Annotated in this window: 52 protein-coding genes (2 of these 52 running past the window's edge); 25 read left to right on the forward strand and 27 right to left on the reverse strand. The window is 59.4% G+C overall.

Annotation, left to right across the window (positions count from 1 at the left end):
* The 3 genes from FW789_RS17335 to FW789_RS17345 form a co-directional block, all read right to left on the reverse strand.
* Nucleotides 1-2,599, reverse strand: the 5' portion of a protein-coding gene (locus FW789_RS17335; RefSeq protein WP_100852539.1) for a CusA/CzcA family heavy metal efflux RND transporter. It extends 563 nt beyond the left edge of the window; only the first 2,599 of its 3,162 coding nucleotides appear in the window; its start codon is at nt 2,597-2,599; its stop codon lies off the left edge, out of view.
* A 24-nt stretch (nt 2,600-2,623) separates the two neighbouring features.
* Nucleotides 2,624-3,904: an efflux RND transporter periplasmic adaptor subunit gene (locus tag FW789_RS17340; RefSeq protein ID WP_013974879.1), complete on the reverse strand. Its 1,281-nt coding sequence runs from the start codon at nt 3,902-3,904 to the stop codon at nt 2,624-2,626.
* A 69-nt stretch (nt 3,905-3,973) separates the two neighbouring features.
* Entirely contained in the window at nt 3,974-5,245 is a 1,272-nt protein-coding gene (locus FW789_RS17345; RefSeq protein WP_080563836.1) for a TolC family protein, read from the reverse strand.
* Between the two features lie 401 nt (nt 5,246-5,646).
* Here FW789_RS17345 and FW789_RS17350 point away from each other — a divergent pair, with 401 nt between their 5' ends.
* The 3 genes from FW789_RS17350 (at nt 5,647) to FW789_RS17360 (ending at nt 8,905) form a co-directional block, all read left to right on the forward strand.
* On the forward strand, nt 5,647-6,990 hold the full coding sequence (locus FW789_RS17350; RefSeq protein ID WP_013974881.1) for an OprD family porin: 1,344 nt from the start codon (nt 5,647-5,649) through the stop codon (nt 6,988-6,990).
* Between the two features lie 489 nt (nt 6,991-7,479).
* On the forward strand, nt 7,480-8,154 hold the full coding sequence (locus tag FW789_RS17355) for a heavy metal response regulator transcription factor (RefSeq protein WP_013974882.1): 675 nt from the start codon (nt 7,480-7,482) through the stop codon (nt 8,152-8,154).
* A gap of 355 nt (nt 8,155-8,509) precedes the next feature.
* Nucleotides 8,510-8,905: a hypothetical protein gene (locus FW789_RS17360; protein WP_230384856.1), complete on the forward strand. Its 396-nt coding sequence runs from the start codon at nt 8,510-8,512 to the stop codon at nt 8,903-8,905.
* A 582-nt stretch (nt 8,906-9,487) separates the two neighbouring features.
* Here FW789_RS17360 and FW789_RS17365 read toward each other — a convergent pair.
* The 7 genes from FW789_RS17365 to FW789_RS17395 all read right to left on the reverse strand — a co-directional run bounded on the left by FW789_RS17365 (nt 9,488) and on the right by FW789_RS17395 (nt 18,743).
* The gene (locus FW789_RS17365; protein WP_371928162.1) at nt 9,488-9,814 is read right to left on the reverse strand and encodes a four-helix bundle copper-binding protein; all 327 of its coding nucleotides are present in this window, start codon (nt 9,812-9,814) and stop codon (nt 9,488-9,490) included.
* Nucleotides 9,815-9,973: 159 nt separating this feature from the next.
* Nucleotides 9,974-10,327, reverse strand: coding sequence for a copper-binding protein (locus FW789_RS17370; RefSeq protein WP_094010849.1), 354 nt, complete (start codon nt 10,325-10,327; stop codon nt 9,974-9,976).
* Complete coding sequence (locus tag FW789_RS17375; protein ID WP_104963039.1) at nt 10,324-13,482, reverse strand: efflux RND transporter permease subunit; 3,159 nt, start codon at nt 13,480-13,482, stop codon at nt 10,324-10,326. The genes FW789_RS17370 and FW789_RS17375 overlap by 4 nt, the downstream gene beginning before the upstream one ends.
* Nucleotides 13,479-14,942 (reverse strand): efflux RND transporter periplasmic adaptor subunit, encoded by a 1,464-nt coding sequence (locus FW789_RS17380; RefSeq protein ID WP_100852537.1) that lies wholly within the window; start codon nt 14,940-14,942, stop codon nt 13,479-13,481. The genes FW789_RS17375 and FW789_RS17380 overlap by 4 nt, the downstream gene beginning before the upstream one ends.
* On the reverse strand, nt 14,939-16,189 hold the full coding sequence (locus FW789_RS17385; protein WP_100852536.1) for a TolC family protein: 1,251 nt from the start codon (nt 16,187-16,189) through the stop codon (nt 14,939-14,941). Before FW789_RS17385 ends, FW789_RS17380 begins: the two co-directional genes overlap by 4 nt.
* A gap of 470 nt (nt 16,190-16,659) precedes the next feature.
* On the reverse strand, nt 16,660-18,066 hold the full coding sequence (locus tag FW789_RS17390; protein WP_100852535.1) for a heavy metal sensor histidine kinase: 1,407 nt from the start codon (nt 18,064-18,066) through the stop codon (nt 16,660-16,662).
* On the reverse strand, nt 18,066-18,743 hold the full coding sequence (locus tag FW789_RS17395; RefSeq protein WP_100852534.1) for a heavy metal response regulator transcription factor: 678 nt from the start codon (nt 18,741-18,743) through the stop codon (nt 18,066-18,068). The genes FW789_RS17390 and FW789_RS17395 overlap by 1 nt, the downstream gene beginning before the upstream one ends.
* Nucleotides 18,744-18,908: 165 nt before the next feature.
* Between FW789_RS17395 and FW789_RS17400 the strand changes: the two genes are divergently transcribed.
* From FW789_RS17400 to FW789_RS17425, 6 genes are all read left to right on the forward strand, one after another.
* Complete coding sequence (locus tag FW789_RS17400; protein ID WP_100852533.1) at nt 18,909-19,115, forward strand: co-regulatory protein PtrA N-terminal domain-containing protein; 207 nt, start codon at nt 18,909-18,911, stop codon at nt 19,113-19,115.
* Nucleotides 19,116-19,296: 181 nt separating this feature from the next.
* Nucleotides 19,297-21,162 carry a copper resistance system multicopper oxidase gene (locus tag FW789_RS17405; protein ID WP_100852532.1) on the forward strand — a complete coding sequence of 622 codons (1,866 nt, stop codon included), beginning with the start codon at nt 19,297-19,299 and terminating at the stop codon, nt 21,160-21,162.
* A gap of 14 nt (nt 21,163-21,176) precedes the next feature.
* Entirely contained in the window at nt 21,177-21,452 is a 276-nt protein-coding gene (locus FW789_RS17410) for a hypothetical protein (RefSeq protein ID WP_100852698.1), read from the forward strand.
* Nucleotides 21,442-22,557, forward strand: a complete 1,116-nt coding sequence (locus FW789_RS17415; protein ID WP_100852531.1) for a copper resistance protein B — start codon at nt 21,442-21,444, stop codon at nt 22,555-22,557. Before FW789_RS17410 ends, FW789_RS17415 begins: the two co-directional genes overlap by 11 nt.
* 10 nt (nt 22,558-22,567) lie before the next feature.
* Nucleotides 22,568-23,350 carry a c-type cytochrome gene (locus FW789_RS17420; RefSeq protein ID WP_100852530.1) on the forward strand — a complete coding sequence of 261 codons (783 nt, stop codon included), beginning with the start codon at nt 22,568-22,570 and terminating at the stop codon, nt 23,348-23,350.
* The gene (locus tag FW789_RS17425; RefSeq protein WP_100852529.1) at nt 23,340-23,795 is read left to right on the forward strand and encodes a DUF411 domain-containing protein; all 456 of its coding nucleotides are present in this window, start codon (nt 23,340-23,342) and stop codon (nt 23,793-23,795) included. The genes FW789_RS17420 and FW789_RS17425 overlap by 11 nt, the downstream gene beginning before the upstream one ends.
* 105 nt (nt 23,796-23,900) lie before the next feature.
* Here FW789_RS17425 and FW789_RS17430 read toward each other — a convergent pair whose 3' ends face one another.
* A complete protein-coding gene (locus FW789_RS17430; RefSeq protein WP_100852528.1) occupies nt 23,901-24,089 on the reverse strand; it encodes an AbrB/MazE/SpoVT family DNA-binding domain-containing protein in 189 nt (62 codons plus the stop codon).
* Between the two features lie 133 nt (nt 24,090-24,222).
* On the reverse strand, nt 24,223-24,555 hold the full coding sequence (locus FW789_RS17435) for a DUF2790 domain-containing protein (protein ID WP_100852527.1): 333 nt from the start codon (nt 24,553-24,555) through the stop codon (nt 24,223-24,225).
* Between the two features lie 514 nt (nt 24,556-25,069).
* Between FW789_RS17435 and FW789_RS17440 the strand changes: the two genes are divergently transcribed.
* Nucleotides 25,070-25,639 carry a TetR/AcrR family transcriptional regulator gene (locus FW789_RS17440; protein ID WP_446431801.1) on the forward strand — a complete coding sequence of 190 codons (570 nt, stop codon included), beginning with the start codon at nt 25,070-25,072 and terminating at the stop codon, nt 25,637-25,639.
* A gap of 60 nt (nt 25,640-25,699) precedes the next feature.
* Entirely contained in the window at nt 25,700-26,176 is a 477-nt protein-coding gene (locus FW789_RS17445) for a nuclear transport factor 2 family protein (RefSeq protein ID WP_103435504.1), read from the forward strand.
* A 5-nt stretch (nt 26,177-26,181) separates the two neighbouring features.
* Here FW789_RS17445 and FW789_RS17450 read toward each other — a convergent pair whose 3' ends face one another.
* Nucleotides 26,182-27,051, reverse strand: a complete 870-nt coding sequence (locus FW789_RS17450; protein ID WP_446431794.1) for a helix-turn-helix domain-containing protein — start codon at nt 27,049-27,051, stop codon at nt 26,182-26,184.
* 131 nt (nt 27,052-27,182) lie between these two features.
* Between FW789_RS17450 and pobA the strand changes: the two genes are divergently transcribed.
* The 3 genes from pobA (at nt 27,183) to cfaB (ending at nt 30,427) form a co-directional block, all read left to right on the forward strand.
* Nucleotides 27,183-28,367 (forward strand): 4-hydroxybenzoate 3-monooxygenase, encoded by a 1,185-nt coding sequence (pobA, locus tag FW789_RS17455; RefSeq protein ID WP_207072830.1) that lies wholly within the window; start codon nt 27,183-27,185, stop codon nt 28,365-28,367.
* A 61-nt stretch (nt 28,368-28,428) separates the two neighbouring features.
* Nucleotides 28,429-29,154: a transporter substrate-binding domain-containing protein gene (locus FW789_RS17460; RefSeq protein WP_103435507.1), complete on the forward strand. Its 726-nt coding sequence runs from the start codon at nt 28,429-28,431 to the stop codon at nt 29,152-29,154.
* An 88-nt stretch (nt 29,155-29,242) separates the two neighbouring features.
* A complete protein-coding gene (gene cfaB / locus FW789_RS17465) occupies nt 29,243-30,427 on the forward strand; it encodes a C17 cyclopropane fatty acid synthase CfaB (protein WP_207072832.1) in 1,185 nt (394 codons plus the stop codon).
* A 6-nt stretch (nt 30,428-30,433) separates the two neighbouring features.
* Here cfaB and cls read toward each other — a convergent pair whose 3' ends face one another.
* Nucleotides 30,434-31,873, reverse strand: coding sequence for a cardiolipin synthase (cls, locus tag FW789_RS17470; RefSeq protein ID WP_186700292.1), 1,440 nt, complete (start codon nt 31,871-31,873; stop codon nt 30,434-30,436).
* A gap of 130 nt (nt 31,874-32,003) precedes the next feature.
* Between cls and FW789_RS17475 the strand changes: the two genes are divergently transcribed.
* On the forward strand, nt 32,004-32,537 hold the full coding sequence (locus tag FW789_RS17475) for a DUF3617 domain-containing protein (RefSeq protein ID WP_186700294.1): 534 nt from the start codon (nt 32,004-32,006) through the stop codon (nt 32,535-32,537).
* 49 nt (nt 32,538-32,586) lie between these two features.
* On the opposite strand, the gene folE2 is transcribed toward FW789_RS17475, so the two are convergent.
* Nucleotides 32,587-33,465, reverse strand: a complete 879-nt coding sequence (gene folE2 / locus FW789_RS17480; RefSeq protein ID WP_446431795.1) for a GTP cyclohydrolase FolE2 — start codon at nt 33,463-33,465, stop codon at nt 32,587-32,589.
* Nucleotides 33,466-33,579: 114 nt separating this feature from the next.
* Here folE2 and zigA point away from each other — a divergent pair, with 114 nt between their 5' ends.
* Together zigA and FW789_RS17490 are read left to right on the forward strand one after the other, a co-directional pair.
* Nucleotides 33,580-34,788, forward strand: a complete 1,209-nt coding sequence (gene zigA, locus FW789_RS17485; protein ID WP_207072836.1) for a zinc metallochaperone GTPase ZigA — start codon at nt 33,580-33,582, stop codon at nt 34,786-34,788.
* Nucleotides 34,789-34,909: 121 nt separating this feature from the next.
* A complete protein-coding gene (locus tag FW789_RS17490) occupies nt 34,910-35,884 on the forward strand; it encodes a CobW family GTP-binding protein (RefSeq protein ID WP_446431796.1) in 975 nt (324 codons plus the stop codon).
* On the opposite strand, the gene FW789_RS17495 is transcribed toward FW789_RS17490, so the two are convergent.
* Nucleotides 35,875-36,276: a DUF3301 domain-containing protein gene (locus tag FW789_RS17495; RefSeq protein ID WP_103435513.1), complete on the reverse strand. Its 402-nt coding sequence runs from the start codon at nt 36,274-36,276 to the stop codon at nt 35,875-35,877. The two genes, FW789_RS17490 and FW789_RS17495, sit on opposite strands and share 10 nt — an antisense overlap.
* 120 nt (nt 36,277-36,396) lie before the next feature.
* Between FW789_RS17495 and pdxY the strand changes: the two genes are divergently transcribed.
* Nucleotides 36,397-37,269: a pyridoxal kinase PdxY gene (gene pdxY, locus FW789_RS17500; RefSeq protein ID WP_186700301.1), complete on the forward strand. Its 873-nt coding sequence runs from the start codon at nt 36,397-36,399 to the stop codon at nt 37,267-37,269.
* On the opposite strand, the gene FW789_RS17505 is transcribed toward pdxY, so the two are convergent.
* Nucleotides 37,266-37,751: an acyl-CoA thioesterase gene (locus FW789_RS17505; protein ID WP_101322816.1), complete on the reverse strand. Its 486-nt coding sequence runs from the start codon at nt 37,749-37,751 to the stop codon at nt 37,266-37,268. The genes pdxY and FW789_RS17505 overlap by 4 nt on opposite strands.
* A 376-nt stretch (nt 37,752-38,127) precedes the next feature.
* Between FW789_RS17505 and FW789_RS17510 the strand changes: the two genes are divergently transcribed.
* Nucleotides 38,128-39,888, forward strand: a complete 1,761-nt coding sequence (locus tag FW789_RS17510) for a cation:proton antiporter (protein WP_186700303.1) — start codon at nt 38,128-38,130, stop codon at nt 39,886-39,888.
* Between the two features lie 50 nt (nt 39,889-39,938).
* On the opposite strand, the gene FW789_RS17515 is transcribed toward FW789_RS17510, so the two are convergent.
* From FW789_RS17515 to uvrD, 3 genes are all read right to left on the reverse strand, one after another.
* Complete coding sequence (locus FW789_RS17515; RefSeq protein ID WP_101322819.1) at nt 39,939-40,346, reverse strand: SMI1/KNR4 family protein; 408 nt, start codon at nt 40,344-40,346, stop codon at nt 39,939-39,941.
* A gap of 112 nt (nt 40,347-40,458) precedes the next feature.
* Nucleotides 40,459-41,313, reverse strand: coding sequence for a Tim44 domain-containing protein (locus FW789_RS17520; protein ID WP_103435516.1), 855 nt, complete (start codon nt 41,311-41,313; stop codon nt 40,459-40,461).
* A 134-nt stretch (nt 41,314-41,447) separates the two neighbouring features.
* Nucleotides 41,448-43,631, reverse strand: a complete 2,184-nt coding sequence (uvrD, locus tag FW789_RS17525) for a DNA helicase II (RefSeq protein WP_103435517.1) — start codon at nt 43,629-43,631, stop codon at nt 41,448-41,450.
* Nucleotides 43,632-43,831: 200 nt separating this feature from the next.
* Between uvrD and FW789_RS17530 the strand changes: the two genes are divergently transcribed.
* Nucleotides 43,832-46,198 (forward strand): putative bifunctional diguanylate cyclase/phosphodiesterase, encoded by a 2,367-nt coding sequence (locus FW789_RS17530; protein WP_446431797.1) that lies wholly within the window; start codon nt 43,832-43,834, stop codon nt 46,196-46,198.
* Here the strand turns inward: FW789_RS17530 and zwf are convergent.
* Nucleotides 46,195-47,637, reverse strand: a complete 1,443-nt coding sequence (gene zwf / locus FW789_RS17535) for a glucose-6-phosphate dehydrogenase (RefSeq protein WP_101322823.1) — start codon at nt 47,635-47,637, stop codon at nt 46,195-46,197. The two genes, FW789_RS17530 and zwf, sit on opposite strands and share 4 nt — an antisense overlap.
* Before the next feature lie 104 nt (nt 47,638-47,741).
* Between zwf and hexR the strand changes: the two genes are divergently transcribed.
* A complete protein-coding gene (gene hexR, locus FW789_RS17540) occupies nt 47,742-48,608 on the forward strand; it encodes a transcriptional regulator HexR (RefSeq protein WP_101322824.1) in 867 nt (288 codons plus the stop codon).
* A gap of 84 nt (nt 48,609-48,692) precedes the next feature.
* A complete protein-coding gene (locus tag FW789_RS17545) occupies nt 48,693-48,911 on the forward strand; it encodes a PA3496 family putative envelope integrity protein (protein ID WP_101322825.1) in 219 nt (72 codons plus the stop codon).
* On the opposite strand, the gene FW789_RS17550 is transcribed toward FW789_RS17545, so the two are convergent.
* Nucleotides 48,853-49,800, reverse strand: coding sequence for a LysR family transcriptional regulator (locus tag FW789_RS17550; protein WP_181003831.1), 948 nt, complete (start codon nt 49,798-49,800; stop codon nt 48,853-48,855). The genes FW789_RS17545 and FW789_RS17550 overlap by 59 nt on opposite strands.
* Before the next feature lie 201 nt (nt 49,801-50,001).
* On the opposite strand from FW789_RS17550, the gene FW789_RS17555 reads away from it, so the two are divergent.
* The gene (locus FW789_RS17555; RefSeq protein ID WP_101322827.1) at nt 50,002-51,417 is read left to right on the forward strand and encodes an acetyl-CoA carboxylase biotin carboxylase subunit; all 1,416 of its coding nucleotides are present in this window, start codon (nt 50,002-50,004) and stop codon (nt 51,415-51,417) included.
* 11 nt (nt 51,418-51,428) lie between these two features.
* Nucleotides 51,429-53,237, forward strand: coding sequence for a sodium-extruding oxaloacetate decarboxylase subunit alpha (oadA, locus tag FW789_RS17560; protein ID WP_101322828.1), 1,809 nt, complete (start codon nt 51,429-51,431; stop codon nt 53,235-53,237).
* Nucleotides 53,238-53,305: 68 nt separating this feature from the next.
* On the opposite strand, the gene FW789_RS17565 is transcribed toward oadA, so the two are convergent.
* Nucleotides 53,306-54,124, reverse strand: coding sequence for an amino acid ABC transporter permease (locus FW789_RS17565; RefSeq protein WP_101322829.1), 819 nt, complete (start codon nt 54,122-54,124; stop codon nt 53,306-53,308).
* On the reverse strand, nt 54,121-54,939 hold the full coding sequence (locus FW789_RS17570; protein ID WP_101322830.1) for an ABC transporter substrate-binding protein: 819 nt from the start codon (nt 54,937-54,939) through the stop codon (nt 54,121-54,123). Before FW789_RS17570 ends, FW789_RS17565 begins: the two co-directional genes overlap by 4 nt.
* 107 nt (nt 54,940-55,046) lie before the next feature.
* Here FW789_RS17570 and FW789_RS17575 point away from each other — a divergent pair, with 107 nt between their 5' ends.
* Nucleotides 55,047-55,946, forward strand: coding sequence for a homocysteine S-methyltransferase family protein (locus FW789_RS17575; RefSeq protein WP_446431798.1), 900 nt, complete (start codon nt 55,047-55,049; stop codon nt 55,944-55,946).
* Nucleotide 55,947: 1 nt separating this feature from the next.
* Here the strand turns inward: FW789_RS17575 and FW789_RS17580 are convergent, their stop codons facing one another.
* The 3 genes in view from FW789_RS17580 to FW789_RS17590 are tightly spaced (at most 14 nt apart) and all read right to left on the reverse strand, a layout consistent with a single transcriptional unit that may run on beyond the window.
* The gene (locus FW789_RS17580; protein WP_103435524.1) at nt 55,948-56,622 is read right to left on the reverse strand and encodes a GNAT family N-acetyltransferase; all 675 of its coding nucleotides are present in this window, start codon (nt 56,620-56,622) and stop codon (nt 55,948-55,950) included.
* Between the two features lie 14 nt (nt 56,623-56,636).
* Entirely contained in the window at nt 56,637-57,083 is a 447-nt protein-coding gene (locus FW789_RS17585) for an N-acetyltransferase family protein (protein ID WP_446431799.1), read from the reverse strand.
* An 11-nt stretch (nt 57,084-57,094) separates the two neighbouring features.
* A protein-coding gene (locus tag FW789_RS17590; RefSeq protein ID WP_186700313.1) for an FMN-binding negative transcriptional regulator crosses the window boundary here: on the reverse strand, nt 57,095-57,249 show its 3' end. Its footprint extends 475 nt past the window's final position; the window shows 155 of its 630 coding nt (coding positions 476-630); the start codon falls outside the window, past its right edge — the gene reads right to left on this strand; its stop codon occupies nt 57,095-57,097.

Consider the following 57,249-nt stretch of genomic DNA (forward strand, 5'->3'; position numbering starts at 1 on the left):
AGTAGCCTGCTGGAATTTCCACCTTCGTTGACAAGGTAGATGCCGCCTCATCAACGAACGACCCAAGGTCACGGCCCCGGACGTTGGCGCTTACAATAACCAAGCGCTTACCGTTCTCGCGGCTGATCTGGTTCGGGCCCAACTGCAAGTCCAGCTTAGCGACCTGCGAAAGTGGAATGAAACCGATCTGATTAGCGCCCTGAGCCGCATTGGCAGGCACAGGAATCAGCAAACTAGACATACCCGCGACGTCGGTGCGTACAGCCTCAGGCAGGCGCACCACCATGTCGAATCGGCGATCACCCTCGTACAACGTTCCCGCTGTACGACCACCCACAGCAATCGCGATCGAATTCTGCACGTCCGCAATGTTCAGGCCGTAGCGTGCTGCTTTTTCCCGGTCGATGTTAATGGTCAGCACTGGCAGACCTGTGGTCTGCTCAACCTTGACCTCCGAGGAGCCTGGTACCGCTTTGAGCGCTGCGGCGATCTTATTGGCCGTGCTGTTGAGCACATCCATGTCGTCACCATAAACCTTCACCGCAACATCGCTGCGCACCCCGGAGATCAGTTCGTTGAAACGAAGCTGGATAGGCTGGGAGAGTTCATAGTTACTGCCCGGGACACTGGCTGCCGCCTTTTGAACCTCGGCAATGAGCTCCTCCCGCGACTTGTCGGGATCGGCCCATTGGTCCTTTGGTTTGAGCATGACGTAAGCATCGGAGATATTCGGTGGCATTGGGTCAGAGGCGATTTCAGCCGTACCGGTTCGGCCGAACATACGCTCAACTTCCGGTACCTGCTCGATGACTGCTTTTTCCAAACGCTCCTGCATGTCCACCGACTGGCTGAGGCTAGTACCAGGTACGCGCAAGGCTTGAAGAGCGAAGTCCCCCTCACTGAGACTTGGGATGAACTCGCTCCCCATGCGACTGGCAAGTACACCGCTGAGAACGACCAGTGCTACTGCTGCGGAGAAAGCGATATTCCGATGCCCAAGCACCCACTGCAGCACAGGCTCATAACGCAGCCGCGCAGTGCGCATAACAACGCCCTCTTCCTCCTTGACCTTGCCAGTGACGAACATGGCGATCGCTGCCGGCACGAAGGTAACGGAGAGGATCATTGCACCCAATAGCGCCATCACAACGGTGAATGCCATGGGGTGGAACATTTTGCCCTCCACGCCGGTGAGGGCGAAGATAGGCAGGTACACCACCATAATGATCAGTTGCCCGAAGATCAGTGGCCGACGCGCTTCGCGGGCAGCAGCAAAGACCTCATGGAAGCGTTCGGTTTTGGTGAGCATACGGCCATGTTTGTGCTGCGCATGTGCTAATCGACGGATCGCGTTCTCCACGATGACCACGGCCCCGTCGACGATGATGCCGAAGTCGAGTGCGCCCAAACTCATTAGGTTGGCACTGACCTTGTTATTGAACATCCCTGTGAAGGTGAACAGCATGGACAGCGGGATCACCATCGCGGTGATCAACGCTGCACGGATGTTGCCGAGGAACAGGAACAGAATGGCGATAACCAGGATCGCACCTTCAACCAAGTTCTTCTTCACCGTCGCAATGGCTTTTTCAACCAAGTTGGTACGATCGTAAACGGTGACCGCAACCACGCCCTTTGGCAGAGTACGGTTGATGTCCGCAAGCTTCGCTGCGACAGCTTGGGACACAGTGCGGCTGTTCTCACCGATCAGCATGAATACTGTACCGAGCACGACCTCGCGGCCATTCTCAGTGGCAGCACCAGTACGAAGCTCCTTACCGATGCTGACGTCGGCGACGTTGCTGATGCGAATCGGTGCACCATCCACACTGGTGATTACGATGTTGGCGATGTCTTCGATGTTGCCGACTTGGCCCGGTGCACGAATGAGCAACTGCTCACCATTACGCTCGATGTAACCGGCGCCTACGTTGGCGTTGTTGCTTTCCAACGCGGCTACCAGATCATTCAGGGTCAACTTGTAGGTAGCCAGGCGCTTCGGATCCGGCGCAACCAGGAACTGCTTGGCAAAGCCACCGATGGTATTGATCTCTGCCACGCCAGGTACGTTGCGCAGCTGAGGCTTGATGATCCAGTCCTGGATTACCCGCAGGTCGGTGGGCGTGTAGGGCGTACCGTCTTCTTTGACCGCGCCCTCTTCGGCTTCAACGGTCCACAGGAAAATTTCGCCGAGGCCGGTTGAGACCGGGCCCATGACGGCATCTACGCCCTCTGGCAGCTGTTCCTTTGCAACCTGTAGCCGCTCATTGATCAGCTGGCGGGCAAAGAAGATGTCGGTGCCGTCCTTGAAAATCACGGTCACCTGAGACAGGCCCGAGCGAGACAGCGAACGGGTCTGCTGAAGACCTGGAAGACCAGCCATGGCCGTTTCAACTGGAAACGTGATCCGTTGCTCGGTTTCCAATGGGGAATAGCCAGGCGCTGCAGTGTTGATCTGCACCTGGACGTTGGTAATGTCAGGAACGGCATCGATCGGCAGCTTTTGGTAGCTGTAGATGCCGATACCGGCCATGATCAGGACAGCGATCATTACAACGATCCGCTGTTCAATGGCAAATCTGATGATACGTTCAAACATAAGAAATCATCCTGTCAGTTCGCATCAGTGACTGTGCTCGGCAGAGGCTTTGCCGAGCTCAGACTTGAGTGTGAAGCTGCCATTGGTAGCCACTTGAGCGCCCGCTTCGATGCCGTCCGTGATTTCCACGTACCCACTGTCACGGCGGCCCAGCTTTACTGGGCGGGTGTCGAAGCCCTCGGCGGTGCGTACGAAGACCGATGGTTTGTCCTCAACGGTCTGCACGGCGTGTTCCGGGACAGCCACCGCCACGCGATCAGTCTGGGACGTGACTGCGATGTTCACGAAAAGACCAGGACGCCAGGCCCCGTTGGGATTGGTCAACGTAACGCGGACGGTCGCTGCTCGGTTTTGCTCGCCCAACAGGCTGCCGACATAACCCACCTTGCCCTCGACCTCCACGTTCATGTCAGGTGAGGAAACCTTCACGGCGCGGCCGGTAGTGACCTTGGCCAAATCGGTAGGCGGTACAGCGAAAGTGGCCCAAACTTGGTTAAGGTCGGACAGAATAAAGGCGTTAGTCGCCTCGCTGACGACTTCCCCGACGGTCAAGTGTTTCTCCACCACTACGGCGTCAAAGGGAGCCCTGAGTTCGTAACGGTTACCGCCTACCGAATTGACCGAGGCACCGATCGCGCTGACTTTTTGCTTGGCGTTGGCCAGAGAGATTTCGGCTTCCTGCAGCGCCTGGCGAGCCTGGAGGTAGTCCTGCTCCGCAGAAATCTTGTCCTGCCAGAGCTGCTTCTCTCGGCTAAAAGTCACGCGCGCAAGTTCGACACGACGCTGAGCGGCTTGTTGCTCGCTGCGCAGGTCAGAGATCTGCTGGCTGGCAATCACCGCAAGGACTTGACCCTTCTTGACGGACTCACCCAAATTCGCCTGGACTGTTTCGACAACGCCTGGAACGCGAGGAACAACGTGCGCAGTGCGGTCCTCGTCAAAACGAATCTCACCCGGGAAGCTCACGACGGTTCCCAAATCACGAGGCGCTGCCGATTCCAGAGTCACGCCAGCTGCTTTGATCTGTTCAGCACTAAGGGTTAGCTTACCTTCTTCCTCACCGCCCTCTTCACTGTGGCCCTCCTCGCCATGACCTTCTTCACCGTGCCCATCTTCACTATGCTCCGCTTCACTGTTCTCTTTGTTAGCTGATCCGGCCTTCTTGTCATGGCCATGACCATCGTCAGCACCATGTTCTGCGTTAGTCGCCGCTTGTTGATCGGAACTGCTGTTCCAGGCGAGGCTGCCAAATCCAAGGATTGCCACAGCGGCTACCGCGAGGGCGATCTTGCGTTTGTTTTCCATTGCTACTCCTGCTGATCGTAGGCACCGGCAGGTTTAAACGCCGAGTGCCGAGAAAAATGTATGCCCCGTTCAGCGTGCGCCGGCGGTCGAGCCTACTTCGCCATAAACCCTTTCTACTTGCGCACGCGCATTGGTCGCCGCTGCCAGCGAGTCGAGATACTGGCCACGAGCAAGGATCAAGGTGCGCTGGGCGTCCAGTACTTCGATAAAGCCGAATTTCCCCATCTCGAATCCGCGGGTTGCGGTATCCACGGCCTGCTGGGCTGAGGGCAGAATGGTCTTGTCGTAGGACTCAACTTCTTGCATGGCGGTGGACCACTGGTTCAGCGCGGTTTGGGTTTGGGCGCGCAATCTCAACTCGACAGCGTTACGCAGGTCGCGGGCCTGATCGGCACGTCGAGAAGCGGAAAGAATGTTGCCTTGGTTACGATCAAACAGCGGCAAAGGCATGGACAGACCAACGACATTGACTCGCTCGCGCACCGAGCGGTCGTACTGGCTACCCACGCTTACCGTGAGGTTTGGAATACGCTGAGCTTTTTCTGCGCCAAGCGAGGCATCGCTCTTATCAATCTCCACCACTGCCTGCCGCATTTCCGGAGTCTGATCGAGCTTTGCCAGCAACTCTTCAGTGCGCGGCGGCAAGCCAGGAGACAAGGTTGGTGATTCAAGGCGATCGAATATGGTCACAGAACTCCCCGTGACTTGGGCGAGTTGCTGGTAAGCATTCGCTTTTTCCGTTTCGGCGCGACGGACCTGCAACCGGGCTTCAGCCAGTTGAACCTGGGCGCGGGTAGCCTCCACAGGTGAAGATTTACCTGCGCGAACTCGACCATCGACAATGCGAAGGCCGCGCTCAGTAAGTTCAAGGGATTGTTTAGCGAGGTCGAGTCCGGTTTGGGCTCGTAATGCAGCGTAAAACGCCTGCACGACGTCTGCACGCAGACCATTCACGCGTCGGTCCAGTTCCAGTTGTGCAACACTCTGGCCGTATGTGGCGACATCTACGCGGGCTCCCCGCTTACCACCGAGCTCCAAGGTCTGACTTAGCGTAACGGTCGTTGTGCTGGTGTTACGCCGTGTGTCCTCCATCTCATACGAGATTTCGGGGTTTGGAATCAGCCCGGCTTGCTTGCGCGCACCGTCCGCGATGCCGATTTCCTGACGTGCCGCCGCGAGGTCTGGGTTGGCATCCATTGCCGTCGACAGCGCTTGGGGCAAGCTGATGCTTTGGGCAAATGCGGTGGGTGCCAGCAACCCGGAAATCACCGCACAGAGAGCGGCAATTTTCCACGGTGAGACGTAGGTCTTGGATAAGACATTGCGGTTATACCGGAGCACTTTCTTGGTCCTCGTGCACAAACTTCGTTAGCTTGGCCAGAACGCCGAAATAGCTGCCAAGCCCCACTGGATTAGGTGATGGCACTCTAAAGAGCGGTAGCTATCAGAGGGGTGGCTAGAAAATTACAATTTCGTAAGAAAAGCTTGTAATGCCCGAAAACGCTGATGACACAGTCGAACCACCGAATTTCATTGCGAACGCGAGAGATGGCTAGCATGCGGCGTCAATGACCAAAATAACGACCAGATGACGAAATTGTAATTTTCCTATCACCATCCCGTTATCTTCCGCCTGCAAATATGAGCTCGGCGCTACGCGAGGCGCGCCGCCGGCTCAGAACTTATAACGACACCCGCGCCGGAAACATAATAAAAACTGCCGTAAATCAAAGGAGCATCGGATGAAAATCAAAGTACCACTGTATTTGGCGGCAGTTTCGGCGCTGTCTGGAAGCTATGCAGTTACTGCTCAAGCTGAAGATAAGCCCGAAGGTTTCATCGAAGGTAGCAGCCTTACAGTGCTCAACCGCAACTTCTATTTCAATCGTGATAACCGCGACAGCTCAGCTCCCACTTACAACAGCGGCAAGGGCAACACCAATGGCTACTCCGAGGCCTGGGCGCACGGGATCATCACCAAATTCAACTCTGGTTTTACCCAAGGGACGGTCGGCGTTGGTGTTGATGCCTTTGCCATGATAGGGCTTAAGCTCGATACTGGTGACGGGCGCAACGGCGGTCGTAGTTCATTCGACGTCATGCCTGTTGATAACAAAGGCGAAGCTCGCGACGAATACACCAAGGTTGGCGGGGCGGCTAAAGTTCGCTTGTTTGATACGGTCGTGAAAGTGGGTGATGTTTTCCCGTCGACGCCAGTTGTTGCATCAGGCGACTCGCGCCTGTTGCCTGAAAGCTTCCGCGGTGTGACCGTTGAGAACACCAGCATCCAGGGCCTCACCCTGCAGGGTGGCCGACTGCATGCGATGAGCCAGCCGGTCTCCAGCAATCTGAATGATAACTTCGCAACTTTCTACGGTGGCCCGGTTAACTCGCCTTGGGTAGGCTACGGTGGCGGTGATTACGCGATCAACGATAACTGGACCGTGAGCGTATACGCCAGTCAGTTGAAAGAAGTCTGGAACCAGTACTACGCTGGCACCAGCTTCGCCTATCCACTGAATGACGACCTTGCGCTGATTGGCGGCTTCAACTATTACAAAGCCGTGGATGAAGGGAAGCAGCGCCTAGGCGAGTTTGACAACGATATCTGGAGTGCCAAGGTCGGGGTCCGTTACGGCGCTCACACCCTGGCCCTGTCGCACCAACGCAACAACGGCGACGATGATTTCGACTACCTGCGTCAGTCAGACTCGATTTTCGTCGACAACTCTATCCAGTACAGCGACTTCAACTCGCCGAAAGAGCGTTCCTGGATGCTGCGCTACGACCTGAACTTCACCAGCTACGGCATTCCTGGTCTGACGTTCATGACCCGCTACGCTAGAGGCTCGGGCGCAGACTACTCGAACGCCAACCAGTTCTACATGCGCACCGACGCCAACGGTGATCCGCTCACCAATCAGAAACGTTGGGAGCGTGACGTAGAGGTTAAATATGTCGTGCAAACTGGTCCAGCAAAAGACCTGTCCTTCCGGTTGCGCCAGGCCACCACGCGTGCCACTGCATTCGAATCGGATCTGGATGAAACTCGTGTGATCATTGAGTACCCGCTTTCGATCCTGTGATTCTCTAAGGGGATCAGTTTATTCGTAAACTGGTCTCTTCAGAAAAATGTGCATTACGAATTCACCTTGAGTGGCTTAAGTGCTCCTTTGGTAAAAGGTGGATATTTGGCGCCCTTTGGGCGCCTTTTTTTTACCTAAAATTCAATCAACCGTTCGAGTGTACGCATTGCATGCCGGTGAAACTCATGGCTGCACCAATGACCAGTTTCCTCGACATGAGTAACTTCGCCGTCATCTGAACGGAACAAAGTCAACACAAAGAAGAAAACAACCACATACTTCATAAGGTCAAATTACCTATTGGAGAGAGGGCCCGCACCTGTCGAACCCAAACCGCGAAAAGATATACCTCCAGACTATCAATCATATTACCTGGAAATTACAAATCCGTCATTTAGGCCCCACCCAGCTCATTTTGATTTACCATTCCTTTCAATAATGCGGCGCGCGTGCGCGGTTAATTGCTCAGTGATATCGAGACAAAATCCCATGCGAATTCTGGTAATTGAGGACGAAGTAAAAACTGCGGAATATGTGCGTCAAGGCCTTACAGAATGCGGTTATGTCGTCGATTGCGTGCATACCGGGTCAGATGGGCTATTCCTAGCCAAGCAACACGAATACGAGTTGATTATTCTTGATATCAATCTGCCAGAAATGGATGGGTGGCAGGTACTTGAGCTTTTGAGGCGTAAAAATTGCCCCTCCCGCATCATGATGCTCACGGCGAGAAGTCGTTTGGCAGATAAGGTCCGGGGTTTGGAGAACGGTGCAGATGACTACCTGATCAAACCATTTGAGTTCCCAGAACTGCTAGCCCGGGTTCGCGCCTTAATGCGCAGGTCTGAACACCCTGCATCTGTGGAGATCATTCGTGTCGCTGACCTGGAGCTAGACCAGAGCCGTCACAGGGCCTTCAGGGACGGCCAGCGTATTGATCTGACGACGAAAGAGTTTGCACTTCTGCACTACCTAATGCGCAATACCGGCGTGGTGCTCAGCCGCACACAGATCATCTCACAGGTCTGGGATATGAACTTCGACTGCGATACAAACGTTGTAGAAGTGTCGATTCGAAGACTTAGAGCCAAGATCGATGACCCTTTCGAGACGAAGCTGATCCATACGCTTCGAGGTGTGGGCTATGTGCTTGAGAAGCGTTGATCGCCCGCTCCTTAGTCATGAAAATAGAGCCAGTGATCATGCATGTAAGTCGAGCCATACTGTTTTTGACCCTTAGCGCGCGTTTCCTCACTAAACGTATGAGGTGTGCTGGACAGGAGGTATAGCATAGATTATCAACAGGTAACGGAAGGCCAAGCTTATGCCAGAGCTGACGCACGCTCAGCTGACATTGTCTTCAACAGCCACCAGGCTTACCTCTGATACCGTGTGCCGGCGATGAGGTTAACCTCCCGACTACAGCACCAAGCAGGAAGCTCAGTCGCCGCTCAACGATGATGGCGGCCACCGGCTTTTCTGGCTCGTTGCGGGGCTGCTGACGGTCATTGCCTTCGTCATGGCCACCCTCTCTGTGCATCTTCTCACCTCGCTCAAGGAACTTGGCCTTCCAACGGTCACGGTGTTGGCCGTGGGGATGGTCATTGGGCCGGCCCAGGTGGTGGCCAGAGTATTGGAGTTCTCGCTTGCTCGGCATCTTCACCCAACCTGGTCGGCCCGTGCCGGCGTGTTGGTGAGCTTCATCGGCATCTGCTTATTCATTCCTGGCGTGCCTTCGCTGGCATTCCCTACAGCAGCGCTGTATCGCGCCGGCATCGGGATTCTCACTATTGCAAGAGGCATCTTGCCTCTGGTGCTGTTTGGCCCCAAGGGTATCGCGCACGCATGGGAGCATTGGCTCGCCCAATGCTCCTGGTGCAGGCCGCGGGGCCGTTTGCTATGGCCTTTGTGCTGAGTACTCAAGGCGCACCTGTGATGCACTTGCTCATGGCGGCGATGGTCGCTGTCGCGCTAGGTAGCAGTTTCAAACAGCCCCCTCAACCCAGTGCAACGTAGGCGAAGCTGGTGATTCTGCCCTCAAATGGGGGTACCCGCTAGATTTCACCCCTCGCTTTGCCTTTGACTCTGCCTGGGGGTATACCGCCTGGGGATAATCGGCCTGCTTTGTCTTTGCGGATTGCCCTGCCAATTGACAGGCCTACATAAGCCGCTTCCAATGCCCTCAACGTAGAACCATTCGCTCCGGCCGAAGCTGGCTGGTGGGCGTGAGCCAAGAGGCGTATCCTGCAAGTGCTTGCTCCGAGACTTGTTGGCCTACAGCCTCCCCTTGGAGACATCTGATAGCCCGCCGCCCAGGCGGGCTTCTTTGCTACCAGATCTGTAAACCAGCGCCTTTGGTTGGCTAGCCCAAGCTAGGCTCTGCCAGGGCACTTCCCCATCAGCGATCTACCCGTCGCCCCTAGGCACGACGGTTATCGACGTACCCAAATCCTTTATGAGGCGCGTGGAAAGCAGGCGGAGGTTAGGCGAGATTCGCTTACGCAGCCATTGCTTCGCAGGATTCTGCGCAGGTCATGCAGGCCTGTGCGCACTGCTGACAGTGGTCTGCCTGATGCTTACCGCACTCCTCTCCGCAGGCTCGGCAAATTTTGGCGCATAGGGCACAAAGTTTTTTGGCGAGCACGCTTTCTCGTGCCATCAAGGTAGCGGCAAGCTTGCACATATCTGCGCAATCCCTGTCCAGCTTGATGCAGTCAACCATCATTTTTACGTCCTGTTCTTGCAGGCAGGCTGACGCGCAGCCTTCACAGGCCAGCGCACAGCGCAGGCATTCCGAGATACATTCTTCAAAGCGACTGTTCATGGTCATATCTCCGGTATCGGGTGGATGTGATGCCAACGTACCGTCTCATGACGGTATGTAGCGTTCGACCTGACGGGGTCCTGAAGATTGATTACATTTGTGTAAGCTTGTCCGAATTATCTCGTGTGAAGGCCTGCCCGATCATTTAAGGCTGGATAATCACTGTTTCTGGACGCTCACGATTCTCGCGGTGCTTCCTTCCATACGGAACCCAAATTTCACCTTGTCTCCTACGTTCAAGCCCTTCAAATGCGCAGGCTCAGCTTGGAATCCCATGGTCATCGCCGGCCATTTGAGCTCTGCTACCGGGCCGTGCGCCAAGGTGATTTTCCCGCTTTGAGGATCCAGCGCCTTTATTGTCCCCTCAGCATGCGCAGTGGGTGCCGCCTGGCTGCCTTGGCCACCCTCGGCGGAAGCTGGCATTTTCTTCATGTCCATACCGTTCATGTCCTGGGCTTGCACGCTGGCGGCGAAAGCTGTGACCAGGCCTGCGATAACAATTAGCTTTTTCATTGGATTTTTCCTGAGAGGTTGGGGGTAGTTACAGCAAGTTCGCGGCGACGGATCAGCCAGTACGCCGCAGGGATTACAAAAAGGGAAAGCAAGGGGGCGGTGAGCATGCCGCCCACCATGGGCACCGCGATGCGGCTCATGACCTCGCTGCCGGTACCGCTGCTCCAGAGGATGGGCAGCAGGCCTGCAACGATGACCGCCACAGTCATTGCCTTGGGCCTGATGCGTTGCACCGCGCCCTCACGGATTGCGTCGAGCAGCGCTTCTCGTGTGGTTTCGCCGTTGGCCTGACGCTCAGCCCAAGCGTTATTCAGGTAGATGAGCATGATCACTCCGAACTCCGCCGCTACGCCTGCCAGGGCAATGAAGCCAACGCCTGTGGCCACCGACAGGTTGTAGCCCAGCAGGTACAGCAGCCAAACGCCTCCGGTTAGCGCGAACGGTAACGTGCCCATGATGAGCAGCGCCTCACCGAGGCGGCCAAAAGTCAGATAGAGCAGCACGAAGATGATGGCCAGCGTCGCCGGCACCACCCAGGCCAGACGGGCGTTCGCCCGCTCCAGGTATTCGAACTGCCCGGAGTAGCTCAAGCTCATGCCTGGATCGAGCTTTACCTCGCTGTCGATCGCCTGACGTAGGTCTGCGACAACAGACGAAAGGTCCCGGCCGCGCACATCGATGTACACCCAGCCCGAGGGGCGAGCATTCTCGCTCTTCAACATTGGCGGGCCATCAGCAATACGTATGCGGGCCACGCTGCCGAGCGTCAGCTGGCCACCCTGCGAGGTGTAGATCGGCAGTTGACGCAGCGCTTCCACCGAATCACGCCATTCGCGTGGATAGCGTAAGCTGATGGGATAACGAGCCAAGCCTTCAACCGTTTCCCCAATGGTTTCGCCACCAATGGCGCCGGCCACGATGGCCTGTACGTCGGTAATGTTCAGACCGTAACGGGCTGCGGCATGGCGGTCGATATCCAGATCAATGTAGCGACCGCCAGTCAAACGCTCCGCCAGCGCCGAAGCCACTCCAGGCACCTTCTTCGCTGCCCGCTCCACAGCGAGCGTAGCCCGGTCTATCTGGTCCAAGTCGCTTCCGGCAACCTTTACGCCGATTGGGCTCTTGATGCCGGTGGCCAGCATATCGATGCGGTTGCGGATTGGCGGGATCCAGATGTTGGTCAGCCCAGGCACACGCACAGTGCGATCAAGCTCCTCGATGAGCCTCTCCGTGGTCATTCCAGGACGCCACTCACTCTTGGGCTTGAGCCGAACGGTGGTCTCGAACATTTCCAGCGGTGCCGGGTCGGTAGCTGACTCGGCGCGGCCAGCTTTACCAAAGACACTGGCCACTTCGGGAACGGTTCGAATCAGACGATCCGTTCGCTGCAACAGCTCTGAAGCTTTCTGTGCCGAGAGTCCAGGCAAGGCTGAAGGCATGTAGAGCAGATCACCTTCATCGAGCGGAGGAAGGAACTCGCCCCCAAGATGATTCAAGGGCCACAGACTGCTGAGCAGGATGAGCAATGCTCCAGCGAGGGTAACCAGAGGCCGGCGCAGGACGACCTCCAATGCTGGACGGTACAGCCGGATGAGGCCCCGGTTGAGCGGGTTGCGCTGTTCCGCAGGTAGTGGCCCTCTAATCCAGTACCCCATCAGCACCGGTATCAGGGTCACCGATAGCGCAGCCGCCGCTGCCATCGCGTAGGTCTTGGTAAAGGCCAGGGGTGCAAAGAGGCGACCCTCCTGAGCTTGCAGCGTGAACACCGGGATGAACGATAGCGTGATGATCATCAGACTGAAGAACAGTGCCGGTCCTACCTCGACGGCCGCCTCCGTCATTACCTTCCAATGCGCTTCGCCTCGCAACGGCTGACCAGGATGTCGAGCATGCCAAGCCTCAACGCGTTTGTGGGCGTTCTCGATCATGACCACGGCAGCGTCCACCATTGCACCGATGGCAATAGCGATTCCGCCAAGGGACATGATGTTGGCGTTAATGCCCTGATGACGCATCACGATCAGCGCAATCAGGATTCCGACGGGCAGCGCCACGATGGCCACCAACGACGAGCGCAGGTGCCAGAGAAACGCTGCGCATACCAACGCCACTACCACGAATTCCTCGATCAGCTTGTGACTGAGGTTCCCCACGGCACGGTCGATCAACTGGCTACGGTCGTAGACGGTGACAAGCTCCACCCCGGCTGGCAGGCCTTTCTTCAGGGTTTCGAGCTTGGCCTTGACGTGGGCAATGGCCTCACGAGCATTCTTGCCGCTGCGCAGGATTACCACACCTCCCACGGCTTCGCCGAGGCCGTCCAGTTCGCCTATGCCTCTGCGGGCTGCCGGACCTATCTGCACCGTAGCGACGTCGCCTACTGTCACCGGCACGCCCTTGGTAGCCAGTCGCAGCGGTATCGCCCTGAAATCATCCAGTGATCGCAGATAGCCGGCCGCACGTACCATGAATTCCGCTTCGCCCTGCTCCAGTACACCGCCACCGGTCTCCTGGTTGGCCTTGCCTATAGCCTCCACCACCTCAGCCTGGGTGATACCGAGGCTGGCTATGCGCAGCGGATCGAGCACGACCTGATACTGCTTGACCATACCGCCGATGGTGGCCACCTCAGCGACATCCGGTAGCGTCTTGAGCTCATAGCGCAGGAACCAGTCCTGAAGGCTGCGCAGTTGCGACAGGTCATGGCCGCCGTTGCGATCGACCAACGCATACTGATAAATCCAGCCCACCCCGGTGGCGTCAGGACCCAGTACCGGCTTGGCTGCCGCAGGTAATCGCGATTGCGCCTGGCTCAGGTACTCAAGCACCCGTGAGCGCGCCCAATACAGATCGGTGCCGTCCTCGAACAGCACATAGACGAAGCTGTCACCGAAGGCGGAGAAGCCGCGAACCGTTTTGGCCCCCGGAACCGAGAGCATGGTAGTGGTCAGCGGATAGGTCACCTGATTCTCAACGATCTGGGGAGCCTGGCCTGGGTAGGACGTGCGGATGATCACCTGCACGTCCGACAGGTCGGGCAAGGCGTCGATTGGCAGGCTACGCACCGAGACGAAGCCCCATGCCACCAGAAACAGCGTGGCGAGGAGCACCAGCACACGGTTGCCTACCGACCAGCGGATCAGTTTGGCAATCATGGTTGGCCCTCCACCACGTTGATCTGCTCAACTACCATGCCCTCGTCGCGTTCGCGTATGCCAAAGCGAATCTGCACACCGACCTTGAGGCCATTAAGGAGAGACTGATTAGCCACAGGAAAGGTCATGGTCATCCCTGGCATGCCCAGGGTGATGAAAGGACCGTGGGCAACGGTGAGCTGGGTGCCGTCTATCTGCACGACACGGCCATCCGCTTCATGCAGGGCTGGCCCCGCATTAGGCTGACTATCCTGCGCCGTCGCCGCCTCGATGCCTTTCAAATTAGCGTCGGAGTCCAACAGGAATTGCCCGGACGCGACGATGCGCTGTCCTGCCTGAAGGCCCTGCAACACCGCAACTTTCCCTCTGCTCTCCTGGCCCAACACGACTTCCACCGGCCGGAAGCGACCACCGTCCTCAGCCAGCATCAACAGGTCTCGCTTGCCGGTGCGGATGACCGCCTCGGCAGGCACCAAGAGGCTTTGCTCGGAAGACTCGCCGGGATGGAGAGCCACTTGAGCGGTCATCCCAGGACGAAGCCGTCCATCCGGGTTGGGCAACTCGATACGCAGGCGCAACGTGCGGCTCTGCAAATCGGCATCGGCCAATAGCGCGGTCAACTTGCCCGGTACGGGATCGCCCGGGAACGCTGGCAATCGCGCCTGCACAGGCTGGCCTTCGCGAAGGCCCTGAGCCTGGGCTTCCGGCACAGCCGCTTCCAGCCAGACGTTGGCCACTCCATTGATCCTCGCCAAGGTAGCACCCGGCATCAGGGTCATTCCGGGTCGCAAATCGAGAACCTGGATGACTCCGGCCGTGGGTGCGGAGAGTGTGACCGAGAGCTGCACCTTCCCAGTGCTCGCGACCCGGTTGATCAGGTCGGCCGGCATGCCGGCGAGCACAAGCCGCTGTCGTGCCGCCGCCGTCAGCTGCGCGTCGCCGGAATGCCGCAGCGCCAGGTATTCCTCCTGCAAACCAGCCCACTCCGGGGTTAGCACATCGGCTAGAGGAGCCCCTTTGGCAACGATGTCGCCCGTCGCTCGACCATAGACGCGCTCGACGTAGCCGCCAGTCCGGGCCTGCAATACGCTGAAGTCGCGTTCGTCGAACGTTAGAACGCCGCTCACACTCAGGGTCCGTTCTAGCCGGCCAGCCGTCACCGTCGCCAATCGAATCCCAAGGTTTTGCTGGAGCCCAGCCGAGACCTGAACCGCAGGCTGCTCCTCGCCAGCCGTGTCATCCGAATACTTGGGCACGAGCGGCATGTCCATGAACGGCGATTTTCCGGGCGCCGGGAAGTGCTGCTGGGGATACATCGGGTCATACCAGTACAGCGCTTTTTTTTCCTCACCTACTGGCTGGGATGGGGAATACGCACCTCTTCCACCTAGCCAGAAGCCCGCGCCTATCCCAATAGCAAGGGCAGCAGCCACGAGCAAACCAATCGACCTATTCCTCATGCCCGCACCTCTCCATAAACGAAATGCAGACGCGCTGCTGTTGCCGCCAACTGTCCTTGCAGGTCCACATCCTGTAGCAGCGCTTCCACACGCTGCCGGCGTGCCCACAGCACTTCACTCAACGGCGAATTACCGGCGCGGTAGTCCGCCAGAGCGAGGCGTACCCGGTCCTCGGCCAGGGGCAAAAGTGTTTCGCGACTGCGCCGTACAGCCCGTTGCAAGCGTTGGTACTCGGCAAGGTCTGTTTCAAGCTGAGCTTGATGCTCGCGCAGGGCAGCGTCCTGCTCATTTTCCAATTGGCGAACTTGTGCGCGTCGTGCCGCAATCATTGGGTCTTGCCGGGAGCTGGTGAACAACGGCAACTGGAAGCTGACTTGCAGGCTGACCATGTTGCTGAAGTCCGGGCCACGGCGCTGATAATCCACCCCCCAGGACCAATCCGATTTCTTCTCCGCCTGAGCCTGATGCACCTGGGCTTGAGCCTCGCGTGTCATGGCGTGGTAGGTATTGAGCTCCGGATGGGCATGGACGGAGTGCAGGTATTCAGCTGCGTCTACAGGCCAGACAGGGAACGTCGGCGCGCCTACTTCGGCGTCCTGCCCAATCCAGCGCTTCAGCGCGGCTCGCGCCTGAGCTGATTGACTCAACAGAACGTCTTTCTGCTCGTCCAGCTGCGCGGCTTCTTGCTTGGGAGCCAGCGTATCGGCGGTGGAGCCTGCACCACCGGCCAGGCGGGCCCGCACCGTGGAAGCCAGCAGCTGGTTTTCTTTGTAGAAGGCGTCGAACTGTTCAAGCTTTCGCTGCACGGTGTATGCAGCCACCCAAGCCTGTGCGGTTGCCGCCCGAACTTTCAGCCGTTCGAACAGCGCCTCGGCATCGGCTCGCTCGACCGTAGCCTGCGCTGTCTCTATGCGAGCTTTGCGTTTGTCCCGGTTCGGTACTTCTTGGGACAGGCCAACCACCTGCATGGTCATGAAGTCTCTGTTCATGCTCCAGCGGTCGGTGCCTTCAATCGGCAGGTTCTGTACCCCAAGATTCAGGCGCGGATCGGGAAGTTCGCCCGCTGGAATGACTGCGCTGCGCGCAGCTGATGCCTGCTCCTGGCGGGCCTGTAGAGAGGGAGCGTTGCGTTCAGCCAGTTGCAGCGCATCATCCAGCGACAGCGTTGCAGCCTGTGCCGAGACAGCCGGCAGCAGTATGGAAAAGACGGCCGTGGTTATCCGTCCCTGAAAACGTTGGGGAGTCATGAAAATGATTCCTCGAAAGATCAGCGCCCAGGCGCATGCGATCGCCCCGCTGCTAGGCGGAACGACGATGTGAAATTAAGAGGGAATCAGACGCGGGGAGGCCGCCATGGATCGGGGGGAGAGCCTGTCGCTATGCCTACCGCGTAGGTATCGGCAGGTCGTGGCTTAGCAAAGGTCAGCCCAGGCGTCAGGAAGCTGAGCTGCACGGTACTGGCAGTCCTGCACTCCTGGCCGACCTTGCAGGATTTGGCGTGATCGCCGGCCTTGCCCAGGTCTTGGTCCTGGCAGCAGTCATGATCCATACCCGCCATCATTTCCATGCCCATGGTCTGCATTGGGCAAGGTTCAGTCGCCGAATCGATGCCCGCCATCCCGTTAAGCGGAAGCGCCACGATAAGCATCAGGATGGTGAGCAGTCGAATGAACCGATTCATGATGGGCGAGTATAGGTTACCGGGATGAGTTCAGCATTAAGGGGTTGGGGCTGCACTAACCAACCGCTTGGAGGCTGGGAGACTGATGAAGAAGGTTGTGACACCCTCCGCTGAAGTACACCAGATTCGTCCGCTGTGAGCCTCGATGATAGAGCGGGTTATGGACAAACCCAGGCCTGCATTGCTTGGGCCGCCTTCGCGCCTGGCTGGATCGGCTCGATAGAATCGGTCGAAGATCTTGCCAATGTGCTGGGGATCGATGGTTACCCCGCTGTTACGCACGGAAAGCGTCACCCTTTCAGGCGTCTGCTCGATCTGCACTGATATCTCGTTGCCTTCCGGGGTGTAGCGCAACGCGTTGGATAGGAGGTTGGAAAGCGCCCGGTCAATCATCAGGCGATCGCCACGAACCTTACCCTGCCCGTGCAGGGTCAGCTGGGTGCCTTGATCCTCAGCCAGGAACTGGTAGTACTCGAACAGCTTGGATACGAGTTCAGAGAGCTCCACATCGATCTGCTCGGGCACGATCAGACCGTTATCAGCCTTGGCGAGGAACAGCATGTCGTCGATCATGCGCGACATGCGCTTGAGGTCTTCCAGGTTCGAATAGAGGTTTTCCTCATAGGCATCCAAGTCACGCTTCTTGGTGAGCACCACTTCGGTATGGGTCAGAAGGTTGCTGACTGGCGTTCTCAACTCGTGAGCGATATCGGCAGAGAAGTTGGACAACCGAACGAATGCATCTTCCAATCGTCCCAGCATCCCGTTGAAAGACAGGATGAGCTCCTGAAGCTCTAGCGGCACGGGCTCCAGGGGAATGCGCTCGCGGAGCGATCGTGCCGACATCCCGGTGGCCACTTTGGTGATTTGTCCAACAGGCCGAAGCCCACTCTTGGCCACGACCCAGCCCAAGCCTGCGCTCACAATCGCGCTGATCACCAGGCCAATTCCGAACCACCATTGCAGGGTGACAAAGAAATGCGCGTGAGTGGTGACATCGAGCATCAGCACGGCCGTCACCGGTTCCGGCTCGCCTGCAATGGTCAGCTGGGCGGTAATGCCGCGAAAGTTCTGCGATTCATCCTGCCATTCCCAGACCGCACCCCGGTGCGCCTGCTCGAATCGCTGAGGAATTTGGGAGGCTTTGGGGTCTGAAAAAAGGACCGTACCGTCAGCCTTGGTGATTTTCGCCGACAAATCCTGATGTGCGCCGAGCAATGCCCGCAGCTGCTGCTCCTGATCGTGGAGCCCGCCTCGCGCTGCTGAGATGGACAGGATATGACGCGTTGACTCCAGCTTTTCGGAAAGCGCCTGCTCATCCAGCATCCGGAAATGGTGCTGACTGAGCCCGTAGAAAGCCACGCCGGCAACCACCAGGACAGCAGTCACCGCGAACATGAACATCAGGGTCAGTCGCTTGACGAGCGATGATTGCGGGCGCATCACTCGGGCACATCCATCATGTAGCCCATGCCTCGGGCGGTATGGATGAGCTTTGGCGCAAAGTCGTCATCTATTTTGGCCCGCAATCGGCGAATCGCTACCTCGATCACGTTGGTGTCACTGTCGAAATTCATGTCCCAGACCTGGGAAGCGATCAGCGACTTGGGGAGCACCTCGCCGCGTCGGCGCATGAGCAGCTCCAACAGGCAAAACTCCTTGGCAGTAAGGTCAATCCGCTTGCCGTTTCGCGTAGCTCGACGCTTGAGCAGGTCTACCTCAAGGTCTGCCATCTTCATGGTGGTTTGAGCAGAACCACCATTGCCTCTGCGCAGCAACGTGCGAACCCGAGCCAGTAGCTCCGAGAACGCAAAGGGCTTCACCAGGTAATCATCAGCGCCCAGTTCCAAACCTTTCACGCGGTCGTCTACGCCGTCTCGGGCCGTCAAGAAAAGGACTGGCACATCCTGACCCGCCGCACGGATCTTGCGCAGGACCTCCCAGCCATCGAGCCCCGGCATCATCACGTCGAGGATCAGCAAGTCATACGCTTCGCTCTGTGCCTGTTGCAGGGCGTCAGTGCCTGTCATCACCCGGTCAACGGTGAAGCCGGCTTCTGTCAGGCCTTGCTGGAGGTAGACACCGGTTTTCGGCTCATCTTCGGCTACGAGTAATTTCATCTGCTCTCATCCACGCGGGGTGCATCTCCAGTTTGCAGGAAAAAAGACGCCCAACCAGAAGCTGACGGAAAAGTAATGTCGAGATCAGTTTTCTGACAGCACCGCGAAGCTAACTTGACCCTGTACCTGACGCCATGAGGCGCAGAACCCACTGAGGATCTCCAGATGAACATGGTCAAAGCAATTGTGATGGTCGTCACCTTTGGCGCGGCAGGCCTCGCCCTGGCAGAGGGCGGCGCGGACCGGACCTTTGCGCGGATGGAAGCGGCTCGCCAAAGCTCCATGCAGGCCTACCAGGTTGCGCAGCAGAAGAAAGAGCAGACGCCGGTCGCCGCCCAGTCCAGCAAGCACGCTGGCCACGAGAGCTGCTGATCCGAGCTTACAGAAATGTAATCACCCCGGAATCTGAACTATGGCAGTTTCAGACTACGGCCTCTCATCAGCCTCGCGCAGTGGCGCAAGTCTAAGAGACTGGTGAGAGCTCCAATGAACCCAACGGCTGCGCCATCGAGCAGCCTGGATATCAGCGATCTACCTGACTGGACGCAACGGCATGCAAAGCAAAACCACGAGACGATCATTCGTCAAAGGCCTGGCCGCTACCGGACTTCTGGGTGGGCTGGGCATGTGGCGCGCGCCGGTCTGGGCCGTGACCAGCCCTGGCCAACCGAACGTGCTCACCGGCACGGACTTCGACCTGTATATCGGTGAACTGCCCGTCAACATCACGGGTGCAGCTCGTACGGCCATGGCCATCAACGGCTCCGTGCCAGGGCCGATCCTGCGATGGCGCGAAGGCGACACCGTGACGCTGCGCGTACGCAACCGGCTGAAACAAGACACCTCCATTCACTGGCACGGCATCATCCTGCCCGCCAACATGGACGGTGTGCCGGGCTTGAGCTTCCACGGCATCGCTCCCGATGGCATGTACGAATACAAGTTCAAGGTCCACCAGAACGGCACCTACTGGTATCACAGCCACTCAGGCTTCCAGGAACAGTCCGGGGTCTATGGGGCGTTGGTGATCGATGCCAAGGATCCAGAGCCGTTTGTGTACGACCGTGATTACGTCGTCATGCTCAGCGATTGGACAGATGAAGACCCGGCGCGGGTGCTCTCCAAACTCAAGAAGCAATCTGACTACTACAACTTCCACAAGCGTACGGTCAGCGACTTCGTTGACGATGTGAGCGAGAAAGGCTGGTCGGCCGCTGTAGCGGATCGGAAGATGTGGGCTGAAATGAAGATGAGCCCCACCGACCTCGCTGATGTGAGCGGGTATACCTACACCTACCTCATGAACGGCCAGGCTCCGAACGGCAACTGGACGGGTATCTTCAAGCCCGGCGAGAAGATCCGCCTGCGCTTTATCAACGGCTCGGCCATGACCTATTTCGATGTCCGCATTCCTGGGCTCAAGATGACGGTTGTGGCTGCTGACGGCCAGTACGTCAAACCCGTATCGGTCGATGAGTTCCGGATTGCCGTTGCCGAAACCTACGATGTCATCGTCGAACCTGAAAACGAGCAGGCCTATACGATCTTCGCGCAATCCATGGACCGTACCGGGTACTCCCGAGGCACCCTGGCGGTTCGTGAAGGCTTGCAAGCGCCCGTACCGGAGGTAGATCCGCGCCCGATCATCGCCATGAGCGATATGGGCATGGACCACGGCAGCATGGGCGGAATGGATCACGGCAGCATGGCTGGCATGGACCAAGGCAACATGGCCGGCATGGACCACAGCAAGATGGCTGGGATGGACCATGGCAGCATGGCCGGCATGGACCACAGCAAGATGGCTGGAATGGACCATAGCAACATGGCCGGCATGGATCACAGCACGATGGCTGGGATGAGTCATGAGGGCATGGCCGGCATGAGCGGTGCAATGCAGAGCCATCCGGCTTCCGAGACCAACAACCCGTTGGTCGATATGCAGACCATGTCGCCGACCCCGAAACTGAACGATCCGGGAATTGGCCTGCGCAACAACGGGCGCCGAGTGCTGACCTACGCCGATTTGCGGAGCACCTTCATCGATCCCGATGGTCGAGAGCCTGGACGCACAATCGAACTGCACCTTACCGGCCACATGGAGAAGTTCGCGTGGTCGTTCGACGGTATCAAATTCTCCGACGCTGAACCGCTGCGGTTGAAATATGGCGAGCGTCTTCGCATCACCTTGGTCAACGACACCATGATGACTCACCCCATCCATCTCCACGGTATGTGGAGTGATCTGGAGGACGAGAACGGCAACTTCATGGTTCGCAAGCACACCATCGACATGCCACCTGGCTCAAAACGAAGCTATCGCGTCACCGCAGATGCCTTGGGACGTTGGGCCTATCACTGTCACCTACTGTTCCACATGGAAATGGGCATGTTCCGAGAAGTCCGTGTGGACGAATGAACTGGAGATTTGAGATGAGCAAACCAATGAAACGAAGCGCCTTTTTCCTCTCCGCTGCGGTGGTCGGCATGTTGGCTGTTTATGCCCCGTCGTCGTGGTCTAGCGACAACCATGATCAGCATTCCCAGAAATCCACCGAGGCCGGTAAAGCCAAAGGCTCGCAGGACAAGCAGGGCCAGGGGATGAACCATGAAGGCATGGACCATGGGTCCATGGAAGGTATGGACCACGACAAAATGATGGAATCGCATGGCAGCGACAAAGCTAAGGCAGGGAAAGATGGTCAATAGCCTTGGGCGGCCTTCGCTGCTGGCCCTGACTGTTTCAATCGGCATGCTGGGCGTAACGCCCAGCTTCGCCGCTGAAGAAATGGATCACTCGGGCATGGATCATTCGAAAATGGGGCACGGTTCCATGCAAATGGAAGCTGCTCCGTCCGAATCGATGCCGGCGATGGATCACAGCAAGATGGGGATGAGCAAACAGCAGAAACAGCCTGCCCCTGTTGATCACAGCCAGATGGGGCATGCTCAAAGCCAGAGCAAATCCAGCCCGGTGGACCATAGCAAGATGGACCACAGCAAAATGGGCCATGGAAACATGAAGGGCATGGATCACGGTTCAATGAAGGGCATGGACCATTCCCAGATGAATCATGGTTCAGCGACTTCTCCGACCACAACGAGCCGCACGCCGATTCCAGTGCTCACTGATGCCGACCGCGAGGCAGCCTTTCCGCCTTTGGGTGGCCACCAGGTGCACGACAGCGGAATCAACAGCTTCTTTCTGTTGGACCAGCTCGAATACCAGGACGCCGATGAGGGCAGCACCCTGGCTTGGGATGCATCTGGCTGGGTAGGTAGCGACATCAATCGACTCTGGGTTCGGTCGGAAGGCGAGCGCACCAACGGGGTAACCGAAGATGCTGAGCTGCAACTGCTATACGGGCGCTCGGTCAGTCCTTGGTGGGACGTGGTCGCCGGGGTCCGTCAGGATTTCAAACCGGAATCACCGCAGACCTGGGCAGCCTTTGGTATTCAGGGCATGGCCTTGTATGACTTCGAGGCCGAAGCTACGGCGTTCATCGGCGAAAACGGCCAGACTGCTGCGCGTCTTGAAGGCGAATACGACATCCTGCTGACCAATCGCTTGATTTTGCAGCCCACGGCTGAGGCGAACTTCTATGGCAAGAACGATCCTGAGCGCGGTGTTGGATCGGGTCTGGCCAATACCGAAGTCGGGCTGCGTCTACGGTATGAAATCGTCCGCCAGTTTGCCCCGTACATAGGCGTTACCTGGAGCCGCTCCTACGGCAACACCGCTGACTTCATCCGAGACGAGGGTGGAGATGTTGATGAGGCACGCTTCGTTGCCGGTATCAGGATGTGGTTCTGAGAATTCCAACATGAAAAGAACAATTACAACGCTGCTTGTGGCCGGTGCTGTCGGAAGTGCTGCGGTATTGGGCACCGCGTATTTCGGCTTGGTGAATGTCGGCGCCGATGATCCTCACTTCCCGGCTGTCCATTCGTTTCTCGCCATGGCTCGCGACCGGTCGATTGAGGTTCGAGCGCGAGACATTGAAGTGCCTGACCTGAAGAACGCTGCGTTGATCAAGGCAGGCGCAGGCAACTACAACGCCATGTGCATTGGGTGCCACCTCGCCCCTGGCGTTGGGAAGACAGAACTTAGCCAAGCGCTATACCCGTCGCCACCTGACCTCACCAAGGTGGGTGTCGGAGGCGATCCGGCTGCCGCATTCTGGACGATCAAGCACGGTATCAAAGCCACCGGCATGCCCGCTTGGGGCAAGAGCATGGGTGATGAGTACATCTGGGGAATCGTCGCGTTCCTGGATCAACTTCCCCAAATGAATCCCGAGCAGTACATGGCTTTGGTGGCCACGAGCGGTGGCCACCAGCACGGCGGCGGTGAAAGCGATATGCATAACCATGAGGGCCAGCACGGCGGGAGCGGTCATGCCGAGCATGGCGATCACGACGAAGCGGCAGACGACGATCATGCCCAGGCAGCTCACGACCATGGAGCTGCACCCGCAGGCGCCGCCCAAGCCGCAGATCATCACGGCGACCACAATGCGGCCGAAGCCCATTCGGACGCCCACCCGAAACCGTCGACAAAGACGCATGTTCACAAAGACGGTAAGGAGCACACTCATGCCAACTAACCGGATACTCGTTCGTCTAGCCGCTATCGCTGGGCTGCTGGTCACCTCGGCGACCTACGCTGCCGAGCCTTTGTCCATCGACGTTCACCGAGACGCGAACTGCGGTTGCTGCAAGAAATGGATCACGTACCTGGAAGCCAATGGTTTCAAAGTGACCGACCATGTTGAGACGGACATGAGGGCAGTGAAACAGAAGCTGGGCGTAGCGCCACGGTTAGCGTCCTGCCACACAGCCGTGATTGACGGAAAGTTTGTTGAAGGTCACGTGCCAGCTGAGCAGATTCGAGAACTCAAGGAGCGGAACGATCTGGAAGGGATCGCCGTGCCAGGAATGCCAGCTGGATCCCCAGGCATGGAGGTTGATGGCGTAAGCCATGCTTACCAAGTCATTGGGTTAACCAAAAGCGGCGAGGACCTAGTAGTCGCCAGCTATCCAGCCAAATAACGCACCGACCACAAGGACGGCAGTAGGCTGACTGCCGTCCCATATTTCCCCGCTCGAAAGCGTCATCAGCTCAACACGACGGCACAGAGGGCCTGCAAAGCGTACCTAATCAGATTCACGGCGCTCGCGGACTGGCTTGAGTACGATATCGCCGTTGATAAGCTCGATGGAGAGCCTGTCGCCCGTCGTGATCCCTAGCTCGCGCAGAATGTCGTCGGGTAATTCCACAATCACATCGCCGGAGCCGTCGCCGGGATCAAGGCACTTAACCGTGGTGCGCGCTGATTCAGTCATTGGTCTCTCCTGCCTGAGCTACCAATCCTCATCGTACTCCACCAGTCATGAAAGCCGGTAACCAGGCGATCGCCGGAATTGACGCTTCAACCCGGCTTTTTATCAGTGTAACTCCTGCCCGCTTGATCAGTGCTCAGTTCTGGCCCCGGCAACCGATACCAGCGGTCCGGTACTCAAGGATTTTCAGGTCTCCATTGGAATCCTCGTAGTTCATCTGTGCTGGCATCACGTCACAGCTCGCCTTGGTCGATGTCATGCTGATTACCCTCGCCACGTCGAGCCGCATCCCGTAGCGATAATGGATCACCTCCGGTGGCTTCTTATCATTGGCGGCTGCATAAGCTCGCATAGCTTGCTCATTGGCCTGAATCATCTTCCCGTATAGACGGTCGGATCCTCCTTCGGCGATCGCGGCTGAGGAGGCCACAATGGCCAGGATGGCGGTGATGTTTCTAACGACTTTCATTTCAATCACTCCAAGAGACATGATTGAAGCTTAAGACTCTGCAGCTGTCATACACGTGAGCCGTGGATTACATCTGAGTAAGCTCGAGGAGAGCGAGATGCTGCATTGCAAGATGGTTTTTCACTAGGGTTGTCCAGCCTAGACTGCGAGCCGGCGGCGACTGAAAGCAGGGGAAAGCGGTATTGTTACTTAGTTTTTTAGCAAAACGTGGACCCGAAAAAACCAGCGCCGACGCCTCTGTTACCTTGTTATTTTCGCAAATTTCCGTCGACAGATTCGTCTCAGGTCAGCAAAAGGCAGTGGGTTTTGTTACTAGCTTATTTAGGAAACAACATTGGTTGGCCATGCAATATGGCTGACGCTAGAACGCCCTCCCGGACACACCACTCGCCCGCAATCCAAAGTAAATCTGTACGCCTGCCGGCTGCTTGCCTTTCCCCAGCGCTCACTCATCTATTCGAAAGTTCAGCAGTTGCTGCTTGACCGTGGAGAACGACCGTTCTACATTGAATCCATGAGCAGACCAACGATAGATCATCGAGACCAGATCCTCGCAACCGCCGAGAAGCTCATTTACCAGAACGGTATTCACGCCACAGGCATGGATCTACTGGTGAAGACCTCTGGCGTGTCCCGCAAGGCCATTTACAACCATTTCGCTACCAAGGACGAGGTGGCCGCTGCGGCGCTGAGTGCGCGCGATGTGCGATGGATGCAATGGTTTAGAACAGAGTGCGACAAAGCGGCCATGCCGTACGACCGTGTACTTAATATGTTCTCTGTTTTAAAGGGCTGGTTCGAATCCGAGGGTTTTTGTGGCTGTGCCTTCATCAATACAGCAGGCGAGGTTGGGAATCCCGATGATCCCATCCGCCAGATTGCAAAGCTGCACAAGCAAAAGCTCCTGGACTACACGCTTGAACTGACCGAGCAATTGAACACCGAGCAACCGTTGGTGTTAGCCAGGCAGTTACTGGTGTTGATGGAAGGCGCAATCACCATGGCGCGAGTTATGGGTGATTATCACGCTGCTGATGATGCAAAGGACGTTGCGCGGATGTTGCTGAAAGAGTTCACGCCCTAACGCTTGAGCTGCAGAGAAGCAACTCAAACTTATCTTTCCTGCTCGACTGGAGTCACGACCATGTCCAATGCCCAAACTCGCCCGCCACTTCCTCCTTTCACTCGCGAAACTGCGATTGAAAAAGTTCGACTGGCTGAAGACGGTTGGAACAGCCGGGATGCCGAGAAAGTCTCGCTCGCTTACACGCTGGATACCAAATGGCGTAACCGCGTTGAATTTGTCGCCAATCGCGAAGAAGCCAAAGGCTTTCTCACCCGTAAGTGGAAAAAAGAACTCGATTATCGCCTGATCAAAGAGCTCTGGGCCTTTACCGATAATCGCATCGCCGTTCGTTACGCGTATGAGTGGCATGATGACTCAGGTAACTGGTTCCGCTCCTACGGTAACGAGAACTGGGAGTTCGAAGCGGATGGCCTGATGCATCGTCGTTTCGCCTGCATTAACGACATGCCTATCAAGGAAAGCGAGCGCAAGTTCCACTGGCCTCTGGGCCGCCGTCCGGATGATCACCCAGGTCTTACCGAGCTTGGCCTCTAAAGCATCTAAACCTCCCGGCGTTGCAGCCGGAACTCTTTTGGCGTCAGCCCGGTAGCCCGCTTGAAGAAGCGCGAAAAGTAAGCCTGTTCGGCAAAGCCCAGACTGTCGGCCACCTGGCCGATGGTCATTGAGGTGTAGACCAGGTTGCGCTTGGCCTCGAGGATTACCCGCTGGTTGACCAACTGCAGCGCAGACTGGCCGGCAAGTTGCCGACACAGCGCATTGAGGTGGGCAGTGCTGACGCCGATCTGCCGGGCGTATTCATCAATCTGCTGGTGTTCCCGGAAGTGCTTTTCTATCAGCCGCGCCAGATGATCAAGGTGCTGCATCCCGCGCTCACGGGGTTTTGCGATGTGCTGAGCGCGCTCGCGAGCACGCCGTGAGATCCAGACCAGCAAGGCGCACAGCAGCGACTGCAACATCAAGTCGCGCTCCGGTCGGCGCAGTACGTATTCCTCGGTCAACTGGGCGAACAGCTGCTCCAGGTAGGCTCGGTCTTCGCCAGCCAGGTAGCAGTGTGCCTCAGCCATTGGCTTGCCTTCGAGCAGCGGCGCAAAGCGGTCGAGTACCGGCTTGGCCAGACTGATCACATAGCCTTGAATGTCCTCGGAAAAGCGAAACCCGTGAATGCTCATCACCGGAACGATCTGTAAGGCACCACCGCTCACTTGCTGTTCGACATCTTCGACCACGACTCGGGCCTGCCCGGCCTGCACGTAGAGCACTTGCGCCAGATCGCCGTGGCGGTGGGTCTTGATTTCCCAGTCATGCAGACGACTGCGCTCAGGAATCGACTCGCAGTGGATCAAATCTGGCGTCGGCCAGGACGTCTCGCCGTAAAGCTTGAACACCGGGATGCCATTCACATTCGCCATTGCCGATATCCGCAGATCCTCGAAAAGTCCTAAAAATAAAGCAGAAAGTGCCTTCTTATGGAACCTCTATCTGCGAAAAATACAGAACGACTAATCGTAACCCTGAGCCCCGGCTCATGAGGATAAGAACAATGAAGACTCAAATTGCCATTATCGGGGCGGGTCCGTCTGGACTGCTGCTCGGCCAGCTGCTGCAGAACGCCGGTATCGACAACGTGATCATCGAGCGCCAGAGCCCTGACTATGTCCTCGGCCGAATCCGCGCCGGCGTGCTTGAGCAGGGCATGGTCGATCTGCTGCGCGAGGCGGGTGTTGGTGCACGGATGGATCAGGAAGGGCTGGTGCACGATGGTTTCGAACTGGCCTTCAATGGTCGTGTCGAGCACATCAACCTGCGCGAACTGACTGGCGGCAAGACCGTGATGATCTACGGCCAGACCGAGGTCACCCGCGACCTCATGCAGGCTCGCCGGCAAAGTGGTGCGCCTACCTACTACGACGCCAGTGATGTGCAACTGCACGAGTTGAAGGGCGACAAGCCTTACGTCACGTTCATCCAGGACGGTAACCAGGTGCGCATCGATTGCGACCTGATCGCCGGCTGCGATGGCTATCACGGGGTTTCCCGCAAATCGATCCCGGACGGCGTGCTCAAGCAATTCGAACGGGTGTATCCGTTCGGCTGGCTGGGTGTACTGGCCGATACGCCGCCGGTCAACGAAGAACTGATCTACGCCAGCCATGAGCGCGGCTTTGCCCTGTGCAGCATGCGCTCGCCCACGCGCACTCGTTACTACGTGCAGGTCGCCAGCGATGAAAAAGTCGAAGACTGGTCGGATCAGCGCTTCTGGGATGAACTCAAAAGCCGTCTGCCCGAAGCCGTTGCCGCCAAGCTGATTACCGGCCCCTCCATCGAGAAAAGCATCGCGCCGCTGCGCAGCTTCGTGGTCGAGCCAATGCAGTATGGCCACCTGTTCCTGGTCGGGGATGCCGCCCACATCGTTCCGCCTACCGGCGCCAAGGGCTTGAACCTGGCCGCCAGCGACGTCAGCACCCTTTACCGAATCCTTCTCAAGTACTACCGCGAAGGCCGCCAGGACCTGCTCGAGCGTTACTCGCAGATCTGCCTGCGCCGAGTCTGGAAGGCCGAACGCTTCTCTTGGTGGATGACCTCGGTGTTGCATCAATTCCCCGGCACCGACGCCTTCAGTCAACGCATGCAGCAGACCGAGCTGGAATACTTCGTGAGCTCCGAAGCCGGGCGTAAGACGATTGCGGAGAACTATGTTGGCTTGCCGTACGAGGCGGTGGAGTGAATGATGGACGCCACACCTATACCCTCGGCAATCCAGCCAGCCATTGCAGCGGAACCCTTACATGCACGGAATGACCCCAGAAGTATTAGCCGATCTTGCTCCCGAAGGAACGCTGCGAGTTGCGATCAACTACGGCAATCCGGTCCTCGCCCAGCAGGGTGCTGATGGCACACCCTTGGGTGTGTCCGTTGCCTTGGCCAAGGCGCTCGCCGCTGAACTCGGTGTCGAATTGCAGATAACCGGATTCGACGCCGCGGGCAAGGTGTTTGCGGCGTTGGACCAAGACCTGTGGCGCGTCGCGTTCCTGGCGATCGAGCCGGTGCGGGCCGCTCAGATCGATTTCACCGAGCCCTATGTGCTTATCGAAGGTACCTATCTGGTCAAACGTGATTCAGCCTGGCAGCACGTGGACGAGCTTGATCAGGCTCAAACCCGTATCGCTGTGGGCAAGGGCGCGGCCTATGATCTGTATCTTTCCCGTACCCTGCAGCATGCGCAGTTGGAGCGTGCAGACACATCCCCTGCCGCCGTGGATCTGTTCATCGCCAACGGGCTGGATGCCGCTGCAGGGGTGCGTCAGCCGCTGGAGCAGTTTGCCTTGGATAACTCCGAGTACCGGGTAATGGACGGCTCGTTTACTGCTATTCGCCAGGCCATGGCAGTGCCACGCGGCAGGGATGCCGGCGCTGCATACGTTCGCGCGTTCATCGAGCGACGCCTGGCGGAAGGCTTTGTCCGTGGGGCGTTGTTGGCGAGCGGTCAGACTGACGTCAGCGCGCCTCGCTGACCCTGGGCCGACCAGCGTCAGCTCCCTGGCTGAGTAGCTGTACTACCCTGTTGCGAAGACGTCCGAACTTCACACGGGGGACTTTTTCATGCAAGCGCAACTTCCACCCGCACTGCAGCAGCTGCGTTTACCCTTGCGTCTCAAGCTTTGGGACGGCAATCAGTTCGATCTGGGGCCTAGCCCTCAGGTCACTATCCTGATCAAGGAACCGCAGCTGATCAGCCAGCTCAGCCACCCCAGCATGGGTGAGCTGGGCTCTGCGTTCGTTGAAGGCAAGCTGGAGTTGGAAGGCGACATCGGCGAGGCGATTCGTGTCTGCGATGAGCTCAGCGATGCCTTGCTGGTGGGGCAGCAGGACACTTCACCGGTACGCTCTGCGCACGACAAGCACACCGATGCGCAGGCCATCTCCTACCACTACGACGTGTCCAATGAGTTCTACCAGCTATGGCTGGACCAGGACATGGCCTACTCGTGCGCCTACTTCAAGGAGCCGGACAACACCCTTGATCAGGCCCAGCAAGACAAGTTCGACCACCTGTGTCGCAAGCTGCGCCTGCAGCAGGACGACTATCTGTTGGACGTCGGCTGTGGCTGGGGCGGGCTGGCGCGTTTCGCTGCGCGTGAGTATGGTGCCAAGGTGTTCGGCATCACCTTGAGCAAGGAGCAACTCAAGCTGGCGCGCCAGCGGGTCCAGGAGGAGGGGCTAGATAAGCGGGTCGACCTGCAGATTCTCGACTACCGCGATCTGCCGCAGGATGGCCGCTTCGATAAGGTGGTCAGTGTCGGCATGTTCGAGCATGTCGGCCATGCCAACCTTGACCTGTATTGCCAAACGTTGTTCGGCGCCGTGCGTGAGGGCGGGGTGGTGATGAATCATGGCATCACGGCGCGGCATGTGGATGGCCGACCGGTGGGTAGAGGGGCGGGCGCGTTCATCGACCGTTACGTGTTCCCCAATGGCGAGCTGCCGCATCTGTCGATGATCAGTAGCAGCATCTGCACCGCCGGGCTCGAGGTGGTGGATGTCGAGAGCCTGCGCTTGCATTACGCGAAGACGCTGCATCAGTGGAGTGAAAACCTCGAGCACCAGCTGCACCGGGCAGCAGCGATAGTGCCGGCCAAGACCCTGCGTATCTGGCGGCTGTATCTGGCGGGGTGTGCCTATGCCTTCAGCAAGGGCTGGATCAACCTGCACCAGATTCTTGCAGTCAAACCCTATGCCGATGGCCACCACGATCTGCCATGGACGCGCGAAGATCTGTATCGCTGAGCGCTCTCAAAGCACCGGAGATATCAGCCGAGCGATACGCATCCCAAGCTGTTGCAGGCGATGGGTATCGCGGCTGTCCTCGGCGGTGATCTCCCTAGAGTGGGAGAAGTCCTCCTGCAACATCGCCTCGACCTGATCGGCAAACGCGCGGTCCACGGTCAGCAGGGTGATTTCGAAATTCAGCCTGAACGAGCGGTTGTCCAGGTTGGCGCTGCCAATGGCGCTGACCTCATCGTCAACCAACACAACCTTCTGATGCAGGAAGCCTGGCTGGTAGCGGAACATGCGCACGCCGGCGCGCACCGCTTCGAAGGCAAACAGGCTGGAAGCGGCGTAGACCACGCGGTGGTCCGGTCGCGCCGGAATCAGCACGCGCACGTCCACGCCACGCATCACCGCCAGGCGCAATGCGGCAAACACGGCCTCATCGGGGATGAAGTACGGCGTGGTTATCCACACCCGATGCACCGCCGAATGGATAGCCTCGACGAAGAACAGCGAGCAGGTTTCCTGGGGATCAGCCGGGCCGCTCGCCAGCAGCTGGCAGAGCACGCCGTTGTCCGGGTAGGTGTCTTGCAGAATCAGCGGCGACAGCTCGCGCGTGGCCCAGTACCAGTCCTCGGCGAATGACTCCTGCAGGCAGGCCACGGCGGGGCCGTTGATCTGTACATGAGTATCGCGCCAAGGGGACAGCCGCGGGTTGCCGCCCAGGTATTCATCGCCCACGTTATGCCCACCGATAAAGCCGACTTCACCATCGGCCACGACGATCTTGCGGTGGTTGCGGAAGTTGACCTGAAAGCGGTTGAACCAGCCGCCGCGTGTGGCGAAAGCCTTTACCTGCACACCGCCATCGCGTAGTTCCTTCACATAGCTGGCGGGCAGCGCATGGCTGCCGATGCGGTCGTAGAGGACGAAAATCTGCACACCCTCGCCAGCCTTGCGCAACAGCAGTTGCTGTAGCTCGCGGCCGACGAAGTCGTCGTGGATGATGAAAAACTGGACCAACACCGCTTGCCGCGCTTTGTCGATCGCAGCAAAGATCGCGTCAAAGGTAGCCCGGCCATTGATCAGCAGCTTGACCTGGTTGTTCGCCAGGCACGGCATGCGACCGAGCTTGGGCATGGCGCGCAGGGCCTTGTAACTGTCCGACTCGCGCGCCGCCAATGCTTCTTCAACCCATGGCCGCCAGTTCAGGTTGGCCATCGCCACGTGCATTTCCTGGTTGGCCTGACGGCGCGCCTTGATATAGGCGTTGAACGAGCGGGCGCCGAAGACTAGATAAGGGATCAATGCCAGATACGGGATGAACAGCAACGGCATCGCCCAAGCAATTGCGCCCTGGGCAGTGCGCACGGTGAGCACGGCATGCAGTGCAGCTACCATCCCCAATAAATGAGTGAAGCCAATCACGTAACCGAAGAAATAGGGGCTGTGGTAATCCATGTGCATCCTGCTTGCTGAAAACACTACTGATAACAGACCACGGGGCTAGTGTAGCGTGCAACTGACTGACAAATTTGACGTCTAAGCTGAGTCCGGCCAGTTGCCCGGTTATGCCAAGGAGCATTTATTGATGAACATCCGCCTGCCCCTGTTCGCCCTGGTCGTGGGTCTGACCAGCCCATTGGTCCACGCACAAATGCTCCAGCCTGGGCTGTGGGAGCTGACCACCAGCGACATGCAGGTCGATGGCAAAGCGCTGCCCGACATGGGCTTCATGCTTGGTCAGCTGAAGAACCTGCCGCCTGAGCAACGGGCGATGATGGAAGGCGTGCTGGCTAAGCAAGGTATCACCGTTGGTGGCAATGGCGTGCGCTCGTGCCTGACACCGGAGCAGGTCAAGACCGACGATATTCCGCTGCAGGACCCCAAGTCCGGCTGCACCCAGAAGATCACTGACCGCACCGGCAAGGTCTGGAAGTTTGAATTCAGCTGCCCGAAAGCGCAGGGTCAGGGTGAAGCGACGTTCCTCAGTGACCGCGAATTCACCACCAAGGTCAACGGCACCTTCAATGCCTCGGGTGTGGAACAGAGGGGCAGCATGAATACCCGCGCGCTGTGGCTGGGTAGCGACTGTGGCACGGTCAAGCCACGGGTGGGAGGCTAAGCGCTGCTGTTGTTGCAACCGGCTGCCAACCCAGCAGCCGGTTGCTGTTTCACCAGCGCCATTCGCTGACGGCTACCGCATCGTGCGCATGCAGGCTCTCTGCATGCTCGACCTTTACGCTGAATCCATTTGCCCAAGGCAGCGCCTGCACCGCTACATGCAGGCGGCGGGCAGCATCTTCGCAGAACATCAGGTTCTGCCCATTGGCTAAAGCAAAGGCCTGCTCATCGGCGCGCTTCACCGCTGTCTGCACCGCAGTGCCCAATGCTGCCTCCATGCTATCTATCAGTACTCTGAAAGGCATTGTGTCGTCGTTCGTGGCTAACCGCACCTTGATTTGTGCTTCGCTGCGCTGGCTGTGCGGTGTGGCGACGATGCCTTCACTGCTGCCGAGCCAGGCAAGCACTGCCTCTTCCTGCAGTTCCACACCAGCGAAATCATCCAGGAACTGCTGCTGAATAAGCTGACGCGCCAGCGCAGCGGAGCATGGGCATGTCGAGGAATAGGCAATCCGCACGAATAGTTCCACGTGGAACATTTCGTTTTTGATCGACGCATCAACGGTTATTGGATAGCTCTTCCAGCCGGCTAGTGAGCTGATCAACGCCGGTCGATTGACCAGATAATCAAAACTCAGACTGCAATGAGCGGCCGTAGACAGGCCTTCGTGGGTGTCGAGGAACTCGCTGAGCAGGCGGCGCAAGACAAGAGGCGACAGTTCGTCCTGCTCAATGCTTTGCAATGCCAGGTACAAGCGCGACATGTGGATACCGCGCGAGCGTCCATCAACCAGATTGACGCCTGCGCTGGCGCGAGCACTCACCCGGTGCCCCTCGATGGTCACGGGCAGCGCGATGCCTTGCATGCCGACCCAATCCAGCGGCAGGGCCTGTGCGTCCATCTGTGCAGCAATATCGGGCAGGATCATGAGGGAGACTTCCGGGAGAGATTATTCGCAGGACGGGTTGGCCAAATTGTATTGTTATAATATAACATTAAGCAAATGCATCGTTTCGAATGCGTTCGCCTGATGAGGTTTGCCATGTCCACCCGTCTCCCCGTCACCGTGCTGTCTGGCTTTCTTGGCGCAGGCAAAAGCACATTGCTCAATCATGTGCTGCGCAACCGCGATAACCTGCGCGTCGCCGTCATCGTCAACGACATGAGCGAAATCAATATCGATGCCAGCGAAGTACAGCGCAACGTCAGCCTCAACCGCGCCGAGGAAAAACTGATCGAGATGAGCAACGGCTGCATCTGCTGCACCCTGCGCGAAGACCTGCTCGAAGAAGTGGCCCGGCTGGCCGAGGACGGCCGCTTCGATTACCTGCTTATCGAGTCGACCGGCATCTCCGAACCGCTACCAGTCGCCGAGACCTTCACCTTCCGCGATGAACAAGGTCGGAGCCTGTCTGACCTGGCCCGGCTCGACACCATGGTGACCGTGGTCGACGGGTTGAATTTTCTGCGCGACTACCAGGCCGCAGATACCTTGGCCAGCCGCGGTGAGACGCTGGGCGAAGACGATGAGCGTTCGATCAGTGACCTACTGATCGAGCAGATCGAGTTCGCCGATGTGCTGCTGCTGAGCAAGATCGACCTGATCGGCCAGGACCAGCGCAACGAGCTAATGGCGATCCTGCGCAGCCTCAATGCCCGCGCGCAAATCGTGCCGATGCTGATGGGCCAGGTGCCCCTGGCGCAGATTCTCGACACCGGGCTGTTCGACTTCGAGCAGGCAGCGCAGGCGCCCGGCTGGCTGCAGGAGCTGCGCGGCGAGCACGTACCAGAGACCGAGGAATACGGCATCGCCGCAAGCTCCTGGCAGGCGCGTCGGCCACTGCACCCGCAGCGGTTCTTCGACTTTATCCACAAGCCATGGACCAACGGCCGACTGCTGCGCTCGAAAGGCTTCTTCTGGCTTGCCAGCAAGTATCAGGAGGCGGGTAGTTGGTCGCAGGCGGGCGGCATGATGCGCTACAGCTATGCGGGGCGCTGGTGGTGTTTTGTGCCGGAGGACCAGTGGCCGCAGGACGACGCCAGCAAAGCTGCGATCCTTGGTCACTGGAGTGAGGAAGCCGGTGATTGCCGCCAGGAACTGGTATTCATCGGGCAGAATATCGACTTTGCACAGTTATCCACAGCGCTGGATGCGTGCCTATTAACCGATGAGGAGATGGCCGCTGGTTCTGACGCGTGGCTGAAATTTTCAGACCCTTTCGGCGCGTGGCATGAAGATATGGCAGCGTAAAACGATGCCTGTGGATAACCTTGCGATACGCAGGCTGGCCTTGACTGCCTGAGCGGGCGGGGCATAGTGGACGCTTCCGGTTACGGGGCCGCTTTGCCTCGCTCTGCGCAGAACCATCAGCATGCTCAAGAACATCCCCACCCACATTGTTGCCGGCCCTCTAGGAGCCGGCAAGACCAGCCTGATTGGCCATTTGCTTGCGCAAAGGCCTGCCAATGAGCGCTGGGCAGTGCTGGTCAACGAGTTTGGCCAGATTGGCCTGGACGCTGCGCTGTTGCACCGTGATGAAGACGGCGTTGCCATCGCTGAGGTTGCCGGTGGCTGCTTGTGCTGCGTCAATGGCGTGCCGTTTCAGGTTGGGCTGGGTCGGCTGCTGCGCAAAGCTCGCCCGGACCGGCTGTTTATCGAGCCGTCCGGCCTGGGTCATCCGTTGCAGCTGTTGCAGCAGCTAAGCCAGGCGCCCTGGGCCGGCATACTGCAGTTGCAGCACCTGATCATGGTACTGGATGCGTCAGCATTGGTCAGGGGAGAGCGCTTGGCAGAGGCGCAGCAACAAGCGCTGGCGGCAGCGGAGTTGTTGATAATCAACAAGGCCGACGCTGTGGATAGCTCTCAGCGGCTGGCGATAACCGCGCAGTTATCCGGCAAACCCGCTTTCTGGACCGAACAAGGACGGCTGGCAATCGCAGAACTTTTACAGTTTTCCACAGACCCGACCCATACTTTGACGGTTGCGCCGTTGCCTGAGGATAACTATCTCCACCCAGCCGGCTCATTGTGGACAAGTAGCGACAAGCCATTGTTTGCCGCTAAAAAAGGCGAAGGTGCTTGGAGCTGTGGCTGGCGCTGGCATCCATCCCAATGCTTCGAACAAGGCCGTATCGAGCATTTTCTGAGTACCACGCCCTGGCTCAGAGCCAAAGGAGTTATCCACAGCACAACTGGCTGGCAGTCGTTCAACGGGCTAGCTGACGGCGCTTTGCGGTGGCAGCCCAGCGAATGGCGCAAGGATTCACGGCTGGAGCTGATCTTCGAGCAAGAGCAGCCTGTAGCTGCGCTGCAGCAGGCCATGGCCGACTGCCGTATTCAGCGCTGATCGTTGCTCCAGCGGTTGTGCTCCTGGCGCCACTGCTGCATCTCGATCACGTTGTCGCTGCGTGGCGCCGGCTTTATCTCGAACGGGTAGGGCGCCAGTTCAATCTGCATGGTGTGTGCACCAAACTGTGTGACCGTACCCGGATGGCGCTGCTCGCCCGTCACGGTGAACTCGAAGTTGTAGATCCGCGCCAGGCGCTTGCGGCCGTTGGCGTCGCGGACAAAGCCAATACGCTTGAGCGCTACGGCCTCGTCCAGCAGCTCCAGGTCGAGTTTGGCGCAATGCTGTTTGACCCGCTCGAGGGCTTTCTCGCGCAGCCCGTGGTTATGCCACAGCCAGGCGCCGCCGCTGGCCAGCAGCATCAGGACGAAGAGGTTCTCCAGGGTCAACATTTGCATATGCTCCAAACAGGTAGATCCAGCTTAACTGCGTCCCTGGCCTGTCGTACAGGTGGCAATCGGGTTCATACTGCGCGACGTTCTTATCTTGAAATCAGTTTTGGAAACCTCTGCATGAAACGCACGCCGCACTTGCTCGCGATCCAATCCCATGTGGTCTTCGGCCACGCCGGAAACAGCGCCGCGGTGTTTCCCATGCAGCGCATAGGCGTGAATGTCTGGCCGCTGAACACGGTGCAGTTCTCCAACCATACTCAGTATGGCCAGTGGGCCGGAGAAGTGCTTGCTCCAGCGCAAATTCCTGCGTTGGTGGAAGGCATTGCCAGCATCGGCGAGCTGGGCAACTGCGATGCGGTGTTGTCCGGGTATCTGGGTAGCGCCGAGCAGGGCCGGGCGATTCTGGCCGGCGTCGAGCGGATCAAGGCGGTCAACCCCAAGGCGCTGTATCTGTGCGACCCGGTCATGGGCCATGCCGAGAAGGGCTGCAGCGTGCCGGCCGAGGTCAGCGAGTTTCTCCTGCAACAGGCCGCGGCCAAGGCCGATATTCTCTGCCCTAACCAGCTTGAGCTGGACAGCTTCAGCGGGCGCAAGGCGCAGTCGCTGGAAGATTGCGTGGCCATGGCGCGCAACCTGCTCGCCCGCGGGCCGCAGGTTGTGCTGGTCAAGCACCTGAGCTATCCCGGCCGCGCCGACGATTCTTTCGAAATGCTGCTGGTAACCGGCGAAGACTGCTGGCACCTGCGCCGACCGTTGCTGTGCTTCCCACGCCAGCCGGTTGGCGTCGGTGACCTCACCTCAGGGCTGTTCCTGGCTCGCGTGCTGCTGGGCGACAGCTGGCTGCAAGCGTTTGAATACACCGCAGCGGCTGTCCATGAGGTGCTGCTGGAAACCCAAGCCTGCGCCAGCTACGAACTGCAGCTGGTGCGAGCCCAGGATCGCATTGCCCATCCGCGGGTGCGTTTCGAAGCGCAGCGCCTGAGCGTTTAAATCGAGTCGGTTTTCAGGTCCTGGTAGCGTTTTTCCAGCTCCTGACGGATCTGCCGGCGCTGTTTTCCTTGGAGAAAGCGGCGTTTTTCTTCGCTGCTTTGCGGCAGGCGCGCCGGGACCGGGACTGGCCGGCGATTGTCATCCACCGCGACCATGGTGAAGAAGCAGCTGTTGGAGTGGCGAACGGAGCGCTCACGAATGTTCTCGGTCACCACTTTGATGCCGACTTCCATCGACGTATTGCCGGTGTAGTTGACCGATGCCATGAACGTCACCAGCTCACCGACATGCACGGGCTCGCGGAACACTACCTGATCGACCGACAGGGTCACTACATACGTACCCGCATAACGGCTGGCGCACGCATAGGCCACCTCGTCGAGGTATTTGAGCAAGGTGCCGCCGTGTACGTTGCCGGAGAAGTTGGCCATGTCCGGGGTCATCAGGACGGTCATAGTCAGCTGGGCGTTTCCAGGTTCCATAGAGTGCTCACGGTGAGATTGCGCTGAATCGGGGCTGGTATCTGCAGACACTTCTTGGTACCCCCTGTTGAAATTTCCGATCTAGATACGGGACGCCGCAGAGCGCTCCGTCGTCACGCGCATGGGCCGTCAGCGGTGTGTGCACCACAAGCGGGCAGCGGTCGAAGCTCGCATCACAAAACGTGCAGCAGCACATCAACCGATCTGTTTCTGCATATTGCGCAGACGTTTTGCTTCCGGGCGCGATGGTAACCTGAGTCGGCCCATGCAACATGGGCTTTCCCGCTTTAATCACAGTATGTACTTGCTGCCCGCTCAGGTTCGCCTCAGCGGAGGAGCGGTCTGCTCTGGCACCGTGAACAAGGAGTAGCGCGCCATGCATGCCATAAGCTTCATCCAGGATCTTGCCGTAATCATGTTGGTGGCGGGCGTGGTCACCATCGTCTTTCATCGGTTGAAGCAACCGGTGGTCCTGGGTTACATCGTTGCCGGCTTCATCATCGGCCCGCACACCCCGCCATTTGGCCTCATTCACGACGAAGACACGATCAAGACCCTGGCCGAGCTTGGGGTGATCTTCCTGATGTTCTGCCTGGGCCTTGAGTTCAGCCTGCGCAAGTTGTTCAAGGTGGGTGCCACAGCATTTATTGCTGCCTTCCTGGAAATCGTCCTGATGATCTGGATCGGTTTCGAAATCGGCCGCTGGTTCGGCTGGAACACCATGGACTCGCTATTCCTCGGCGCGATCCTGGCGATTTCCTCGACCACCATCATAGTGAAAGCCCTCAATGACCTGAAGATGAAGAACGAGCGCTTCGCGCAGTTGATCTTCGGCGTGCTGATCGTCGAGGACATCCTCGGTATCGGCATCATCGCCTTGCTCTCGGGTATCGCCGTCAGCGGCTCGGTAAGCTCTGGCGAAGTCTTCTCCACAGTCGGCAAGCTGTCGCTGTTCATGATCGTGGCGTTGGTTATCGGCATTCTGCTGGTGCCGCGGCTGCTGGCTTACGTTGCCAAGTTCGAAAGCAACGAGATGCTCCTGATCACCGTGCTGGGGCTGTGCTTCGGCTTCTGCCTGCTGGTGGTCAAGCTCGAGTACAGCATGGTCCTCGGTGCGTTCCTGATCGGCGCGATCATGGCCGAGTCGCGGCAACTGCTGACGATCGAGCGCTTGATCGAGCCGGTACGCGACATGTTCAGCGCGATCTTCTTCGTGGCCATCGGCCTGATGATCGACCCGCAGGTGCTGGTCGACTACGCCTGGCCAATTGTGGTGATTACCTTTGCCGTGGTGCTGGGCAAGATGCTCTCGTGCGGCATGGGTGCGTTCATTGCCGGCAATGATGGGCGTACTTCGCTGCGGGTGGGCATGGGCCTGTCACAGATTGGCGAGTTCTCGTTCATCATCGCCGCGTTGGGCATGACCTTGCAGGTCACCAGCGACTTTCTCTACCCGGTAGCGGTGGCGGTCTCGGCGATTACCACCTTGCTTACGCCGTATCTGATTCGGGCGGCTGATCCGTTATCGATCAAGCTTGGCCAGATCATGCCCAGCCGGTTGTCGCGGGTGCTGTCGCTGTATGGCGAATGGCTGCGCAGCATCCAGCCGCAAGGTGAGGGCGCCATGCTCGCGGCGATGATCCGACGCATCCTGCTGCAGGTTGGGGTCAACCTGGCGTTGGTGATCGCGATCTTCTTTACCGGGGGCTACTTTGCCGAGCGGATCGGCCTGTGGCTGAACGAGTGGTTGGGCGATGTCAGTCAGCAGAAGGCGCTGATCTGGGGCGCCGCGCTGTTGCTGTCGCTGCCGTTCCTGATTGCGGCGTACCGCAAGCTCAAGGCGCTGTCGATGCTGTTGGCGGAGATGGGGGTCAAGCCAGAAATGGCCGGGCGGCATACGCAGCGGGTCCGGCGGGTGATCGCCGAGGTTATTCCGTTGTTGTCACTGCTGGTGATCTTCCTGCTGCTGTCGGCGTTGTCGGCGAGTATCTTGCCGACCAACGAGCTGCTGCTGGTGATCGTGGTGGTTGCTGCGGTGGTTGTCGCGGTGCTGTGGCGTTGGTTCATCCGCGTGCACACGCGGATGCAGATCGCTCTGCTCGAAACCCTGGAAAACAACCGCGATCAGGCCCACTGACATTCAACGCAATCGCGGTGCAGAGTGCGCCGCGATTGCATTGAGCCGGATCAGCTTTCCAGCCAGACGTCGCGCGCCCAGTGCCAGACCGATTCCCAGCTTTCTTCGGTGACCAGCTCTTCTTCGCCCGACCACAGCACCACGGTGCCGTCTTCTTCGACGCAGTAGTAGTTCTCGCCATCCTGACAGATCGGGATAAGCTCGCGTGGTACGCCAGCATCCCAGGCGTTGGCAGCAACTTCCGGCAGATAGGTGTGTGACTGTGGGTCGGTGACGGTGACCGGCTCCAGGCTGCCGTAGATCACATCGCTGACTGTCAGCAGATATTCCTTGAACACGAACGGAATATTGATGAACAGCTGCTCCTCGACTTCGACCAACTGATCTTCGTCAGGAAGCTCCAGGGGCACCGGCACCGGCTCATTGGCTTCACGCAGTTGTTCGATCACTTCTTCCACGGTTCACATCCTCTCGCTTGATGACAACGCTGCGGGTTATACCCTAGTAGGGCGCTCTGGCAAAAGCAAAAACCCCGGGCAAGCCCGGGGTTTTTTATGCAGCGAGCCTGGATCAGCCGTTTTGGCGGATACCGGCGACCAGCCAAGGCTGGTTGTCGCCTTGGGCGCGCTCCATGTGCCAGCTTTCGCTGAACGCCTCGCCCTGGTCGAAACGCGAGGTTTTCGACACACCGCTGAAGGTCAGGGTGGCGATGGTCTTGTCGGCGCGATCTTCGACACCGTCCAGCTGCACATCGAGGTTGTCGATGTAGGTGGACTGGAAGCCATCACCCAGGTCAGCGCGCTCGCGCTTGAGGAACTCAAGCAGTTGCGGGGTCACGAACTCGGAGATCTTGTCCATCTCGTTGGCGTCCCAGTGCTGCTGCAGCGTCTGGAAGTGGCTACGGGCGGCATTCAGGAAGCTTTGCTCGTTGAACCAGGCTGGCGCGTTGATCGCAGGTGCGGCGGCAACAGGTGCTGCAGAACCACCGAAGATCGACGGCTGCGCTGCTTGCTGGTTGTAAGCCTCACGCTGGAACGGTGCATGGCCGGCAGCAGCAACTTGTGGCTGTTGCTTGCGGCGACGCGCAGCGATGAAGCGGAACACCAGGAAGGCGATCAGGCCCATGATCAGGAAGTCCATGATCTGCATGCCCTGGAAACCGTCACCCATGAACATGGAGGCCAGCAGACCACCGGCGGCGAGGCCGGCGAGTGGGCCCAACCAGCGCGAAGCACCGCTGGCGGCGGCCGGCGCACGACCTGCAGCATTCGGTGCGGCAGCTGGAGTGTTTGGCGTAGCCTGGCGAGTCTGGTGCATAGGCGCGGCGCCCGAGCTCTTGCCGCCGCCGAAGCGTTTGGCGTTGGCGTCCAGGCTCAGCGTCAGGCCGAGGCACAGCGCCAGGGCGATGCTAAGAAAACGTTGCATAAGTGGGATATCCCCTAATTGTGGATTGCACGCGCGTCATGTTGCACATGTTGTAGCAGACATGACCAGCGGCATAATGTTTCGAGCTTTTGCCTGAACGGTCATTCCGCAACCGCTCAGGCATCCGAGTTGGCTCAGATGGCCTCGAGCTTGGCGTAACCAAGCATCAGCCATTTGCTGCCCTCGGCGAAATTCACCTGCACCCGCGCCTGAGCGCCGGAGCCCTCGAAGTTGAGGATCACGCCCTCACCAAACACCGAGTGCTGCACGCGCTGACCAAGGTTGAACGAAGTCTGCGGGATGTTGGCATTGGCAAAAATACTGCTGGCCGGCGCCTGCGAGCCACCGAACGGGCGGCTGACCGAGTTCGACAGGCGCACTTCCTGCACCAGCCCAGCGGGGATTTCGCGGACGAAGCGCGAGACCTTGTTATAGGTCTCACTGCCATACAGACGACGCGTCTCGGCGTAGGTCATGAACAGCTGGCGCATGGCCCGGGTGATGCCGACATATGCCAGTCGGCGCTCTTCGGCCAGGCGGCCAGGTTCTTCCAGGCTCATCTTGTGCGGGAACAGGCCTTCTTCCAGGCCGACCAGGAACACGTAGGGGAATTCCAGGCCCTTGGCGCTGTGCAGGGTCATCAGTTGCACGCTGTCTTCGTGCTCATCAGCCTGCGACTCACCGGCTTCCAGCGAGGCGTGGCCGAGGAAGGCCGACAGCGGCGACAGGTCGGCGTCTTCGTCGCTGCTTTCGAAGTTACGCGCAGCGCTGACCAGCTCCTCAAGGTTTTCTACCCGTGCCTGGCCCTTTTCACCTTTTTCTTCCTGATGATAGATGATCAGCCCGGACTGCTCGATGACGGTCTGGGTCATGACGTGCAGTGGCATTTCGACGGCTTTGGCGGCCAGCCCTTCGATCAACTCGATAAAGGCACCCAGCGCACTCGCGGCACGGCCTTTGAGGCCTTTGGCGGCGATCAGCTGGCACATCGCTTCCCACATCGACAGCTGCGCGTGGCGAGCGTGATCGCGGATCGCTTCAACCGTCTTTTCGCCGATGCCACGCGGTGGAACGTTGATCACCCGCTCCAGCGCGGCGTCGTTGCCACGGCCCTCGAGCAGGCGCAGGTAGGCCATGGCGTTCTTGATTTCGGCACGCTCGAAGAAGCGTTGGCCGCCGTAGATCCGGTAAGGGATGCGTTCGCGCAGCAGGGCCTCTTCAAGCACCCGCGACTGGGCGTTGGAGCGATAGAGAATGGCGATGTCGCTGCGCGCATGGCCCTGCTTGATCACGCTCTCGATCGACTCGACTACATAACGTGCCTCGTCGTGCTCGTTGTAGGCGGCGTACAAGGTCAGCGGCTCGCCTTCACCGACATCGGTCCACAGCTCTTTGCCGAGACGGTCGGTGTTGTTGGCGATCAGGGCGTTGGCGGCCTTGAGGATGCCGCCGGTGGAGCGGTAGTTCTGCTCCAGGCGGATCATCTCGGCGTCGGGGAAGTCTTCGGTGTATTGATGGATGTTCTCGATCTTGGCACCGCGCCAGCCGTAGATCGACTGGTCGTCATCGCCCACCGCCATCAGGCTGTCGCCGCCTTTGGCGAGCAGGCGCAACCAGGCGTACTGAACGGCGTTGGTGTCCTGGAACTCATCCACCAACAGGTGGCGGAAGCGCCGCTGGTAGTGCTCGAGCAGGCCCGGGTTGTCGCGCCACAGGTCCAGCGCACGCAGCAGCAGTTCGGAGAAGTCGATCACGCCGGCGCGTTCGCAAGCTTGCTCGTAAGCTTCATAAACGCTGCGCATGGTCGCCAGGAACAGATCGCCGCCCGCTTGAATGTGCTGCGGGCGCAGGCCTTCATCCTTCTGCCCATTGATGAACCACTGGGCCTGGCGCACCGGCCAGCGCTGCTCATCCAGGCCCAGCTCGCGCATCACCCGTTTGACCAGGCGCTGCTGGTCATCGCTGTCGAGAATCTGGAAGTTCTGCGCCAGCTTGGCTTCCTGCCAGTGTGCCCGCAACAAGCGGTGGGCCAGGCCGTGGAAGGTACCCACCCACATGCCGGCGGGGCTGATCCCCATCAGTTGCTCGATCCGCTGGCGCATTTCGGCGGCAGCCTTGTTGGTGAAGGTCACCGACAGGATCGAGTGCGGCGAGGCCTGTTCGACCTGGATCAACCAGGCGATACGGTGTACCAGCACGCGGGTTTTACCGGAACCGGCGCCAGCAAGCACCAGTTGACGCCCGACCTTGGCCGCTACGGCCTGGCGTTGGGCATCGTTGAGGGAATTCAGCAGGAGGGAGAGGTCGTCTGTGCGCATCCGGCCATTCTAGGTTGCTGTGGGGGGAGGGGGCAAATCTCTACTGTATAAATATTCACCTCGGGCGCCAGCCGTTCATCGGTTCTGTGATGTCGATCCGCCGGTAACGGCACTGGATGACACAGAGCAGTTTGGCCTGCGCCTTCGCTTGTGTAAGATCCGGGCAACTTTTTGTCGCCAGCCAATAACAAGAAAATGACATGACTCAGGATTGCACGGCGGTCGGCGTATTGCCGCAGATGTCGAGGAATGTGCGCAGGCAATTCGCCACTCAGCTTTCCATCGAGCGCACCCGGCTGCTGTATCAAGGCTCGCTGCTGCCTACGCTATTGATGCTGTTCAACGGCCTGCTTTGCGCGTGGCTGCTGTGGAGCCCTGGACGCTATCTGCTGCTGGGCACCTGGCTGATCTGGTTGCTGGCGCTGGCGGGGCTGCGCCTGGTGCAGGTCACCGCGTTCGACGCCGCACCGACCCAGCGCCAGGCCAGCCTGAGCTGGCGGCGGATGTTTCTGCTGGGCTCGGCGTTCAGTGGCCTGACCCTGGCCAGCGCAGCGATTGCCCTGGTGCCGGTGGCCAATTTCGTCCAGCAGGCCTGGGTGTTCGGCTTGCTTGGGGTCGCGGCGTTGTCTGCCAGCGTGTCGTATGCCGTCAGCCTGCCGGCGTTTCTCAGTTTCGCCTTGCCCTGCCTGCTGCCGCCGATTGCCTTCCTGTTCTACTTCGACGCCGGCCAGCAACGCGGCTGGGGTTGGTTGGGGCTGATTCTGCTGGGAGCGCTGATGGTGGTCGCCTGGCAGGTCCATCGGTTGGTCGATCGCAGCCTGTTACGGCGCTTTCAAAATCAGGCGCTGAACGAAGATCTGCAGCGCATCTACGCGCAAAAGGCGCTTGAAGAACAGCAACGCTTGGCGTCGTCGGTATTTGAAGCCTGCAACGACGGTATCGTGGTGCTCACGGCCGACTTCACCTTGCTTGCCGTCAACCAGGCCTACTGCCAGATGACTGGCTACTCCATTACCGAGCTGCTCGCCCGCCAGTTGCTCGAGCTGCCCTGCAGCAGCGACGCCCGACGTTATCAGCAGTCCATGGAGCATGCCCTGGCCCAGCACGGCCAATGGCAGGGCGAGCTGGTCGAAGCCCGCCGCAATGGCGAATTGTATCCCCAGTGGCTGCAACTCACAGCCGTGCGCGGAGCGTCTGGCAGGCTTAACAATATCGTCGGCTTTTTCACCGATCTGTCGGCGCGGCGCGCGTCTGAAGAGCGGCTGCGCTACCTCGCTCACTATGACGAGCTGACCGGCCTGGCCAACCGGGCGCTGTTCCGTTTGCGGGTACATGAGGCCGGCCAGCGCGCGCGGCTGAACGGTCGCAGCCTGGCCTTGCTGCACATCGACCTTGATCGCTTCAAATTGCTCAATGAAAGCCTTGGCCACGAGCTGGCCGACCAGTTGCTGAAAAAGATCGCCCAGCGGATTGCCAATGCGGTGCCCGAAGCCGACACCGTGGCGCGCCTGTCGGGCGACGAGTTTGCCGTGCTGTTTGACGGCTATAGCAACCTGTCCAGCCTCGTCCGGGTGACCACCCGCTTGCTCGACAAGCTGCGCGTGCCGTTGCGCCAGGATGATCATGAGGTGGTGATCAGTGCCTCGGTGGGCATCAGCCTGCTGTCTGACGCGGCGTTCGATGGCAATACCCTGATCAGCCAGGCGGACATGGCCAAGCGTCACGCCAAGCACCTGGGCGGTGACAACTTCCAGTTCTACACCGAGAGCCTTCGCGCCAGCACCCTGGAGCGCCTGCAGCTGGAGATTCAGCTGCGCAAGGCCATCGATGAGGGTCAGCTGTGCGTCTATTACCAACCCAAACTGTGCCTGCGCAGCGGCAAGCTGCATGCGGCCGAGGCATTGGTGCGTTGGCAGCATCCGCAACTGGGCATGGTCCCGCCCAGCGAGTTCATTGGCCTGGCCGAAGAAACCGGGTTGATCGCGCCGATGGGCGAGTTCGTTCTGCGCCAGGCCTGCCGGCAGGCGTGCCAGTGGCTGCGTGAGGGCGTGCAGGTTCGCGTCTCGGTCAACCTGTCGGTCTATCAGCTGCGCCAAGGCAAGCTGGTCAGCCTGGTGCGCCAGGTATTGGAAGAAACCGGGCTGGCGCCAGAGCAACTGGAGCTTGAGCTGACCGAGAGCCAACTGCTGGATAGCGTCGAGCACATCATCGCCATCTTCGAGCAGTTGCACGCGCTGGGGGTCAAACTGGCGATCGATGACTTCGGCACGGGCTATTCATCACTAAGTTACCTGAAGCGCTTGCCGGTGGACTACGTGAAGATCGATCAGACCTTCATCAGCGGGCTGCACGAGGGCAGTCAGGACGCCGCGATCACCCGTGCGATTATCGTCATGGCCAATAGTCTCGGTTTGAAGGTCGTGGCCGAGGGTGTCGAGACCCAGGAGCAACTGGACGTGCTCAGAGCCCAGGGTTGTGATGAGGCGCAAGGCTATCTGATCAGCAAGCCGGTGGATGCGGCAGTCTTTATAGGGTTGCTGAGCAACCCGGCCGCCGCCAGGGCTTAACTGTACCAGTGCCTGCCGTGGCGGCTGAGTAAGCTGTTGGCCAGCTCTGGCCCATTGCTGCCGGCATGGTATGGCCGCGGCGCCTGGAAGTGCTCTTCCCAGCCCTGCAGGATCGGGTCGATCCAGGCCCAGGCGGCTTCGACCTCATCGCGGCGCATGAATAGCGTCGAGTCGCCGTCGAGCACGTCCAGCAGCAAGCGCTCGTAAGCTTCCCAGCGGCGGGTCTGGCCGAACGCCTGAGCGAGGTTGAGGTTCAGCTCGACCGGCTCCAGACGCATGCCTTTGCCCGGGGTCTTGGTCATCATGCGCAGGCTGATGCGCTCATCGGGCTGGAGCTGGATCAGCAATTGATTGACCTGACCGCCGCTGAACAGCTCGTGCGGCACCGGCTTGAACTGGATGACAATCTGCGACGAGCGACGCGCCATGCGCTTGCCGGTGCGCAGGTAGAACGGCACGCCGGCCCAGCGCCAGTTGTCGATCTGCGCCTGAACGGCGACGAAGGTTTCGGTATCGCTGTCGTTGTCGACGTCTTTCTCGAAATAGTAGGCTGGCACTTCCTGGCCGCCGATATGCCCGGCGCTGTACTGGCCGCGCACGGTCTTGTCCTGCACGTCCTGGCCACTGATGGGCTTGAGCGCGCGCAGAATCTTCACCTTCTCGTCGCGCACGGCCTCGGCCTCGAACTGCGCCGGCGGCTCCATGGCGACCAGGCAGAGCAACTGCAGCAGGTGGTTCTGCAGCATGTCGCGGGTGGCGCCGGCCCGGTCGTAGTAGCCGCCGCGGCTCTCGACACCGAGGGTTTCACACACGCTGATCTGCACATGATCGACCTGGCCATTGCGCCACACCGGCTCCAGCAGGGCGTTGGCAAAACGCAGCGCCATCAGGTTCTGCACGGTCTCTTTGCCCAGGTAATGATCGATGCGGAACACCTGCGATTCGGCGAACACTTCACCAATGGCCTGGTTGATCGCGGTAGCCGACTGCAGCGAGTGGCCGATGGGTTTTTCCAGCACGATGCGCGCTTCATGGTCGGCCAACCCGGCGATGCGCAGGTGGGTGGCGATCGGTACGAACAGGTGCGGCGCCGTGGCCAGATAGAACACTCGGGTCAGCCCGCCAGGCTCGCCCAGATAGCGTGCCAGGCGGCCGAAGTCGGCACTCTGCGAGGCGTCCATGGCGAAGTAGTCGAGCCGCGCGCAGAAGCGCCGCCACACCTCTTCATCGAAGTCGTTGCGGGCGATCTGCACCCGGCAATGGCGTTCGGCGAGCTTGAGGAAGTCGTCGCGGTGCAGGTTGCGCCGTGCCAGCGCGATGATCCGTACGGCATTGTGCAGGCGCGCCTCGCGGTACAGGTGATAGAGCGCCGGCAGCAGTTTGTGCAGGGCCAGATCACCGGTGCCGCCAAAGACCAGAATGTCGCAAGGAATCGTCAAGCCACCACTCTCCACGTTCGTTTAACTGGGCGCTTTGCCGGTCATGTAGTATAACTACAAGAAAGCTACATCCCCGGCCAGTCGATCATAACCGAGTCCAGCCCGTGAATCTGTTGCACCATATCGCCCAATCGCGCCACTTGCTGCGTAAATCGGAACTGAAAGTAGCCGACCATGTGCTGCTGGACCCCGCTGCCGTCATGCACAGCTCGATGGCCGACCTTGCCCACAACGTCGGTATCAGCGAGCCGACCATAGTGAGGTTTTGCCGGGCGATTGGCTGTTCAGGGTTTCAGGATCTGAAGCTGAAACTGGCGCAGAGCCTGGCTGCTGGTGCCAGTTTTGGTCAGTTCGCGATCCACGAAGACGACTCGGTTGCCGACTACAGCCTGAAGATTTTCGACACCACCCTGCATACCCTGATGGAGGTGCGCGAGCAGCTCGATCCGGAGGCCTTGCAGCGTGCTGTGGCAGCCATGGCCCAGGCCCAGCGGGTTGAGTTCTACGGCTTTGGAGCATCTGGCGCGGTCGCGGCCGACGCCCAGCACAAGTTCTTCCGCCTGCTGCTCAGCGCGGCGGCGTATTCCGACCCGCACATGCAGGCGATGTCGGCGGTAACCCTCAAGCCCGGTGACGTGGCGGTGTGCATCTCGCAGTCGGGGCGCTCCAAGGACTTGCTGATCACGGCCAATCTGGTCCGTGAAAGCGGCGCTAACCTGATCACCCTGTGCCCAAGCCAGACACCGTTGGCCGAGTTATCCACAGTCAATCTGGCCATCGACGTGCACGAAGACACCGAGATCTACACCCCGCTGACCTCGCGGATTGCCCACCTGGTGGTGATCGACGTGCTGGCCATGGGCGTGGCCATGGCGCGCGGGCCGAGCCTGGTCAACCACCTCAAGAGCGTCAAGCGCAGCTTGCGCAGCCTGCGTCTGTCGCCCAAGTCGATCAAGGCCATGGACGACTGACCAGAAAAGTTAATCGAGCTGTCACCTCACGGTAAACCAGCCCGGTCAGTCTGAAGCTCCCCGCACTCGCTCAGGGAGACAGGCATGACTCGTGACTTCGATGGCTCGTTTCAACCCAACGCCAAAGCGCGCAAACAACAGCAGAAGGATCAGCGCCGGATGGAATTCCGCCGGGCGATCGAAAGCTACTCAGAGCAACGGCAACTGCTGCGCGAAATCGCCGATTATTCCGAACTGAGGGATATCACGGTGTGGCAGGTACTGCCGGGGGCGTCGCCGAAAAACGCTCCACAAGCCCACTGATCAACGCACGTTCGCTGCGGATGAACGCTAGAAACGCTAGGGCAACCGGCGACTGACGCTTGGCTTTGGCCTGCACTACACACCAGCTGCGGTACAGCGGCAGCTCTTCCACTGGCAGCTCCTTGAGCCTGCCAGTGGCCAGTTCCAGGCGCAGCGCATGGCGGGTCAGCAGGGCAATGCCGAGGCCGGCGCTAACGCACTCGCGCTGCGCTTCTGCCGAGGCTACCTCGAGGGTCTGGGTGAAGTGCACGCGCTTGTCCTTGAAGTATTCTTCGCAGGCTTTGCGCGTGCCTGAGCCCTGCTCGCGGATCAGCAGCGTATGCGGCTCCAGGTCTTGCAGGCGCAGCGTGTCGAGCTTGCACAGCGGGTGATCCGGCGGCGCCACGGCAACGATCGGGTTGTTCAGAAACGGCAGAAACTCAAGGCCCATGTCCTGCGGCACCATCGACATGATGATCAAGTCGTCGCGGTTATCCGACAGGCGCCGGATCACCTGCGCCCGGTTGACCACGGTGAGGGTCAGGTTGACCTCGGGGTGACGCTCCTTGAAGGCCGCGAACAAGTGCGGCACGAAGTACTTGGCGCTGGACTCGACGGCCAGTTTCAGCTGCCCTTGCAGCGAGCCCTGCATGTCCGACAGTTGCATGTCGAGGTTTTCCAGGCGGCCGAAGATGTCGCGGCTGGCGCGCTGCAACGCCTCGGCGGCTTCGGTCAGGTACAGCTTCTTGCCGACATACTCGAACAATGGCTGGCCAACCAGCTCTTCCAGCTGGCGGATCTGTAGACTTACGGCGGGTTGCGTCAACGACATCTCTTCGGCAGCGCGGCTGTAAGAGCGCAAATCGCACACCTCATTGAAGATCTGCAGCTGACGCAATGTCATACGCATCAATGACTTACGCATTTTCCCCACCGTTTGGCAAAACCTTGTTACCGAACTATAAGCTTTTGCTAATGCTGCCCCTAACAAATATTGATTTTTGTTTATCGTGCGCTGGCGCTAGGGTGAATGTGCGACTGGCCAGCAGCGTCTGGCCGCGCCGAGCGGTAGAACCGGCTCGTATGTTCCAACGGCTTTGGGAAGAATCCAGTGATAAAAAAAATCCTGATCGCCAACCGGGGTGAAATTGCAGTTCGGATCGTGCGTGCCTGCGCTGAAATGGGCATTCGTTCGGTGGCGATCTATTCCGACGCCGACCGGCATGCGCTGCACGTCAAGCGTGCAGATGAGGCTCACAGCATCGGTGCCGAGCCACTGGCTGGCTACCTGAACCCGCGCAAGCTGGTCAACCTGGCGGTCGAGACCGGTTGTGATGCACTGCATCCTGGCTATGGTTTTCTCTCCGAGAACGCTGAGCTGGCAGAGATCTGCGCCGAGCGTGGGATCAAGTTCATTGGCCCCTCGGCGGATGTGATTCGGCGCATGGGCGACAAGACCGAAGCGCGCCGGACCATGATCCAGGCCGGTGTCCCGGTCACCCCCGGCACCGAGGGTAACGTGGCGGATATCCACGAGGCGCTCAACGAAGGTGAGCGCATTGGCTACCCGGTCATGCTCAAGGCAACCTCCGGTGGTGGCGGCCGTGGTATCCGTCGCTGCAACAGCCGCGAAGAGCTCGAGCAGGCCTTTCCCCGGGTGATCTCCGAAGCCACCAAGGCCTTCGGCTCGGCTGAAGTATTCCTGGAAAAGTGCATCGTCAACCCCAAGCACATCGAGGCGCAGATCCTTGGCGACAGCTTTGGCAATGTGGTGCACCTGTTCGAGCGTGACTGCTCGATCCAGCGCCGCAACCAGAAGCTCATCGAAATCGCCCCCAGCCCGCAGCTGACCCCGGAGCAACGCGCCTACATTGGCGATCTGGCGGTGCGCGCGGCCAAGGCGGTGGATTACGAGAACGCCGGAACCGTGGAGTTTCTGCTCGCTGATGGCGAGGTGTACTTCATGGAGATGAACACCCGGGTCCAGGTCGAACACACCATTACCGAAGAAATCACCGGTATCGATGTGGTCCGCGAGCAGATCCGCATCGCCTCCGGCCTGCCGCTGTCGGTCAAGCAGGAAGACATCCAGCACCGCGGCTACGCGTTGCAGTTCCGGATCAACGCCGAAGACCCGAAAAACAACTTCCTGCCAAGCTTTGGCAAGATCACCCGTTACTACGCCCCGGGCGGCCCGGGCGTGCGCACCGATACGGCGATCTACACCGGCTACACCATCCCGCCGTACTACGACTCGATGTGCCTGAAGCTGGTGGTCTGGGCACTGACCTGGGAAGAAGCCATGGACCGCGGCCTGCGCGCCCTGGACGACATGCGCCTGCAGGGGGTGAAAACCACCGCCGCGTACTACCAGGAAATCCTGCGTAACCCGGAATTCCGTAGCGGCCAGTTCAATACCAGCTTCGTTGAAAGCCACCCTGAACTGACCAACTACTCGATCAAGCGCAAACCCGAAGAGCTGGCCCTGGCCATCGCCGCCGCCATCGCCGCCCACGCAGGCCTGTGAGGAATACAACAATGTCCAAGAAAATCCACGTAACCGACACAATCCTGCGCGACGCCCACCAGTCCCTGCTGGCCACGCGCATGCGTACCGAAGACATGCTGCCGATCTGCGAAAAGCTCGACAAGGTTGGCTACTGGTCACTGGAAGTGTGGGGCGGCGCAACCTTCGACGCCTGCGTGCGCTTCCTCAAGGAAGACCCGTGGGAGCGCCTGCGCCAGCTGCGAGCGGCATTGCCCAACACCCGCCTGCAGATGCTGCTGCGCGGGCAGAACCTGCTCGGCTATCGTCATTACAGTGATGACGTGGTCAAGGCCTTCGTGGCCAAGGCAGCGGTCAACGGCATCGACGTGTTCCGTATCTTCGACGCCATGAACGACGTGCGTAACCTGCGCGTGGCAATCGAAGCGGTCAAGGCTGCCGGCAAGCATGCGCAGGGCACCATTGCCTACACCGTCAGCCCGGTGCACACCATCGACGCCTTCGTGGCCCAGGCCAAGCAGATGGAAGCCATGGGTTGCGACTCGGTCGCGATCAAGGACATGGCCGGCCTGCTGACGCCGTTCGCTACTGGCGAGCTGGTCAAGGCGCTCAAGGCCGAGCAGTCGCTGCCGGTATTCATCCACTCCCATGACACCGCTGGCCTGGCCGCGATGTGCCAGCTCAAGGCTGTGGAAAACGGCGCCGACCATATCGACACGGCGATCTCCAGCTTCGCCTGGGGCACCAGCCATCCGGGTACCGAGTCGATGGTCGCTGCGCTCAAGGGCAGCGAGTTCGACACTGGCCTGGACCTGCAACTGCTGCAGGAAATCGGCTTGTACTTCTATGCCGTGCGCAAGAAGTACCACCAGTTCGAGAGCGAATTCACCGCGGTCGACACCCGTGTGCAGGTCAACCAGGTCCCTGGCGGGATGATTTCCAACCTGGCCAACCAGCTCAAGGAGCAGGGCGCCCTCAACCGCATGAACGAAGTGCTGGCAGAGATCCCGCGGGTTCGTGAAGACCTCGGCTTCCCACCGCTGGTGACCCCGACCTCGCAGATCGTCGGTACTCAGGCGTTTTTCAACGTGCTCGCCGGCGAGCGCTACAAGACCATTACCAATGAGGTCAAACTGTACCTGCAAGGCGGCTACGGCAAGGCTCCGGGTGTGGTCAACGAACAGCTGCGCCGCCAGGCCATCGGTAGCGAAGAAGTCATCGATGTACGCCCGGCCGACCTGCTCAAGCCCGAGATGACCAAGCTGCGTGCCGACATTGGTGCCCTGGCACAAAGCGAAGAAGACGTGCTGACCTTTGCCATGTTCCCGGACATCGGGCGTAAGTTCCTCGAAGAGCGCGCGGCCGGCACCCTGACTCCTGAAGTGCTCCTGCCAATCCCTGAGGCTGGCGCAGTGGCTGCCCCTGGCGGCGAAGGCGTGCCTACCGAGTTCGTCATCGACGTACACGGCGAGACCTATCGTGTCGACATCACCGGTGTCGGCGTCAAGGCCGAGGGCAAGCGTCACTTCTACCTGTCGATCGACGGCATGCCGGAGGAAGTGGTATTCGAGCCGCTCAACGATTTCGTTGGCGGTGGCGGCAGCAAGCGCAAGCAGGCCAGCGGGCCGGGCCATGTCAGCACCAGCATGCCGGGCAACATCGTCGATGTGCTGGTCAAGGAAGGCGATGTGGTCAAGGCCGGCCAGGCGGTGCTGATTACCGAGGCGATGAAGATGGAGACCGAAGTGCAGGCGCCTATCGCCGGCAAGGTTGTGGCCATCCATGTTGCCAAGGGCGACCGGGTTACACCAGGCGAGATTCTGATCGAGATCGAGGGCTGAGCAAGGCCTTCATCTACAAGCGGTTAACCTCATTGGGGAGCGGATAGCTCCCCTTTTTTTATCCACTTTCAGCGCTGATAGCCTTTGCCGAAGTAGCGCTCAAGCCGCGCCTGCACCAGTTCCAGCATGATCGACAGCACCCAATAGATCACCGCCGCCGTCGTCAGCATTTCCAGGTACCGGTAGCTGGAACGCCCATACGACTGCGCCAGAAACATCACTTCCCAAACCCCCATCACCGAAATCAGCGACGAATCCTTGAGCATCGAGATGAACTGGTTGGCGCTCGGCGGGATGATCGTGCGCATCGCCTGCGGCAAGGTGATATGCCAGAAGATCGCTGCCGGACGCATGCCCAGAGCGAGTGCCGCCTGGCGTTGGCCGAGCGCTACGCCGATGATCCCGGCGCGGAAGATCTCGCTCAGGTAAGCACCATAGTTCAGCGACAGGGCGATGATCCCCGCAGCAATCGCCCCCGGCACCAGCCCCAACTGCGGCAGGCCGAGGTAGATCAGCAGAATCTGGATCAGCAACGGCGTGCCGCGGAAGAACGACGTGTAGAAGCTGGCTACGCCAAACAGCACCGCGCTTGGCGACAGTCGCGCCAGCGCTGCGGCAAAGCCCAACAGCACCGACACCAGCATCGAGCACAGGCACAGGAACAACGTCAGCGCCGCGCCCTGCAGGAAGCCGTTCGGGCCCAGCTTGAAGCCCGCCAGATTGGGGAACTTGTCGACGATGATCGCGAAATTCAGGTCAAAGCTGAGAAAGAAGCCGACAAACAGCAGCAGCAACACCAGCCACGTCAGGTACAGCCGTGTGCGAAAGCCGAACAGGCGCAAGGCGGTTTTACCTACCGGCTTGGGAGCGGGTTGATGAGCGTTCATTTACTGATGTCAGCGCCGATCCATTTCTGTGACAGCTTGGCCAGCGTGCCATCGGCTTTCAGCTCGGCAAACACCTGACGCACCTTGGCGTCCCACTCCGGGTCGCCTTTTTCGATGGCCACCGAGTTGGGCTCTTCATACAGTGGCGCGCCGGCCAGCTTGAAGCGCTTGTCCTGATTCAGACGCGGTTGCGCGGTCACCAGGTTGGTGAGGATTGCATCCAGGCGTACGCCGGCACCCAGGCCGAGGTCCTGGAAAGCGACGTTGTCGGTGTCATACGGGGCAATCTGGACGAACTCGAACGGGTACTCCAGCTTTTGCTCTTCGGCGCCCTCGATCACCAGGTTCTTGTTCAGGTAGCTCTCGTAGCTGGAGGCGCTGGTCAGGCCGACCTTGCGCCCTTCGAGGTCCTTGGCTGAATGAATGCGATCATCCTTGGCATTGACCACGATCACCGCCGGCGAGGCGTAGTATTCAACCGGGAAGTCGAACACTTCAGCGCGGGCCTTGCTCGGCGTCATCGAGCAGATGCACAGGTCATAGCGACCGCTCCAGCGGCCGGCGGCGATTACATCCCAGGACGGTGTTTCCAGGCGCAGCTTGACCCCAAGTTTCTGTGCGACCGCCTTGGCGACGTCGACGTCAAAACCGTCGAGCTGGTTCTGGTCATTCAAGAAAGAGAACGGCGGATAGCTCTCCATCAATACGTTGACGACTTCCTTGCGCGACTCGACGCGGTCCAGGGTGGCACCGGCAAAGGCAGAGGTAGCGCTCAAGGCCAGCAGGCCCGCGCAAAGCAAGGAAGGTAAACGCATAAGGACACCTGCAAAAAGGTTGTTAAAAAAACGCTGATGGTTATTTAATAGTTATAAGTTTTACATCACTAGTGAATAATATTCATATCAATATAAGCGGAAGTTATATGGCCGAGCGAGCGTTGGAAATTCTTGATGGCGGTATGGGTCGGGAGCTGCAGCGCCGTGGCGCGCCGTTCCGCCAGCCAGAGTGGTCTGCACTGGCCTTGAGCGAGGCGCCAGAAGCAGTGATCGCCGTGCACACTGCCTACATCGAGGCCGGTGCTGGGGTGATTACCAGCAACAGTTATGCGGTAGTGCCATTCCACATTGGTGAAGAGCGCTTCGCCAATGAAGGCTTTGCTCTGGCCGCCACTGCTGGTCAGCTGGCGCGCACGGCTGCCGATGCCAGCGAGCGTGCGGTGAAGGTAGCTGGTTCGTTGCCGCCGCTGTTCGGCTCGTATCGCCCGGACTTGTACGAGCCAGAGCGCGTCAGCGAAGTGCTGTTACCGCTGGTAGTCGGCCTAGCGCCGTATGTCGACCTGTGGTTGGCCGAAACGCAAAGCGCGATCATCGAAGTACAGTCGATTGCCCGGCAGCTGCCGGCGGACGGCAAGCCGCTGTGGGTGTCGTTCACGTTGCAGGATGAAGACGTCGGTGACGTGCCGACCCTGCGTTCCGGTGAGACCGTGACCCAGGCCGCCGAAGCGGTCGCGGAGCTGGGCGTGGCGGCGCTGCTGTTCAACTGCAGCCAGCCAGAAGTGATCGGCGCCGCCGTCGACGCCGCCCGTGCGGTATTCGAGCGCCTGGGCGCTGATATTGCCATCGGTGCCTACGCCAACGCCTTCCCGCCGCAGCCCAAGGATGCCACCGCCAACGACGGCCTCGACGAGCTGCGCGATGATCTCGACCCACCGGGCTACCTGAGCTGGGCGCAGGACTGGCGTCAGCGCGGTGCAAGCCTGCTCGGCGGTTGCTGCGGCATCGGTCCGGAGCATATCGCCGAGCTGAAAAACAACCTGAGCTGATTCAGCTCGGGTTGCGACAGGCTTCCAGCGTCTGCGCTTGACCTTCTGGGCGCTGGTTGTCGGCACTCAGCCAACGCTCAAAGCCTGCCGCAACGGTGGGCCATTCGTCATCGGTGATCGAGTACCAGGCCGTGTCGCGGTTCTGGCCCTTGATCACCATGTGCTGGCGGAACACCCCTTCAAAGACAAAACCGAAACGCTCCGCCGCGCGCTTGGAGCGGGCATTGGCGTTGTTGCACTTCCATTCCAGGCGACGGTTGCCCAGGGCGAAACCCAGCTTGCCGAGCAGATAGACCGCCTCGCTACCTTTGGGCGTGCGCTGCATCGCGCCAGCAAAGGCGATGTGGCCGATCTCGATGCGGCCGTGGTCCGGCACGATCGACATCAAACTGAGAATGCCCTGTACCTGGCCACTGGCGCGGTCGATGACGCTATAGAACAGCGGGTCGCGGCTGGCCGCGTTGCCGTCCAGCCAGCGATCAAAGCTCGCTCGCTCGCTGAACGGGCCGTAAGGCAGGTAATCCCACAGCGTCGGATCTGCCTCGGGGCCCTGCAGCACATCCCACAAGTCATCGCCGTGGCGAGCCGGGTCGAGCTTTTCCAGGCGGATGAAGCGGCCCTCGATCGGCTCGGCTTGCGGAGCTGTCGCGGGTTTCCAGTTACTTGGCTGACTCATCTACGGCTCCTGTCTTACAGCGTTTGCCGGAATTGGATAAAGCCTGGGCGTTCGGCCACCTGTTCGTACAGCTTGATGGCAGTGGCATTGGTCTCGTGGGTCATCCAATAGACCTTGCAGCAACCGACAGCCTTGGCGGTACTGTGCACATGCTCGATCAGCTGGCGGCCGATACCCAGGCCGCGCTGGCTGCCGTCGACGTAGAGATCTTGCAGGTAGCAGGCGTCGCTGACGCTCCAGTTGGTACGATGATAGATCCAGTTGACCATGCCCACTGCCTTGCCATCGACCCAGGCCAGCGCCGAGTGGGTGGGCTGCTGAGGATCGAGTTGGCGCTGCCAGGTTACCGCACTGACTTCGTCGGCCAGCGCGGTTTCATAAAAGCGCAGATAGGCCTGCCACAGTGGCAGCCAGGCAGCGTGGTCGTCGGCTGTGACGGGGCGGATAATAACGGCTGGCATGGGTGATTCCTTCACAGTGGCCGCATCTGCGCGGCGAGTTGGTTGTCTTGCGGGTCGCTGCTGCTGGCCAGGCCGTTGCGCACGCCTGCGACATCTTCGGCGGAGCGGTTCTGGCTAAGCTTGCGTGCGCCCTGTATGCGGGTAATCGGCAAGCGAAAACCGACGA

It is taken from the genome of Pseudomonas sp. 1121_17 (assembly GCF_052850745.1).

Excerpts from the sequence above, each read along its gene's own strand:
- FW789_RS17340 (WP_013974879.1), bottom strand. The coding sequence starts at position 3,904 with ATGGAAAACAAACGCAAGATCGCCCTCGCGGTAGCCGCTGTGGCAATC.
- FW789_RS17350 (WP_013974881.1), top strand. The coding sequence starts at position 5,647 with ATGAAAATCAAAGTACCACTGTATTTGGCGGCAGTTTCGGCGCTGTCT.
- FW789_RS17355 (WP_013974882.1), top strand. The coding sequence starts at position 7,480 with ATGCGAATTCTGGTAATTGAGGACGAAGTAAAAACTGCGGAATATGTG.
- FW789_RS17360 (WP_230384856.1), top strand. The coding sequence starts at position 8,510 with ATGGCCACCCTCTCTGTGCATCTTCTCACCTCGCTCAAGGAACTTGGC.
- FW789_RS17365 (WP_371928162.1), bottom strand. The coding sequence starts at position 9,814 with ATGAACAGTCGCTTTGAAGAATGTATCTCGGAATGCCTGCGCTGTGCG.
- FW789_RS17370 (WP_094010849.1), bottom strand. The coding sequence starts at position 10,327 with ATGAAAAAGCTAATTGTTATCGCAGGCCTGGTCACAGCTTTCGCCGCC.
- FW789_RS17375 (WP_104963039.1), bottom strand. The coding sequence starts at position 13,482 with ATGATTGCCAAACTGATCCGCTGGTCGGTAGGCAACCGTGTGCTGGTG.
- FW789_RS17380 (WP_100852537.1), bottom strand. The coding sequence starts at position 14,942 with ATGAGGAATAGGTCGATTGGTTTGCTCGTGGCTGCTGCCCTTGCTATT.
- FW789_RS17385 (WP_100852536.1), bottom strand. The coding sequence starts at position 16,189 with ATGACTCCCCAACGTTTTCAGGGACGGATAACCACGGCCGTCTTTTCC.
- FW789_RS17390 (WP_100852535.1), bottom strand. The coding sequence starts at position 18,066 with ATGCGCCCGCAATCATCGCTCGTCAAGCGACTGACCCTGATGTTCATG.
- FW789_RS17395 (WP_100852534.1), bottom strand. The coding sequence starts at position 18,743 with ATGAAATTACTCGTAGCCGAAGATGAGCCGAAAACCGGTGTCTACCTC.
- FW789_RS17400 (WP_100852533.1), top strand. The coding sequence starts at position 18,909 with ATGAACATGGTCAAAGCAATTGTGATGGTCGTCACCTTTGGCGCGGCA.
- FW789_RS17405 (WP_100852532.1), top strand. The coding sequence starts at position 19,297 with ATGCAAAGCAAAACCACGAGACGATCATTCGTCAAAGGCCTGGCCGCT.
- FW789_RS17410 (WP_100852698.1), top strand. The coding sequence starts at position 21,177 with ATGAGCAAACCAATGAAACGAAGCGCCTTTTTCCTCTCCGCTGCGGTG.
- FW789_RS17415 (WP_100852531.1), top strand. The coding sequence starts at position 21,442 with ATGGTCAATAGCCTTGGGCGGCCTTCGCTGCTGGCCCTGACTGTTTCA.
- FW789_RS17420 (WP_100852530.1), top strand. The coding sequence starts at position 22,568 with ATGAAAAGAACAATTACAACGCTGCTTGTGGCCGGTGCTGTCGGAAGT.
- FW789_RS17425 (WP_100852529.1), top strand. The coding sequence starts at position 23,340 with ATGCCAACTAACCGGATACTCGTTCGTCTAGCCGCTATCGCTGGGCTG.
- FW789_RS17430 (WP_100852528.1), bottom strand. The coding sequence starts at position 24,089 with ATGACTGAATCAGCGCGCACCACGGTTAAGTGCCTTGATCCCGGCGAC.
- FW789_RS17435 (WP_100852527.1), bottom strand. The coding sequence starts at position 24,555 with ATGAAAGTCGTTAGAAACATCACCGCCATCCTGGCCATTGTGGCCTCC.
- FW789_RS17440 (WP_446431801.1), top strand. The coding sequence starts at position 25,070 with ATGAGCAGACCAACGATAGATCATCGAGACCAGATCCTCGCAACCGCC.
- FW789_RS17445 (WP_103435504.1), top strand. The coding sequence starts at position 25,700 with ATGTCCAATGCCCAAACTCGCCCGCCACTTCCTCCTTTCACTCGCGAA.
- FW789_RS17450 (WP_446431794.1), bottom strand. The coding sequence starts at position 27,051 with ATGGCGAATGTGAATGGCATCCCGGTGTTCAAGCTTTACGGCGAGACG.
- pobA (WP_207072830.1), top strand. The coding sequence starts at position 27,183 with ATGAAGACTCAAATTGCCATTATCGGGGCGGGTCCGTCTGGACTGCTG.
- FW789_RS17460 (WP_103435507.1), top strand. The coding sequence starts at position 28,429 with ATGCACGGAATGACCCCAGAAGTATTAGCCGATCTTGCTCCCGAAGGA.
- cfaB (WP_207072832.1), top strand. The coding sequence starts at position 29,243 with ATGCAAGCGCAACTTCCACCCGCACTGCAGCAGCTGCGTTTACCCTTG.
- cls (WP_186700292.1), bottom strand. The coding sequence starts at position 31,873 with ATGGATTACCACAGCCCCTATTTCTTCGGTTACGTGATTGGCTTCACT.
- FW789_RS17475 (WP_186700294.1), top strand. The coding sequence starts at position 32,004 with ATGAACATCCGCCTGCCCCTGTTCGCCCTGGTCGTGGGTCTGACCAGC.
- folE2 (WP_446431795.1), bottom strand. The coding sequence starts at position 33,465 with ATGATCCTGCCCGATATTGCTGCACAGATGGACGCACAGGCCCTGCCG.
- zigA (WP_207072836.1), top strand. The coding sequence starts at position 33,580 with ATGTCCACCCGTCTCCCCGTCACCGTGCTGTCTGGCTTTCTTGGCGCA.
- FW789_RS17490 (WP_446431796.1), top strand. The coding sequence starts at position 34,910 with ATGCTCAAGAACATCCCCACCCACATTGTTGCCGGCCCTCTAGGAGCC.
- FW789_RS17495 (WP_103435513.1), bottom strand. The coding sequence starts at position 36,276 with ATGTTGACCCTGGAGAACCTCTTCGTCCTGATGCTGCTGGCCAGCGGC.
- pdxY (WP_186700301.1), top strand. The coding sequence starts at position 36,397 with ATGAAACGCACGCCGCACTTGCTCGCGATCCAATCCCATGTGGTCTTC.
- FW789_RS17505 (WP_101322816.1), bottom strand. The coding sequence starts at position 37,751 with ATGGAACCTGGAAACGCCCAGCTGACTATGACCGTCCTGATGACCCCG.
- FW789_RS17510 (WP_186700303.1), top strand. The coding sequence starts at position 38,128 with ATGCATGCCATAAGCTTCATCCAGGATCTTGCCGTAATCATGTTGGTG.
- FW789_RS17520 (WP_103435516.1), bottom strand. The coding sequence starts at position 41,313 with ATGCAACGTTTTCTTAGCATCGCCCTGGCGCTGTGCCTCGGCCTGACG.
- uvrD (WP_103435517.1), bottom strand. The coding sequence starts at position 43,631 with ATGCGCACAGACGACCTCTCCCTCCTGCTGAATTCCCTCAACGATGCC.
- FW789_RS17530 (WP_446431797.1), top strand. The coding sequence starts at position 43,832 with ATGACTCAGGATTGCACGGCGGTCGGCGTATTGCCGCAGATGTCGAGG.
- FW789_RS17545 (WP_101322825.1), top strand. The coding sequence starts at position 48,693 with ATGACTCGTGACTTCGATGGCTCGTTTCAACCCAACGCCAAAGCGCGC.
- FW789_RS17550 (WP_181003831.1), bottom strand. The coding sequence starts at position 49,800 with ATGCGTATGACATTGCGTCAGCTGCAGATCTTCAATGAGGTGTGCGAT.
- oadA (WP_101322828.1), top strand. The coding sequence starts at position 51,429 with ATGTCCAAGAAAATCCACGTAACCGACACAATCCTGCGCGACGCCCAC.
- FW789_RS17565 (WP_101322829.1), bottom strand. The coding sequence starts at position 54,124 with ATGAACGCTCATCAACCCGCTCCCAAGCCGGTAGGTAAAACCGCCTTG.
- FW789_RS17570 (WP_101322830.1), bottom strand. The coding sequence starts at position 54,939 with ATGCGTTTACCTTCCTTGCTTTGCGCGGGCCTGCTGGCCTTGAGCGCT.
- FW789_RS17575 (WP_446431798.1), top strand. The coding sequence starts at position 55,047 with ATGGCCGAGCGAGCGTTGGAAATTCTTGATGGCGGTATGGGTCGGGAG.
- FW789_RS17580 (WP_103435524.1), bottom strand. The coding sequence starts at position 56,622 with ATGAGTCAGCCAAGTAACTGGAAACCCGCGACAGCTCCGCAAGCCGAG.
- FW789_RS17585 (WP_446431799.1), bottom strand. The coding sequence starts at position 57,083 with ATGCCAGCCGTTATTATCCGCCCCGTCACAGCCGACGACCACGCTGCC.